Origin of the sequence: Thioclava sp., assembly GCF_048263065.1 — a bacterium.
Taxonomy (GTDB): domain Bacteria; phylum Pseudomonadota; class Alphaproteobacteria; order Rhodobacterales; family Rhodobacteraceae; genus Thioclava.
The window spans coordinates 56,624-112,494 of record NZ_JBLXEM010000002.1 but is presented as its reverse complement, the minus strand read 5'-3'; the positions used below and the strand labels follow the sequence as shown (position 1 = coordinate 112,494).

Below are 55,871 nucleotides of genomic sequence, written 5' to 3'. Positions count from 1 at the left end.
TGGATTTCGCCCGAGAGATAGACTTTCAGCATTGCGCTTCCTTTCGTTATCCTCGGGCAAAGTGGCGTGCGCCTTCGGGCGATGCAAGCCCGCGCCTAGCCAAACACCCGGGTCAGCGCGCCATCCACCGCAGTTGTGATCGCGTCGATATCATCGGGCGTGGCGATCAGCGCGGGGCTAAAGCACAGCGTATTGTTAAAGCCGGGCAGCGAGCGATTGGTCATGCCAATGATCACGCCTTGCGCCATGCAATCTGCAACGACTGCGGCCACGCGTTTTTCCTCGGCGGGCTCTTTGCTGGTGCGATCAGCCACCAGTTCCGCGCCGCAGAATAGCCCCTTGCCGCGCACATCACCGATCACCGCGTGACGCTCCATCAGCGCGTGCAGATTATCCATCATCCGCGCGCCCATCCGGTTGGTGTTCTCCAGCAGGTTCTCGTCTTCGATGATGCGCAGGTTTTCCAGCGCCGCCACCGGCCCCGAGGTACAGCCGCCAAACGTCGAGATATCGCGGAAATAGCCCAGCGGGTCGCTGTCATCCTTGAACATCTCAAACACCGCTTCAGTCGTAACGGTGCACGAAATCGCGGCATAGCCCGAGGCCACGCCCTTGGCCATCGTCACGAAATCGGGCTTCACCCCGTAATGCTGATAGCCAAACCACTCTCCGGTGCGCCCGACGCCGCAGACCACCTCGTCGATATGCAGCATGATATCGTATTTCGCGCAGATCTCTTGCACGCGGGGCCAATAGCCCTCGGGTGGGGTGATGACGCCGCCCCCTGCGGTGACAGGTTCCAGACACAGCAGGCCGATTTCGTCAGGGCCTTCACGCAGGATCACCTCTTCGATGGCATCCGCTGCACGGCGCCCGTAATCCTCCGTCTCCCATTGCGCGCGATATTCCAAGCAGTGCGGCACCTCGATGAAACCGGGGGTGAAAGGGCCATATTGCTGAGCGCGCTGGGGCTGACCGCAGGCGGCAAGGGCGGTGATCGTGGTGCCGTGATAATCGCGCTCGCGATACAGGATCTTGGTCTTGCGCCCGCCATGCAGCTTGTGGCCGATCTGGCGCACCATTTTGAAGACCTTCTCATTGGCCTCCGATCCCGAGTTGGCATAATAGACGCGGCTCATCCCCGGCATCTTTTCGATCAAGCTTTGCGCAAACAGTGCGCCGGGAATCGAGCCCGCCGAGCCTGCGAAATAGTTCAGTTTCACCAGTTGATCGCGCACCGCATTGGCAATGCTTTCGCGCCCGTAGCCGACATTGACGGTCCAGACGCCGCCCGAGACGCCGTCGAGGAATTCTTTGCCGAGCGCATCCCACAGCCTCATGCCCTTACCCTCGACCATCACGCGCGGGTCGATGCTTTCAAAGGGTTTGTGCTGCGTCAGGTGATGCCAGACGCGCGCCTTATCGGCCGCGATCACATGGCTCAGATCGTTCGAGGTCAGGTTCTTGTTCATGCTAATCGCTCCACTAAGGGGGCCGCAGGGCGCGGCGCAACTCGCGCTGATCTTTCCGCGCGGCGGCGAAACTGCGTAGTGCCACTTACACTTGTCCGATAAGTCCAGTTGTGCAAATTGCACAGATGCAGCATTGGCGTCATCGTCAAAGCCGCCCCTTCACACTCCGCTTTGCGGGCGCATATCAGCCGCACTGATGCCTGCCACGGCGACGGGCTTTTTCATCGCGTCGCGGCGGAACGGCTCTCCCAGTTCCTGATTGATCAGCGCCTCGATAAACGTGGTCTGACCCTGCGCCTGCGCTTTGATCGCGCTATCCAGCGCTGCGGTCAGATCCTCCATCGTTTTCACCTGCACGCCCGTCAGGCCGCAGGCGAGCGCGATGGCGGCGTAGCTCACACCCTCGTTCAACTCGGTGCCGACGAAATTGTCGTCAAACCACAGCGTCGTGTTGCGCTTTTCCGCGCCCCATTGGTAATTGCGGAAAATGACCATCGTGATCGCGGGCCATTCCTTGCGCCCGATCGCGGTCATCTCGTTCATCGAAATCCCGAACGCACCATCGCCGGCAAAGCCCACGACTGGCACATCGGGCTGCGCGATTTTGGCGCCCATGATCGCGGGTAGACCATAACCGCACGGCCCGAACAGCCCCGGCGCAAGGTATTTCCGCCCCGCCTCGAAACTGGGGTAAGCGTTGCCGATGGCGCAGTTATTGCCGATGTCGGAACTTATAATCGCCTCTTTGGGCAGCGCAGACTGGATCGCACGCCACGCCATGCGCGGGCTCATCCAGTCGGGCTTGGCGTCGCGTGCGCGGGCGTTCCAAGTGGTGCCCGGATCGTCATCTTCGTGATCCATGCTGGACAGCTGCTGCGCCCAAGCCGATTTGGTTTGCCCGATCAGCGCACGCCGCGCCGCACGGTCGCTATCGCCCGCATCTGCCGCCAGTTCCGCCAAGATCGCGCCTGCCACTTTGCCCGCATCGCCAACAATGCCCACCGCCACCTGTTTGGTCAGCCCGATGCGGTCGGGATTCAGATCGACCTGAATGATCGCAGCGTCTCTGGGCCAGTAATCAATGCCATAACCCGGCAGGGTCGAGAACGGGTTGAGTCGCGTGCCAAGCGCCAGCACGACATCGGCCTTGGAGATGAGTTCCATCGCGGCTTTAGATCCGTTATAGCCCAGCGGCCCGGCAAAGAGCGGGTGCGAGCCGGGAAACGCGTCATTGTGCTGATAGCCGCAGCAGACCGGCGCATCCAGACGCTCGGCCAGCGCCATCGAGGCGGGAATGGCCCCCGCCAGCACCACGCCCGCACCGTTCAGGATCACCGGAAACTTCGCCTTGGACAGCAGCGCTGCCGCCTGCGCGATAGCGTCTTGACCACCCGAGGGCCGCTCCAATTGCACCACTTTTGGCAGATCGATATCAATCACCTTGGTCCAGAAATCGCGCGGGATATTGATTTGCGCCGGGGCCGAGGCGCGCTTGGCCTTAAGGATCACACGGTTGAGCACCTCGGCAATGCGGGTCGGGTCGCGCACCTCTTCCTGATAGGCGACCATATCGGCAAACAGCCGCATCTGCTCGACCTCTTGGAAACCACCCTGCCCGATGGTGGCATTGGCCGCCTGCGGCGTGACCAGCAGCAGCGGCGTGTGGTTCCAATAAGCGGTTTTCACGGGCGTGACGAAATTGGTGATGCCGGGGCCGTTTTGCGCCACCATCATCGACATCTTGCCGCTCGCACGGGTGAACCCATCGGCCATCATCCCCGCGTTGCATTCATGCGCGCAGTCCCAAAACGTGATGCCTGCCGCCGGGAACAGATCGGAAATCGCCATCATGGCCGAGCCGATAATGCCAAAAGCATTTTCAATCCCATGCTGTTGCAGCGTTTTGATAAAAGCCTCTTCGGTTGTCATCTTCATGGCACTGGCTCCTCCCGGGCTTGCTTGCGAGGGTATAAGAAGCCCCCTTTTGCAAGATTTATGCCGTGGTGCTTCCGCGCTGATTAGGGCCAGAGCGGACGACTACTTATGTCCAGTTTTCGCAATTTCCTGGGCGATCAACGCAATGCCTTCGGGGATACGCGCGTTGCGGATTGAGGAATAGGCGAGGCGATAAAACGGGCAATCGCCCTGCGCGTCATCAAAAAACGCAGCCCCCGGTTCAATCAACACACCGCGCGCGGCCAGCCGATCCGCCAGATCGCGGGTATCGATGCCCTCAGGCGCGCGCATCCAGAAACTCGATCCACCAAACGCGCCCTGCCCCGCGACCTGCAAACCCTGCGCGGTGATTGCCTCATCCATCACCATTCGGCGGCGGCGATAGGCCTGATGCAGCCGGTTGACCAACGCATCATAATGCCCCAGCGCCAGAAAATAGGCGGCGGTGCGCTGCACATGGCCGGGCGGGTGGCGCAGCACGGTGGCGCGCAGGGCGCGTGCCTCGGCGATGAAGGGTTCAGAGCCCACCAGAAACCCCAGCCGCAGCCCCGGAAACAGCGATTTGGAGAACGAGCCGACATGAATCACCCGCCCCTCGCGATCCAGCGATTTCAATGAGGGCGAGGCGGCCTTGAGAAAGGACATCTCGAATTCGTAATCATCCTCGACCACGACGAAATCACGCTCAGACGCCAGCGCCAAAAGCCGTTCACGCCGCGCGCGCGGCATCGTCGTATTGGTCGGGCATTGGTGGCTGGCGGTGGTGAAAACGACATCGACTTCATCGGGTAGCGCCTCGGGCGGGAGGCCATCTTGATCGACGTCGATCTGCACGCTGCGACAGCGGGTCTGGGCCAGCACGCTGCGCAGCCCCGGATAGCAGGGATTTTCTAGCGCCGCCGTGCGCCGAGAGTTCAGCAAGACCTGCGCCGATAGCCACAGCGCGTTTTGCGCCCCCAGCGTCAGCAATATCTGGCGCGGATGGGCGGTAATCCCGCGCCGGGGCAGAATGTTGCGCGCAATATATTCGATCAGCATCGGGTCGTCGTGCTCGTAATAATCGCCCGCCATCACGTCAAAGTCGCGCTTACCCAGCGCGCGCAGCGCACAGTGTCGCCAGTTCTGATGATCGAACAACTCGGGGTCGGTCTGGCCATACACGAACGGGTAGTCATAGCTGCGCCAGTTCTGCGCCTTAGGAAAGCTGCGCTGCCCGGTAAAGCGCTGCCCCGTCACGCGCGTCCAATCCACGCTGTCGGTTTGCGCCCCGGATGGGCGGGTGAATTCGGGCTGTCGCGGCGCGGTATCTGACACGAAATAGCCCGAGCGCCCACGCGATGTCAGATAATCATCGGCCACCAGTTCGGTATAGGCGAGCGTCACCGTGATCCGGCTGACACCCAGATGCGCGGCAAGCTTGCGGCTGGAGGGCAGCTTGTCACCGGCGCGAAATCGCCCCTCAAGGATACCCTCGGCCACCATCTGTTGAATACGCTGCTGCAACGTGCCGCTTTGATCGGGCGCAAGGAAAAAGGTCTCGGCGGCGATTGTCATTTCTGGACCTAAATTGCGCGGGAAACTGGACTGAGGCCAATGTGGCGCCATCGCCGTGCCTGCGTCAAGCAAACAACAGGCCGCTATCTGCGATGCGCCAGACGACTGCTAAGCAAATCTCCGGTTTCCGACAAGATCGGCGTGGCAACGGTGGCGAACGAGGTGTTCACCTGCTTGAGCGCGCGCAGCGTTTCCTGATGGATATTGCTGGTCTCGATGCTTTCGCCTGACCCCTCATGCAGGCGCATCAGATGCGCGCGTTGCAGGCGTTGCTCCAGCGCGCGGATGTCGTCTTTTTCCTCGACCAGCTCGCGCGCCTCATCGGGGTTTTGCGTCATCATCACGCTCAGCGCGAGTTGCACATTGGCCAGCACGCGGTCGTGAAAATCGCTGATTTCCTTCCAGCCCTGCTCTGAAAACCGCACGCCCTCATGATCCATGTTGCGCGCCAGAGCGACCATGTTGCGCGAAATCATTTCGGCGGCGGCAGACAGGTTGGCGGCATTGCTCGACAGATCCATCGCGCGCGTGCTGGTCTCATCGCTCAGCACCCCTTGATTCAGCTTGGCAAGATACAGCTTCACCTCCATCAAGGTCTTGTTGGAAAGCTTTTCATCCGCCGCCATACGCGTGGCAAGCACGTCATCCCATTGCACAAACAAGGCCGGCACCGCGCGCAGCATCGCCTCGGCAATCTCGCCCATATGCATCACCTCGCGCGCCGCACAGGTCAGTGCGCGCTCGGGGTTGGCCAAGGCGGCGGGATCCAGCGCACTTGCCGGGCCGATCCCCGCGCTCGGGTCAAGCCGCGGGGGCATCAGCTTGCTCACCAGCCGCGTCACCAGACCCGTCAGCGGCAGCGCCAACAGCGCAAGGCCGATGTTGAACACCAGATGCAAGTTGATAACCTGCTGCGCCGGGGTACTGCCAAGCCAGCTTAGCGTCAGCTCAAGCCGACTTAGCAAGGCCAGCAAGATGATCGCCCCGCCGCCGCGCAGCGCAAAATTCGCAACGATCATGCGGCGCGAATCGATCTCGGCGGTCAAGGTCAGCATAAAGGCAATGAACGTGCCGCCCATATTCGCGCCCAGCACCATCGCCACCGCCGCTTCGGGGGGCAACAGACCTTGCGACACCAGCGTCACGAACAACAACACCGCCGCCACGCTGGAATGCACAACCCACGCAAATACCGCGCCAATCACAAAGGCCGTCACCGTGTCGCGCGCCAGATAGGCCATCACATTGGCCGCGCCCTGACTGTCCACCAGCGGGGTCGTCGCCTCGCGGATCATCGCAAGCGAGGCAAAGATTAGCGCCAGCCCGATCAGGATACGCCCGGTCTGACGGATGCGGCGCTGATGGCCGCGCAGGAACATCACCACGCCAACCAGCAATAGGAGTGGCAGCAAGAAGGTTTGGCGCAACAGCAATAGCTGCGCCACGATCGCCGAGCCAACATCCGCGCCTAGCAAAATCGCTAGCCCCACCGCGACGGTAATCGTGCCACGCGCAACGAAATTAGATACAAGCAGCGCCACCGCCGTCGAGCTTTGCAGCAAGATAGCGGTACTCATCCCCGAGCCTGCCGCCAGAAAGCGGCTGCGCGAGGACCAGCGCAACCAGCGCCGCAACGGCATGGAAAACGCGCGCTCAACCCCGGTGCGCACCAGACGCACCGACCAGATCAGCAGCGCCGCCGCCCCCGCAATATGCAGGAAAAACATCGGGATATTCGCGTTTTCCAAACCTTGTCCTTTCTACTCTATCCCGCCCTTTGGGGCTTATTTTTAGGCACTCACGGACGCGTCCCCTGCGCCAAAATCAGCTGCCCGCCCGCGTCTTCAAACGCCGCACGCGTCTCTTTGGGGGGCGCGGCTTCGGTAACAAGGCGGTTGATATTACTCAGCGGGCACACCGCAAACGAGGCCAACGCAGTAAATTTCGAGCTATCGGCCAGAACCGTCACGCTATTGGATTGCTCGACCATCGCGCGCGCGATCTGCGCCTCTTCGATATTGTAATCCATCGCCCCGCTACGCGCGTCAAGAGCGCCCACCGACAGCACCGCGTGATGGGCGCGAAAGGCGCGGATCTGGGTGATCGCCATCGTGCCAACGCATTGGCTGCTATCAGCGCTGAACTCGCCGCCCAGTAAAAACGCCCGACTGCCGCTATTAGCACCAGCAATCACCCGCGCGATCTCGGTCGAGTTGGTAACAATCGTCAGCCCGGCCACGGCGGCAATCGCCTCGGCAAACATCAGCGTCGTCGAGCCGGTATCAATGAACAGCGTCTCGCCTGGGACAAACAGCCCCGCAGCCGTTTTCGCGATCTCGATCTTGGCATCGACACAATCAGACAGGCGCTGCTTGAACGGCCCCTCGCCCAGCACACGCGGCATCATCGCTCCGCCATGCACCTTCAAGATCTTACCGCTTTGTGCAAGCTGGCTCAGATCGCGCCGGATCGTTTCGCGTGACGCATCAAGCTGGCTCGCCAGCGCCTCGACCGAGACCTTTTCCTGACGTCGAACAATCTCAATCAGCTTGGCCTGGCGTTTTTTAATCTTCACTGCGCATCACCGACACTGCCCGATTTTGTCATTTTGTTTATCAATACAGTCATTGATGTCGGGTTATATGTCACAATTTGCCCGTTTTTCAAGCGATTTTCCACGATTGCGCGGCCACGCAGCTATGGCAAACTACGCTTAAACGCGCCCTTTCGCGGCGGCGAGGGGCTATCGGTTAGCGCGCGTTGGCGATCTGCTCACGGGTGGCGGACAGCACGGATCTCAATCAATCCGCGCCCCGCTCGTGCTATCGAAGAAGTGGAAATGCGCGGGATCGGCGGTGAGATGCATCACCTCGCGCCCGGCCCCGCTGCGATGCACGCCCGGCAAGGCAGCCGTCATCGCCTGACCCGAACCGACAAGCACGCCATGCAGCAGCGTATTGGCACCCAGCGGCTCGGCCAGTTGCACCTCAAGCGCGATGCCGCCTTGCGGGTCGGGGCGCAGATGCTCGGGGCGGATGCCGAAGCTGACGGGGCCATCGGGCAAGGCGCATTGGCCCAGTACTACCTGCCCCAGCTTAATCTGCCCGCCCTCAATCTGCGCGGGCAGGATATTCATCGACGGGCTGCCGATGAACTGCGCGGCAAACACCGTGACGGGGCGCTCATAGACCTCCAAAGGCGTGCCGATCTGCTCGGCCACGCCCGCATTCATCACAATCATTCGGTCTGCCATGGTCATCGCTTCGACCTGATCATGGGTGACGTACAGCGCGGTGATGCCCAGCTTGGCCTGCAATTCGCGGATCTCGACGCGCATCTGCACGCGCAGCTTGGCGTCAAGGTTCGACAGCGGCTCGTCAAACAAAAACACCGCCGGTTCACGCACAATCGCGCGCCCCATCGCGACGCGCTGACGCTGCCCGCCCGACAACTGCTTGGGCTTGCGATCCAGCAGCTCGCCCAGTTGCAGCAGGGCGGCGGCCTGCTCCACCTTGGCGTTGATCTCGGCCTTGGGCAGCCCCGCGATTTTGAGCCCGTACCCCATATTCTGACGCACCGACATGTGCGGATAAAGGGCGTAGTTCTGAAATACCATTGCGATGTCGCGATCCATTGGCTCGACGTCATTCACGCGCTTGCCGCCGATGCGCACCTCGCCCTCGGATACGCTTTCCAGCCCCGCAACCATGCGCAAAAGGGTCGACTTCCCACAGCCCGAGGGGCCGACAATCACGATGAATTCGCCATCCGCGATTTGCGTGCTGACGCCGTGAATCACCTCGGTGGAGCCAAAGCGTTTCTTGACGTTTTCCAGTTCGACCGTTGCCATTGCCTGTCCTATTTCTCGCTATCCACTAGACCGCGGATGAAGAGTTTTTGCATCGAAATTACCACGATCACCGGCGGAACCATCGCCAGAATCGAGGTCGCCATGATCACCGGCCAATCCGCGATATCATCGCCCGAGGGAAACATTTGCTTGATGCCCATAACGACCGTGTTCATTGAGGGATCGGTGGTGATCAGAAGCGGCCAGAGATATTGGTTCCAGCCGTAAATAAAGAGAATGACGAATAACGCCGCGATATTGGTTCGGCTCATCGGCAGTAAGATATCGACGAAAAACCGCATCGGGCGGGCCCCATCGACGCGCGCGGCCTCGGCCAGCTCATCAGGCACCGTCAGGAAGAACTGGCGAAATAAAAACGTCGCCGTGGCCGAAGCGATCAGCGGCAAGATCAGCCCCGAATAGCTATTGAGCATGCCAAAGCCTGCGATCACCTGATAGGTCGGCACGATGCGCACCTCAACCGGCAGCATCAGCGTGATAAAGATCAGCCAGAAAAAGAAATTGCGCCCCGGAAAGCGGAAATAGACAATCGCAAAGGCCGAGAGAATCGAGATCACGATTTTCCCCACGGCGATGCCCAGCGCCATTACCATCGAATTCATCAGCATCGTAAGAACCGGCACGTTCACGCCCGAAAACAGCGCGCGTTTGTAGTTCGTGAGGAACTGATCGCCCGGTAGCAGCGGCATCGGCGGATGGGTGATCGCGGCCTGCGGCACGGTCGAGGCGACAAACGCCAGCCAGATCGGAAAGAAGATCACCAGAACGCCGAGGATCATCAGCACATGCGTGAACCACAGCCCACGCCCGCGCTTTTGCACCATGCCGGCGGGCGGCTCTTTGACGGGATTGGATGCGTGCGCCATCAGTAATGCACCCGTTTCTCGATGAACTTGAATTGCAGCACCGTCAGCAGCCCGACGACCAGCAGCAAGATCACCGATTGCGCCGCGGATGAGCCAAGATCCTGACCGACAAATCCGTCGGCATAGACCTTATAGACAAGGATCGTGGTGGCCTGTTGCGGCCCGCCGCCGGTGATCGTGTGAATGACGCCGAAGGTTTCGAAAAACGCATAGACGATATTGACGACCAGCAGGAAAAACGTGGTCGGCGACAGCAGCGGCAGCACGATGGTAAAGAACCGCCGCCAGAACCGCGCGCCGTCAATCGCCGCCGCCTCGACCACCGATTTCGGCACCGCTTGCAGCGCGGCAAAATAGAACAGGAAATTGTAGCTGATCCGTCCCCAAGACGAAGCCACAACGACCAGCCCCATCGCCTCGTTCTGGTTGAGCACGTAGTTCCAGTCATAGCCCAACAGGCCCAGATACCATGCGACAATGCCGATGCGGGTGTTGAACATGAACAGCCACAAAACACCCGCCACGGCAGGTGCCACGGCATAGGGCCAGATTAGCAGCGTGCGATAGGCCCCCGCACCCTTGACCAAGCGATCCGCCAGAACGGCCAGAAACAGCGCCGGGATCATCGAGACCAGCGTGACCAGCGTGGAAAACACCGCCGTCGTCAGGAAAGACGCGCGATAATAAGGATCGCTGAGCAGATATTCGAAATTGCCAAGCCCGACATATTGCATCGACAGGCCGAACGGGTCGGGAATGAACAGCGATTGCCACACCGCCTCGCCCGCGGGGTAGAAAAAGAACACCCCCGAAATCACAAGCTGCGGAGCAATCAGCAAAAGCGGCAACAGCCAGCCCTTGAAGGTGACGCGTTTTTCCATTCTGGCCTCGGCGATAAAGTATCGCGGGCAGCGCGAAGGCCGCCCGCGATCAGATTGCGCTTAACGGTTAGCTTGCTCAAAGCGGCGCAGCAACTGGTTGCCTCGCGTCACCGCCGTATCAAGCGCGTCTTGCGCCGATTTATCACCCGACCACACCGCTTCGAGTTCTTCGTCGATGATGGTGCGGATCTGGTCGAAATTGCCAAGGCGGATGCCCTTGGAATTCTCGGTCGGCTCTTTTGTGGTCATCTGGATCACGGCCACGTCGGTGCCCGGATTCTCTTTGTAGAACCCTTGCTCACGCGTAAGGTCAGCAGCCGCCTTGGTGATCGGCAGATAGCCGGTATCCTGATGCCATTTCGCCTGCACCTCGGGCGAAGACAGGAAGTTCAGGAATTCAGCTACGCCTTTGTAGTCCTCGGCCGGTTTGCCCTCCATCACCCAAAGCGACGCGCCACCGATAATGGTGTTTTGCGGCGCCCCTTCGACATCGGACCAATAGGGCAGCGGGTGGACCTCAAAGGCGAACGTAGCCTCGGCCTTGATGCCCGCGTAGCCTGCCGAGCTTTCGGTGAACAGCGCACAAGACCCGGAACGGAAATCAGCCCCGCCTTCGTTGCGACGCCCCTTGTAGATGAACTCGCCGTTTTTGGCCCAATCGCCCAGCGTCTGGATGTGTTTGACCTGCAGGGGGCCGTTGAATTCCAGCTCGGTATCAAGCCCGCCAAAGCCGTTCTCTTTGCTCGCGAACGGCACGTTGTGATAGGCGGACAGGTTTTCAAGCTGGATCCAGCTTTGCCATGCGGTGGTCATCGGACAGTCGATGCCCGCGCCCTTGACCTGACCCAGCACCTTGCCGACATCTTCCCAAGTGTTCAGCGGCGCATCTTTGGCCACGCCCGCCTTATCCAGCAGGTCACGGTTAACCCACAGCACCGGCGTTGACGAGTTGAAAGGCAGCGACAGCATCTTGCCATCAGTGGTCGTGTAATAGCCTTTCACCGCGCCGATATAATCGTCGGAATTAAACGGCACACCGGCCTCTTCCATCACCTGATAGACGGGCTTAACCGCCCCCTTGGCTGCCATCATCGTGGCCGTGCCAACCTCGAACACCATTAGGATATCGGGCTGCTCGCCGGCGCGAAATGCCGCGATTCCGGCGTTGAGCGTTTCCGAGTAGTTGCCCTTGTAGTTCGCCACGACCTTGTAGTCGCTTTGGTTGGCGTTGAACTGTTCAACCTGCGCATCCACCAGCTCACCCAGCCGACCCGTGAAGGCGTGCCAAAACTGGATTTCGGTCTGCGCAAAAGCCGCGAAGGGCGACAATAGCGTGGAGGACGCGACAAGCGCGCCCAGTGCAAGATTCTTCATGTTATCCTCCCAGTGGGTAGCGTGATCTGATTGGCAATTCATGCTCTTGCGACCAAGCTGGCCGCGCACACTACGCTCCCTAGTCTGCTCGTGTAACAGTGTGATTACAAGTCTGTTATCGGTGTGAAATCTGGGACAGAAAAGGGGCGCAAGACCTTACGGTTCAAACACGCAGAGGTCTTAACCGCTTAAGCGCTCCGCGCGCACAAGGGTTGAGTTTCCCAGTCACGTTCAACGGCAGCCCAAAGTTCTACCTGCAAGCCTCGACATTGCGACGTGATGCAGGCGCGGCTTAATGGCTGTGGCCGCATTTTCCGTTACCATTGGCCAAGCGCCAAGTGATCATGGATAGCAGGCAGGCTTGGCCGGGATCTTGGGCATTGCGGATTCGGCTCATCATTGTTGCCCAATCTTCCTCAGGTGCGCGATTTGAAAAATCGGCAACCGCCAGCTGCGCATAGGTGGCATGATCCAAGCCTTCGGCCCCGGCAGCCTCCCCTAAAGCTGCCCAAATTTCTGGTTCTGCGGGAGCCAACCAGTCTTCGATACCTCTGCCGGAATTACGCGCGGCTGTCAGCACTTCACCTAACGTCATGACATTATCTCCACCAGATTGGCACCATAGACTGGCTGAACCATGAAGACGTCAACCTGCACTGTCAATTCTTACCGCCAACGTTGGGCTGGCATCCTGGACAGTCGTAAGGCTATTTTTAACTGGCTAAGTTTAAGTCTGCGCCAGCCCTTCGTGGCGTAAAAGAGCGTCTTGTTGCTCAAGACTCATCGAGATAGCTGCTCATATGGCGGCGGCTGATGTCTTGGCTTGTCTCAATCCGAAGGTCGGCTCCGTTTCGTATAGCAAATCATTGCATTTGGAGGTCACCCCCCAAAATGCAAAAGGGCGACCCTAACGGGCCGCCCCTCACATCCATCCACCCTCCGGCGATCAGTCGATCAGCGGGAGCAGCGTATTCAGGCTGTCTTTCGCATCGCCGTAGAACATCCGCGTGTTTTCTTTGTAAAACAGCGGGTTCTCGATGCCGGAATAGCCGGTCCCTTGACCGCGTTTGGACACGAACACCTGTTTCGCCTTCCACACCTCAAGTACCGGCATCCCCGCGATGGGCGAGTTCGGGTCTTCTTGTGCGGCCGGATTCACGATGTCATTCGAGCCAATGACAATCACCACATCGGTATCGGGGAAATCATCGTTGATCTCGTCCATCTCCAGCACGATATCATAGGGCACTTTGGCCTCGGCCAGTAGCACGTTCATATGCCCCGGCAGGCGCCCGGCGACCGGGTGAATGGCGAAACGTACGGTCTTGCCTTGGGCACGCAGCTTGCGGGTCAACTCACTAACCATCTGCTGGGCTTGCGCCACGGCCATGCCGTAACCGGGCACGATGACCACACTATCAGCCTCATTGAGCGCCGCTGCCACACCATCGGCGTCGATTGCGATCTGCTCGCCCTCGACCTCCATCGCGGGGCCGGTGGTATTGCCAAACCCGCCCAAGATCACCGACACGAAGGAGCGGTTCATCGCCTTGCACATGATGTAGCTTAGGATAGCACCAGACGAGCCAACCAGCGCGCCGGTCACGATCAGCAGATCGTTGCCAAGGCTGAAACCAATCGCCGCCGCCGCCCAGCCGGAATAGCTGTTGAGCATCGAAACGACGACCGGCATATCCGCGCCCCCGATCCCCATGATCAGGTGATAGCCGATGAAGAACGCCAGCAGCGTCATTAGCAACAGCGCCCAGACCCCTGCCCCGTTCAGGAACGCGATCAGCAGCAGAACCGAGCCAATCGCGGCTCCTGCATTGAGCATATGCCCGCCCGGCAGTTTATCGGCCTTCGAGCTAAGCTTGCCCGCCAGCTTCCCAAACGCCACGACCGACCCAGTGAAGGTCACAGCACCGATGAACACACCAAGGAATAGCTCAACGCGCAGGATCGACAACTCCACCGGCGTTTTATGCGCCAGAAGGGCTGCAAAGCCGCGCAGGCCGCGTTCATGCAGCGCCGACGCAACGCCCGTTTCCGTCAAAGTGCCCGACAGCGAGGCCTTAATTGCCATCACGTTGGCCATCTCAAGATAGGCGTTATAGCCCACAAACACCGCCGCGAGACCGACGAGCGAGTGCATCGCCGCCACCAGCTGCGGCATTTCCGTCATTTGCACGCGATTGGCCACGAACCAGCCGATGATGCCGCCCGCCGCGATCATGATGACCGAGATCAGCCACAGCCCCGAGCCGGGGCCGATCAGTGTGGCGACAACCGCCAGCGCCATGCCCACGATGCCATACCAAACGGCGCGTTTGGCGCTTTCTTGGCCCGAAAGCCCGCCAAGCGAGAGGATGAAAAGAACTGCCGAAACAACATAGGCAGCGGTCGAGAATCCGGTTTCCATTGTCTCGGCCCCCTTACGATTTCTGGAACATGGCAAGCATGCGCCGCGTGACCATGAAGCCACCGAAAATGTTGATCCCGGCCATAAAGACCGACAGCGCGGCCAGCACGATCACCAGCCAGCTTCCTGATCCGATCTGCAACAGCGCGCCCAAGATGATGATCGAGGAAATTGCGTTGGTGACGGCCATCAGCGGCGTGTGCAGGCTGTGCGCAACGTTCCAGATCACTTGGAAGCCGATGAAACAGCTCAGCACGAAGACGATGAAGTGCTGCATAAAGCTGGCGGGCGCAATTAGCCCCACGCCGAGCAGCAGCACCGCGCCCACGACAAGCAAGGTCACTTGGTTCTTGGTCTGGGCCTTGAACGCAACCACCTCGGCGGCGCGGCGTTCTTCGGGCGTCAGTTCTTTGGGCTTTTCGGTCGGTTTCTTGGCCGCGATCGCCGCAATCTTGGGCGGCGGCGGCGGGAAGGTGATCTCGCCCTGATAAGCCACGGTCGCGCCACGGATCACGTCATCTTCCATGTTATGCACGACAACGCCGTCTTTTTTCGGCGTCAGATCGGTCATCATATGGCGGATATTGGTGGAATAAAGCGACGAGGATTGCGAGGCCATCCGGCTGGGGAAATCGGTGTAACCAACGATGGTCACGCCATTGTCGGTCACGATTTTCTCGTCCGGCTTGGTCAATTCGCAGTTGCCGCCGCGTTCCGCCGCAAGATCGACGATCACCGAGCCGGGCTTCATCGCCTCGACCATATCCTTGGTCCACAGCACCGGAGCATCACGGCCCGGGATCAGCGCGGTGGTGATGACGATGTCCATATCGGGCGCAAGTTCGCGGAACTTCTTGAGCTGTGCCTCGCGGAATTCCGGGCTAGACGGAGCAGCATAGCCCCCCGTCGCAGCACCGTCCTGCACGGCTTCCTTAAAGTCGAGATAGACGAACTCGGCGCCCATGGATTCGATCTGTTCGGCCACTTCGGGGCGCACATCGAACGCGAATGTCATCGCGCCAAGCGAGGTCGACGCGCCAATCGCAGCCAGACCGGCGACGCCAGCCCCCACGACCAGCACCTTTGCGGGCGGAACCTTGCCCGCCGCCGTCACCTGGCCGGTAAAGAAGCGACCGAAATTATTGCCCGCCTCCATCACCGCACGGTAGCCCGCGATATTGGCCATCGAGGACAGCGCGTCCATTTTTTGCGCGCGCGAGATACGGGGCACCATATCCATCGCGATCACATTCGCGCCGGTCTTTTCCGCCGTCTTGAGCAGCTTTTCATTCTGCGCAGGGTAGAAGAAGGAAATCAGCGTCTGGCCGGGCTTGAGGCGTTTCAGCTCTGCATCGGTGGGTGGGCGCACCTTAACGACGAAATCCACCTCTTTGAACAGCGCGGCAGCCGTCTTGATGACGGTGACATTCGCGCCCTCATAGGCGGCATCGGTAAAGCCGGCCTTCAGGCCCGCACCGGTTTCGATGAAGCATTCATGGCCCAGCTTTTGCAGTTGCAATGCCGAGTCTGGCGTCATTGCGACGCGTGCTTCACCTTCGAAAATCTCCTTTGGAGCTCCGACTTTCAATGTAACTCCCCCTTGGATAGCGGCCCGCGTTGCTAGTTAAGTGCAGGCCCGGAATCTGGCGATGTCCTGAATAACACCGCGCAATAATATTTCACAAGCACCGAGTGCCGGTAAAATGTTCTTATTGTGCCGCGCACCTGCGACGACATAAATGTATACAATCGCACACCAATTACGAGTCCGATTTCCAGCGTAGAATCAGAGTTTTAGCTTGGTTCGGCGCCTGTCGGCGCTGCAAAGTAGAGTTTCAACTTTTTGCACACGCAGCAATCGCGCGCGCGCCGCGCTTACAGCCAGCGGCGCACCTGCGCACGGTAATCGCTGAATTTCGCCCCGAAATGCGCGCCGATCATGGCCTCTTCCCCGACAATAAAGCGCACCGTGATCAACCACATGAAGGCAGGCACCAAGGGCAGCGCGAGGGCGGCATTCCACCACAGGCACAGCCCCGTCAGCACCAGCGCATCGCCCAGATAAATCGGATTGCGCGTCAACGCGAACGCCCCCGAGGTCACCAGATCGTTCGGGTCACGGCGCGGAACGAATGTGGTGTGATGCAGCACCATCTGCCCCGCAGCCACTGCCATCAACACCAACCCGAGGCCAATCAGCGCCCCGCCAAACAGCCGACCAAGCGCAAAATCAATCGGCACGGCCTGCCCGATGCTCCACGCCATCGCGGCAAACAGCGCCAGCCATAGCGGCGGGATGTCGACTTCACGCAACATCTTGATCCTTTCCCGCGATTACAGGCGATAAACAGTCAACTCGGGCAGCTCGGTCAGCGGCACGTCCAGCAGGCGCAGCGCGGGCAGCGACACCTCAGACCCCGCCCCCGCCGGTTTGCCCGAGGGAATCAGCGTCACTTTGGCCGATTTCCCGGTTTTCGGGTTCTCGATACGGCCCTTGCTCTCAACGCTTACCAGCCCTGTGCGCATCCAGAACCCCGGATCGGTGGGATCGCCAAGGCTGGCAATGGTCGCGCCCAATTTTGCCTCGCCCGAAGCGGGTTTCTGCGCAGCCTCGGCGCGTTGCGCGGCGGTCGTGGTGTCCAGCGCCGCAGCATTGCGTCCCGCCGGCTTGGGCAGCGGCATCGAGGTTTCAGACGTACCCGATTGCGGCACCGGCGCGGACGCTTTGCGCGAGATCCCGAGCTGAGCACAGCCAGCCACGGCCAAAACCAGTCCCAAACCTATCAACGCACGCATGACATATCTCCTCTAAAACTTGGACTACCCTAACCGATACACGCGCCGGGGAAAATGCCCCTCACCCCCGGTTCAAAGCGCGCAGGAGTTGGCGAAACGCAAGACCACTTAGCAGCGCAAGGATCGGCATGGCGATGGGCTCATAAATCAGCGCGCCAAACGCCTCGCCGGCCAGCCAGCTTCCGCCACTTGGTGCGGGAAATCCCGCGCCAACACGGTCCGCCACCCAATACCAGCCCAGCGCGAACATCAGATAGGCCATTACCTTGAACGGCCATGGCCCCGAAAACGCGGCCAAAACTCCCAGCGGCACGATCAGGATCGCGCTACGGCGCAGGCAGTCGGTGAGAACGGTTAACGGGGCCGGGTTAAGGGCCGCCATGGCCGCGCTCGGCAGCAAAACCACCTGCACCCAAACCGTCGAGGCCACGATCAGCGCGCCAAGAACGCCTGTCAGCCCAGCCCGTAGCGCCCGAGAGCGGCGCGCATTCATCCACCGGTATGGCTCATGTGGCGGGTCATCTGCCCGGCCACGGTCTGGCGCGAATAGTCGAAATCATGGCCCTTGGGTTTGCGCGATATCGCGGCGCGAATGGCCGCGATCAGCGCCGTGTTATCGCCGCTGGCGCGCAACGGCGCACGCAGATCGGCGTTGTCCTCTTGGCCCAGACACATGAACAGCTCTCCGGTGCAGGTCACCCGCACACGGTTGCAATTTTCACAGAAATTATGGGTCAGAGGCGTGATAAAGCCGATTTTTTGTTGAGTTTGTGCAAGTCGCACATAGCGCGCAGGGCCGCCGGTGCTTTCGCTTAGCTCCTCAGGCGTGAAGCGCTCAGCCAGACGCGCGCGCAAATCCGAAAGCGGCCAGTATTGATCAAGGCGCATCTCCTCGCCCATCTCGCCCATCGGCATCACTTCGATAAAGGTCAGATCGAACCCCTCAGCGGCGCACCAATCCACCAGATCGAACAGCTCATCTTCGTTAAAGCCCTTGAGCGCCACGGTGTTGATCTTGACGCGCAAGCCCGCACGCTTGGCCGCCTCCAGACCCGCCTTAACCTGGTCAAGCCGCCCCCAACGGGTAATGGCGGCGAATTTATCCGCGTCCAGCGTATCAAGCGAGACATTGATCCGCTTCACTCCAAGAGCCGCCAGATCATCGGCAAACCGCGCTAATTGCGAGCCATTCGTCGTCAGCGTCAACTCATCCAGCGCGCCAGTTTCCAGATGGCGTGAGATGGTGCGGAAAAACGTCATGATATCGCGGCGCACCAAAGGTTCACCGCCAGTGATGCGCAACTTTTTCACGCCCAGCCCGATGAAAGTCGAACACAGCCGGTCCAGCTCCTCCAGCGTCAGCAGCTCTTTCTTGGGCAGGAATTGCATGTGCTCGGCCATGCAATAGGTGCAGCGAAAATCGCAGCGATCAGTAACCGAGACCCGAAGATAGGAAATCGGGCGGGCGAACGGGTCGATGAGGGGCGCGTGATCCATGGGATGAAACTATGCCTCGGGGCGACGCGCGGCAAGGGGGCGCGTGTGGTTCAAGATGGCGCAGCCAGACGATCCTCGACCATCCCCACCAGCCAGCTTGCGCCATACGGGATCGCCTCGTCGTGGAACTCGTATTGCGCGTGATGCAGCGGCGCACTGTCGCCATTGCCAAGGAAAATATAGGCCCCCGGGCGCGCCTCAAGCATGTAAGAGAAATCCTCGGCCCCCATCATCGGGGGAACATCGCGATCGACATCGGCGCTGATCTTTTCGGCCACCCGCGCGGCATGGTCTGCGCAATCCGCATCGTTCACCGTCACCGGATAGCCGCGCAGATATTCGACCTGCGCCTGCCCGCCAAAGGTTGCGGCAACCCCTTGGCTGATTTCGCTTAACCGCCGTTCCGCCAGATCGCGGGTCTCGGGCGACATCGCGCGCACGGTGCCCCCCAGCATGACCTCATTGCCGATCACGTTATCCGCCTCGCTTTGCGAATTCAGCGTGGTGACCGAGACCACGACGGGATCGAACGGGTCGACCTCTCGGCTGGCGATGGATTGCAGCGCCAATATCAGCTGCGCCGAGATCACCACCGGATCGACCACCTCTTGCGGTTTGGCCGCATGCCCGCCCTTGCCGATCACCCGGATCGTGAAAAAATCAGCCGAGGCCATCATCGCGCCCGGGCGCACCCCCAGATGGCCCGCCTCCATGCCCGGCATGTTGTGCAGCCCGTACACCTCATCAATCGCGAAACGCTCCATCAAGCCGTCTTCGATCATCGCGCGCGCGCCCGCCCCGCCCTCTTCGGCTGGCTGAAAGATCACCACGGCGCGGCCTGCGAAAGCGCGCGTCTCACACAGATATTTCGCAGCGCCCAGCAGCATCGACGTATGCCCGTCATGGCCGCAGGCATGCATCTTGCCCTTGCTCTGCGAGGCATGTTCCAGCCCGGTCTGTTCCACAATCGGCAGCGCATCCATATCAGCGCGCAGGCCAATCACGCGCGGGCCCAGCGCCCCTTGGGTCGCAACCTCTTGCCCTTCGATCACGCCAACCACGCCAGAACGCCCGATCCCTTCGACCACCTCGTCACAACCAAATGCGCGCAGCAATTGCGCCACGCGCGCCGACGTGCGCGGCAGGTCATAACCGAGTTCGGGATGACGATGAAAATCGCGCCGCCAGCCGATGATCTCGGGCAGCAGTTCGGCGAAACGGTTCTTGATGGGCATGGGGTGCGGCTTTGTGTTGGGGCAAATCACACCCACCTTGGCCTGTGCGCGATGCGCGTGCAAGCGCTAGCGAAACGCCATTGGCAGGTCAAACGCATAGCTTTGCGCGCCCAGCCCCTTGGGCGCTGGCGCGAACCTCCCCGCCCGGCGCACAGCCTGCAGGGCCGCACGGTCCAGCGCCGCGCGCCCAGAGCTGCGCGCCAGCGAGACCGACAGCAATTGCCCGCTGCGCGAGACCCGCAACGTGACGACCACGCGCCCCGCTCCTGCCCCTGCGGGCGGGGTTTTGGCGCGCTCAATCCGGGCACGGATCTGGGCACCCCAAGCGGCCATCGCAGCGCGCGTCTGGCCCGAAGACAGCGTCGCCGCCTTCGCCTTGCCCTGCTGCCCCGCCGCCGCGCCCCCGCCTGCGCCTTGGGCCTGCTGTTTGGGTGCGGCTTGCGAGGCGCGCGAGGCTTTAGGCGCGGTTTTCGTGGCTGTTTTCGGCTGCGGTTTAGGTTTGGCTTTCGGCTTGGCGACCGGGCGCGGCATCTCGGGCGGGGGCAGCACCGTTTGCGGCGGCGGCGGGGTCTCACGCGCTTGCGGCGGGGCGGGCGCGGTTGGGGCAGCATTGGCAAGGGAGGGATCGCTTGGCGTGGGGTCGCGCGGCGTCGCCTCATCTAACTGCGGCGCAAGAGGCTTGGGGGCCGTCGCGACTTCGGGCGGGCGCTCCCACTCGGCCACAACCGCAGCCATCGCCTCCGAAGCCGGCGCTATCACCACCAGATCAGCGCCCCGTGCGCCTGCCGACCGCGCGCCCCCCGCAACCGGTGGCTGCCAGAGCGCGAACACCGTCAAATGCAGCACCACAGCCCCGCCGAGCGCGCCGCCAAAGGCCCAGACCCGCGCGCTCATTTCGCGCGTACCACCAGCGAGAGATCGCGAAAGCCAAGCGCGGAAAGCTGGGGCAAAAGTGCCGCCAGCGCCTCGCCCGGCAGATCCGCATCGGCGCGCAATTGCAGGGTATCGGCGCAGTCCCCGCATCGCGCACGCGCAGCCTGTGCCGCCTGCGTCAGTGCCGCCAATGCATCCGCGCCGCGCTCCGTGCCAAAGCCCGCCTCACCTTGCGCATCAAGGTAAAGCGTCAGTGCGCCGGGCTCGGGCGCGCTGTCGCTGCGCGCCTCGGGCGGGGTTACGGCGAAAGGTGCCGGGCGCGTCAGCGTAGCGGCCAGCAGGAAAAACACCAGCAGCAGAAACACGACATTGATCATCGGCAAAAGCGGCTCGCTCAGCGCGCGACGCGGGGGCGGCGCGATCCGCATCAGCGCACCAGCACGAGCTGCGCGATCCCTGCCCCGCGCAGCCGCTCCATCAAACCGATCACGTCTTGCAAACGCCCGCCCTTGGAACGGATGACGACCGGATCTGTGGGCTTGTCCATCAGCGCATTCAAGCGCGCCGCCAGATCATCCGGCGCAATCGCCACGCCGTTCAGCGTCAGCCCCCCATCTATCCCGACATCGACCAGTCGCGGCGGGCCGGACCAGTGCGCAGACGCCCCACCGCCAATCGAGAGATCCAGCGTGCGCTCAACACCAAAGCGCGAGGCCAGCATGAAAAACACCAGTAACAAAAATACGACGTCGATCATCGGCGTCAGGGCCGCGCGGCGACGCGGACGGGGTGTATCGAAAGTGAACATCACTCGGCGGCGGCGCGGTCCGTTGCCGCGCTGGATGGGCCAACATCGCGCGGCGCGCGCAGGAATATCCGCGTCGCGCTGTCTTCAAGATCATGACGCAACCGGTCCACCACCGCATCAAAGCCCGACAGCGCAATCTGCGCCGGGATCGCCACGCCCATGCCCGCCGCCGTTGTCAAGAGCGCCTCCCAAATGCCGCCCGCAAGGGTGGCCGGATCGGCCTGAACGCCGGCCTCTTGCAGCGCACGAAAGGCCGCGATCATTCCCGCAACCGTGCCAAGCAAGCCCAGAAGCGGGCCGATCACCACCGCAAGTTCAAGCCCTCGCAGCCCCGAACGCGCCCGGATCAGCAGCGCCCGCGCAGCGCGGGCGGTTTCGGCCTCGGCCCCCGCGCGATCAAGCGTCGGGTCTTGCAGCGCCGCCATCGCCCGGCGCGCCAGTTGCGCGCGCAACGAGCGCCGCCCCGCCAAAGCAGCCTGCGCGCGCGCGATATCGCCCGCCTCCCAAGCCGCGATTGCCGTGCGGGTATACGCCCCGCCCGACCACGCGCCCGCCAGCGACAAATCCCAGATTTTCCACAAGATCAGCGCCAGTGACAGCACCGAGAGCGCCGCAATCGCCCACATCGCAGGCCCGCCAAGGCTGAGCGCGTCGATCACGCGGCCGGGTATTTGGCTGATATCGACCATTGCCTCTCCCAAGGTTGCGAAGCGTATCGCGCGCTAAACCTAGCGCGCCGCGCCCGTTTCGCTGTCGCACAGTCTGACACGCCTTTCAACTCTGCGCAGGCACATCAGCTGTCGGAAACGTCCGGTTTCCGCTTAAAAACGGGAGAAGAAATGATGCCGCCGCCCGACGCGCCTTCGCAGCTTCCGCAAGGAGTACGATGCGCTGCTCTGATGCGTCACGAAGCTGCGCGGCGCATCCGAATAGGGGGACGACTGCCGTTTTCAACTATTCATGTCGGCCCATCGGAAGGTGCGCATACGCACATAATACACATAAATGTGCCGTTTAATCCGCAAAATAGCACGCCATATGAAGTTGCGAGAGGGGAAGACCCTCGGCCCTAGATTATAGAGTGAGACTATCATGAAACATATCATCGCAACATCCGCCGTTCTCGCGCTCCTCGCAGGCACTGCTTCCGCTGCCAACACTCAAATGCATGAGCGTCATGCCGCTTTCCCTAATGGCGTCACCGCCACGGACACAGCCAAAGTCCAAGCGAGCACAGTTTATTCCAACAAGGAGTTGCAGCAGGCGCACCTGAATCCGACTTCTCTCGTCACAGTGACCGTCATCCCGGCACCCGACCATATCACACCGTCAAAGCACGACAATTGATCTAATTTACCGCGAATGTCAGTGGGCGTCTGCATCATGCAGGCGCCCTACTTTTGGCAATTGCCGCGTGCATCCCATCTGCGCCCCCATTGCGATTGATAGCGATTGACCTTTCAGACCGCGCCCGTCATCGACGCGTTGCCCCACATCGCTCATCGGGAGTTTAGAGGATCAAAAAGACTGATTGTCGAGGTTAGGCGGATTTCTTGTGCCTTGTCATTAGCTTTGCGTCCCTACTGCACACGATGCACCAGATCGAAGCCCCTGCGATCATCGCTGCGCAAAGCGACTATGTCTTGCCGCGCCGGGGCGGGCGCAAGCTTGAGGTTTAGATCGACGGCGCGCGCGACGGAACTCCCGCGCTCAATTTCTTCAGCCTGCTCGGCCCGGGAACGCCCGAGGCGATCACGCTCGAGTTGCGCGCGCGCAATGTCATCCTGATCAGCCCGTGGCGACCGGGGTTTGGCGCAACCTCCCCGCCAAACCGCACGACCTCGCGCAGCACTTGCCTCTCCGAGGACGTCGCCGCTATGTTCGACAGCTTCGGCCTCGCAGAGTTTTTACGACATGGCCATTCATCTACCCGAACGGATCACCCATGGGATCGTGGTCAACGGACCCGTGCCACGTCGCTATATCGCGCAAAATTCCGTTGCCTCGAAATGGACCAATGCGTTGATGAGCGCCTCGTTCGTCTCCTGCGGTGTTACCCGGATGCCCCTGGGTGCGGGCGAGCGTCTCATCCGCAACACCGACACGACCGCCTTTCCGCAGAAAATGTATGGTCATTCGGCCAGAGACCGCGAGGCCCTTGCAGATCACAATGTCGCCGCCTCGATCTTTACAGGGGTTCAGCATGTCATGGCCCCGAGCCTTGAGGCCGGGGCCGGGGCCGAGGATATCGGCTCGGGACTTTCCGCGTGGACAACCCAAGTTGACAGGCTGCGCGCTCCGATCATTTTATATCATGGGCGTGAGGACCCGAATGTGCCTTTTGGCAGCGTGGCCGAATTCGCCCGCGACCATGGCTCTCATCTGACCCTTCTGCCCGAGGATGGGGGCGGACAGTTGTGGTATTCCCATTTCAATCACATTCTGGATCTTGCCGTTGCAAGATGCGAGGCTTTTTCCGCAGGCGACTAAACAGGAAAGACGCCTGTTGCGTTAGCGATCATGGGATCGCAGGCTATCGCAGCCCTCAATGCTGTCTTCGACGCGACCGGAGCAGCGACGCCCCGTTCAGGCTGGCGAAACGTGGAGTGCCCGACTTAAGTGGCCCGCCAACTGGGATAGATTTACCCCGATGTCAGGAAGACCAAAAGATGGCTGGAAAGCGAGACAAACCCGAGTAGAACGTTCTGATGTTGCAGCAGGCTGAAGTGCTACAAGATCAAGCCAGGTCGATCGCGCAAGCTATTCGACAGATCGTCTTGACGCAGTAGACCGGCGTTGCTGTAAAATTCGCCTCAGAAAGGTTTCACCCAAGGGATCCAGTAGGTAAAGAGGTTCGACATAAGCAAGCCCGAACCTGCCCTACACCGCACGACGAACTGGAAAGCCTAGAACGAAACGCTGAGGCGGCGAAGATCACAGCTAATCCGTTGCCCGGCAACACATGCTTGCATGCCCAAAGCCAGCTTCAATTCTGTTGGAACGCGCCTGCGATAGGCGAAAATTCCGTTCGACCGCGTCACCAAAAAATCCATCTGCACCGCAATAATCATGCACGCATCACATCGCACATGTGTAGCATTTGTGCATTGATTTCCCGTCTAGAGTCCTTTCTTCTTGCAAAAACAACAAGAAATGGTGCCGGCGGAGAGACTCGAACTCCCGACCCCCTGATTACAAATCAGACGCTCTACCAACTGAGCTACGCCGGCCTTTGGCCTCGCAATAGCGCGGCGCGCGCGTTCGTGCAAGCGTCAGATCAGGGTCTTTTGCCCAGATTGGCACGCGCCAGCACCAGAACCGCCGCCAAGCCTACCGCTGACACGAGCAACGCTGCGGGTGAGGCCTCGCCGAGCTTTTCAAGGCTGGCTTTTTCCTGCACGCGTGTGGCGAGGGTTTCGTAGTTAAACGGGCGCAGCAGCAAGGTGGCAGGCAGCTCTTTGACGCAATCGACAAAGACCAGCAATAGGGCCGAGCCGATCGAACCGCGCATGAGCGGGATATAAATCTCGCGCAGCACGTTGCCCTTGGCGCGCCCCAGACTGCGCGCAGCCATCGGCAGCGAGGGCGGCACCCGCGCGAATGCCGCATCGACCGCGCCTTGCGCAATCGCGAAAAACCGCACCACATAGGCCAGCACAATCGCCACCGCTGTGCCAGTTAGCAATAGCCCCGGATCGCGGCCCGTCACGGCCAGCACGGCATCGGCCAGAGCATTGTCGAAATAGGCCAACGGAATGAGAACCCCAACGGCCAGAACCGCCCCCGGCGCAGCATAGCCGAGCGTCGTCAAAGGCAGCAATCGGCGCGCCAAACCTGCACCTGTCATGCGCACGCCGTACACCATGAACAGCGCCATCGCGACGGTCAGTAGCGCCGCAGCGCCGCCGGTGCTCAGGGTGTGCCAAAGTGCCGTGCCAAGACCACGCCCGAACCATGTCTCGGGGTTGGCCAGCGCGTGGGCCGCCATTACGCCCACCGGCAGGACAAACCCTAACGCGACGGGCAAAGCGCAGAGTGCTGCCGCCAGCCACCCAGCCCCCCCATTCAGCGCAACCGGCATCACCGGGCGCGAGTGCCGCGCGCTTTGATAATAACGAGCTTTTCGACGCGAGGTTTTCTCCAACGCGAACAGCACGAAGACGATACCAAGGATCAGCAGCGCCAATTGGGCCGCGCCCCCTGCATTGCCCCCCTCAAGCCATGTCGCGAAAATGCCAGTCGTCAAGGTCTGCACGCCGAAATGCGCCACAACGCCGTAATCGGCCACGGTTTCCATCATCGCAATTGCCGCCCCAGCCGCAATCGCAGGGCGTGCAAGCGGCAGGCCGACGCGCCAAAATAGCGCCACCGGCCCCGCCCCCAGCGCGCGCGCCACCTCATAGCTTGCGCCCGATTGTTCGCGCAGCGCGGCGCGCGTGATCAGGTAGGTGTAGGGGTAAAGTGCCGCCGACAGCACCACGACCGCCGCCTCGCGGGAGCGGATTTCAGGAAACCAGTAATCGCGCGCCGAGGCCCAGCCGAACGTGGTGCGCAGCGCAGTCTGCACGGGGCCGGAATAGTCCAGAAAATCACTGAGCGCATAGGCCCCTACATAAGCTGGAATCGCCAAGGGAAACAGCAACAGCCATTCCAGCGCACCTCGTCCGACAAAGCGATACATCACCACCAGCCACGCCGCCCCTGCCCCGATCGCCGCGCTGAAAACGCCCACGCCAAACGCCAGAATCGCGGTGTTGCTGAGGTAGCGCGGCAAGGTCGTGGCCACCAAATGCGGCCAGATGTTTTCACGCGGATCAAAGGCCATCACGACAACCGCCAAAATCGGCGCAAGCACCAGTGCCGCGATCGTCACAGCGCCCGCCGACCACAGCCCGCCTTGCATGCGGGGGCTGGTGCGGCCTGCGCTGGTCCCGGGCGAGCGGGATGGCGCACAAATATCCTGAGTATTTTTGTCAGAGCACATCCGCCCTTCTAGCCTGAAACGCATTTGCCTGTCCAGATTTCAACGGCTAAAGTGCGGCTCAATTACAAGCGCGCCATCAAGGCCGCACAACCGTTGCGAGGTCGAGCAGATGAAAGTCGTTTTCCACTTGGGTGCTCATTCGACCGATGAAGATCAACTCGTACGTGTTTTAGCAAATAATCCCAAGGTGTTGGACGAATATAAAATCTCTGTGCCGCCGCCGCAAAAATATCGCATGGTGCTGCGCGATGCTTTGGTGTCACTACATGGCGAACCCGCGCCGTTGCAGGTGCAAGACGCGATTATTGAGGCGTGCTCGGATCAAACCGATCTGGAACGGCTGATTTTCAGTCACGAGTTTTTCCTGTGTATTCCCGAACGCGTCATTACCGAACACGGCTTTTACACGCGCGCCGCGAGCAAACTTGGACCGCTGGCGAACCTGTTTCCTGACAATGAAACCGAATTTCATATGGCACTGATCAACCCCGCGACGTTGATAGTTCAACTGGCCAAGCGCCTGCCCAAACGCAGCTATGAGCAGTTGATGGCCGGGCTAGATCCGCGGGATTTGCGTTGGGAAACTGTCGTTCGCGATATGCGCGATGCAGCGCAAGGCCGACGTTTCGTGATCTGGTGCAACGAGGATGTGCCCCTGGTTTGGCCCGAAGTGCTGCGCTCTGTCTCGGGCATTCCAGCCGAGCGAGGCCTGAAGGGCGATATGCTTTATCTTGATCAGATCATGCTGCCTGAAGGGCGATCTCGGCTACGGTCTTATCTCCGAAGTCATCCGGTGAAATCGGTGGTGCAACGCAACAAGATCTCTGCCGCGTTCTTGGCCAAATACGCCCAGCGCGAAGAAATCGAGATGGACGCCCCGCTGCCGGGATGGACGGATGAGTTGGTTGCGGAAATCACCGCGCAATACGACGCCGATGTGGCCTCGATCGCGCGGCTACCGGGGGTCGAATTTATCGCCCCCTAGGCTTGGCGGGTCTTACGACATGCCCAGCGCGGATTTGTACAGATCGAGGATCGCCTCTTCCTCGGCCAGATCGTCCTTGTCGCGCTTGCGCATCGCAACGATCTTTTTCAGCACCTTGGTGTCGTAACCGCGCGCTTTGGCCTCGGACATGATATCTTTTTGCTGCTCGGTAATGTCTTTTTTCTCGGCCTCGAGGCTTTCGAATTGTTCGACGAATTGACGCAGCTCGTCGGCGGCAACGTTATAGGCGGCATCGCTGGGCATGGCTCTCTCCTGCTCTGATCGAGGCCCTGACTAGCCCGCCGCGTGCGCCGCATCAAGAGGCACGAGGCGCGTTTTGCTTGCCTCATGCGCGCAGAGCCGCTAGGGCAAGGCGCGCGCCGAGCGCGTTGCGCTGACGGAGGATGGCATGGAATATCTGATCTGGGCAGGAGCTGCGGTTTCGGTCGTGGGGCTCGTGGGCATTTTGTGGTGCATTATTTCGGTCGCCCAAGCCAAACGCGCCGGGCTGGAAGATGCCGCTTTACGCGCGCGTCTGCAGCGCGTTGTCGTGATCAATATGGCCGCCTTGTTCGTGTCGGTGATTGGCCTGATGATGGTCGTTGTCGGGATTTTTCTGGGCTGACCTTTGGTTCAATGCCCGTCGAGATCGGCAAAATGCTTGCCGTTCCGGATCAGCACATCCCACAGCGTAACCGGTGCGCTCGCACCTTCTTCTTGCAATGAACGCAGACGTTTACGGGTCGCAATTAATCCTTCCTGATCTGCCCAGAACATCACCCCACCAAGGTTTTTTGGCAGCCCTAGCGCACAGATCGCGGCCAGATCAATATCGCTTGCGCGATGGGCCTGCGCATGTTGCAGCAACCACGCCCCGCAATTGGCGACCTCCCCCAGAACGCGGGCCAGAATTTCAGCGTCCGAGAGCTTGCGCGTCACCCCTCCGGCCTCGGTGCGCAGCGTGTCCAGCCAATCGGGGGCGGCTCCGTCGCTGGCGTAAAGTTGCAGATCGGCATCCTCCATCGCGACGAGTAGCAGATCAGGCGCAAGCCCCGCCTTGGCACGCCCCGCATTCAGCGTTTTCGCGCCGATCGCATCAATCAGGCGCAGCGGAGAGCGCGCAAACCCTGCCGCCAAAAAACTGCGATCCATCTGATCGCGAGACGCCCCCGCCAGCAGCGCTCGCCCGCATGCCGAGACCAGGCTGAGGCGCAAATGCGCGACAATGCCCGCCGCCCCCGGACCGCCCAAAATCACCTGCGCGCCGCCTTGACGCAGCACCATCGCCAAATCGTCAAGCGTGGCGCGCGCACAGCCCGGCCCCGCGACCAGTTCGACCACACCACCGTCACGCGTCAGCGCGATGCCTGCCTCAGGTGGATCGAGGTGATCGAGGCTTTCAAACACGCAAAGATCTGCCGCCGGCAGGCCCGTCACGCCAGATCGGGCAATCAGCAGCGCGCAATCGCCAAGCCCCGACGGGTCTGTCGCCGCCCCCAGACGTGCCCAATCTGCCTCGCGCTGATCAGGGTCCAGCGTGCCGTTTTGCACCGCGATTTCCTGCGCGCGTGCGATGGTCGAAAACGCCGTCTGGATTTGCTTAGCGTCGCTCGCGCCAACAACCACCTCGTGGCCCGCCGCCAGTAGCGCGCCCGCGAACCCTGCAGGCTGATCCCAAAGCCCGATACGCCGCGTCGACGCTGGCCCCGCATCACTGGGCTGACCGGGCAAACTAAGTGCTTCAATCTCTGCGGCGCGCGTGTGGCGCAGGGCCTTGGCAAGCGGCGTTGCGCTCAGATCGTCATAGGCGACGGCTTCGAAATCAAGCGCCTCTTCCAGCGGAAGCAACACCGCCGCCTCAACCACTTCGCAGGCGCGTTGCCCGACCCCGGCAAGCGGCCCGCGCGTCAGCTCGGATTTTGGCCCGGCAAGGGCTGAAAGATATGTGGCGGGATCTGCCAATGCGCTATCGGGAGTCGCTCCGCCCTCGGCGATCAGCGCGTCCAGCGCGTCGATCACCTGCGCGGGCGCGACATCGGGTAAGACGATATCACACAGCCCCAAAACTAGCGCGCGCTCGGCCTTAATCCGGCCCGGCGGCGCAATCAACTGCAGCGCCGCAGCCCCGCCCGCGCGCCGCGCAAGGCGCACAAAACCGCCCGCTGCGGGCAATGTGCCAAGGCTGAATTCGGGCGCGCCAAAACAAGTATCCTCGGTCGCAATGCGCAAGGACGCAGCCTGTGAGATGGCCAACGCACCGCCCTGAATACGCCCCGACAGCGAAACCAAAACAGGCACTCGCGCGCCCGCCAGCACGCTACACAGCGCCCCCAGATCAGGGGCGCTCGGATCATGGGCGTAATCAGACAGCGGATCGCGCGCGCAGGGCCACCCGACAGTGTCGCCCTTCAGCACAATCGCGCGCACGCCGCGATCATTCAAAGCCAGTTCCAAAGCGTTGTGAAAAGCCACGCGCAAATCTGGCTCAAACCCGGCCACAGCGCCCTGATCATTCAGTGCCGCCAAAGTGATCCAAGCCAGCCCGTCCTGCTGTGCGATCTTCACACGTCTCGCCATCGCATTGCTCGCCCTATAAACCCGCCATCGCGTGTGAGTTTACGGCCAACGCGCTGCAAAACAATGGCAAATTACGCCCTGCGCGGGTTCCAGCTCTGCGCAGGGACGCGCGGAGCGGTCTTAGCGCGCGCCCTTTTTGGCACCCGGCGCGTGCAACCGACAAAATGGCGTCGCGGGCAGCAGGTCCAGACGCGCCTCGTCGATGCGTTCTCCGCAAGTGACGCAAAACCCGTATTCGCCCGCATCAAGGCGCTGCAACGCGGCTTCGATCACGCGCAATTCCTGACGCGCGGCCATGTCCAATTCGTCCAAAACCTCGTCATCTTCCTGCTTGCTAGCTGCATCTTCCCAGTCTTGCTCGACATGGCTGTCCAACTCTGCGTCGATCTCTTCGATCCGCTCAAGCAGATGCGCTTTGCGCGCTTCGATCTCGGTGCGGCGGGTTTTGTCGCTTTTCATGGTTCATCCTCCGTTTTGCCGATTACAGCATTGCGCGGCGCGGCGCTCAATGATGCATATCAACATATCAAAATACTTGCGTATGATCGCACGCACACCCTAACATAGCATGGTCGGCAGGTTTGGGAGAGCCTGCGGGCTTCGAGAGAGCAATGCGTCATTCATTTTTACCTATACGCACGAGGGAGATCTCATGCATCAGGATTGGATTTGGGGGCTCGTCGGCGGTCTGATGATCGGCGCGGCGGCCGGAATATTTCTTTTGATCAACGGTCGCATCATGGGCGCGAGCGGTATCATTGGCGGCCTAGTTGACGGCTCCGGGCGCGATAACTTGTCTGAACGCGTGGCTTTTCTGGGTGGGCTGGTGGCAGTACCGCCGCTTTTGGTGCCCCTTTACAGCAATGTCGACACCCATGTCAGCCAAACCATTTGGGTGCTGATTCTGGCAGGGCTATTGGTGGGCGCTGGCACGCGGATTGCCAATGGCTGCACCTCGGGGCACGGCGTATGCGGGATATCGCGCTTCTCGTTGCGCGGCATTGTCGCGACCGCATTTTACCTGTTGGGCGGCGCGCTGTCGCTGGTCGTATTCCGCCACATTCTGGGAGTGATCTGATGCGCAGCTTTTTCGCATTCCTTTCGGGCGGGCTGTTTGGCGTGGGGCTACTCGTTGCGGGTATGGTCGACACCAAAAAAGTGCAGGGCTGGCTGGATATCTTTGGCACATGGGATCCGACTTTGGCGTTTGTAATGGGCGGAGCCGTTAGCATGATGGCAGTTGTCTGGGTGTTCGCCAGCAAACGCGAAAAGTCGATTCTTGGCTCACCTATGCCGGGACCATTTTCGCAGCTTGTTGATCGCAATCTGGTCTTTGGCTCGTTGCTGTTTGGCGCGGGCTGGGGGCTGGCTGGGTTGTGCCCGGGTCCGGCGATGGCCTCTCTCAGCTTTAATGGCTGGGAAGGCTGGCTGTTTTTGATCGCAATGGGGCTTGGAATGGCGGTGGCACCGCGGCTGAAAATCTGGTTGTCGATCTTTGATCGCTCGACGCTGGAGGCGACGCCAAGCGACACCATCCCTGACGAAGACAGCACCTTGGCCCGCGACACACCCGCGCGCGCGCGCTAAATTTGGCTAAAAACCCGATCCGATTTTGAGCGGCGGCAGATCTTCTGTCGCCGTTTCCGGTTCAGGCAAAGGCGCAAACCCTCCCAGATCGGCCAGCGCGTCAGGCGCGCCACGACTGCCTAAATTTGCCAATCCGCCAAGTTCATCGCTAGGGCCATTATCGGCGGGGGCATGATTCCCCAAATCGGCCCGCGACGTGGCAGGCTGATCAAGCTTTGGGAGTGGGCTTGTGCCAACCGTCGGATCATCCTTGGGCGTCTTGTGATCCAGCGTCACGCTTTCAGGCGAAGTCAAACGCAGCGCGCGGTAGCCTCGGCTTTGCCCCAGCCGTGCATAAGACAATTTGCGCCGTCCCTGCGCCTCAAGCGTGATCTGTTCAAGTGAATCGGCGCGCAGCGGCAGTTCCATCCCCGGTTTGAAATCCAGAACCGCCGACAATGACAACGTCACCCGGTGCAGCACCGCATTCAGCACCGCAGGCGTTCCCATCACGGCGCGTTCGATCTGATCCGCCCACGGGGGCGCAAAGGCGGCGGCCAAATCGGCATGCGTCGCGCCCTCGCCCTCTGTCTGGGTCTCGCTGAGGGCGCGTTTGAGATGCGCGCCGCGCCCCTTTTGCGGCACCGCCCATAACAGCCCGCCCGTGCGTTCGCCCCCCTCGCCCAAGGAAAACTGCATATTCCAGACGCGAAATGTCACGTCTTCAAGCAACAGACCAAGCGGGCGGGGATCATCCAGATGCGAGGTATAGCGGAATCCCCCCGCCCATGAAATCGCGTCATCTTCAATCAACGTGGTCTCAATCGCGCCCAGCAGCGCGTCGATGAAATCGGCCGCCATGGCAGCATCAATGCGCGTCGCTTTGCGCGGGCCGGATGGGATTTTACCAAGCCGCCTCATCGTTTGCATCTCTATCAACGCTTGAAGCGTCGCAGGGGGGATTGCGATCAATCCCAAGGCCTCAGACGGCCCCTCAATCAGCGCCAAAAGTGACAGCGCCTCAAGCGTTTCGGGCAAATCGGCAAGGCTGCGCAGCGTCTCCTCAATCGAGGTGACCTGTAGCGGCAGCTGCAAACTATCCTGCGCCACTTTCGCCAAGCTTGTCGAGATCGCGCGCTCGGGCGACATGGCAACGCCATCCGCGACGGGACGCCCCGCCTCGGCTTTTTTGCGCAGCACGGATCTTCCCTGCTCTGCTGCCATACCCTCGTTCCGTCCAAAATCTGCAAGAACCTTGGACAAAGACTCGCAGATCAAGGTTTACAAATGATTTAGAATTCGGGGCTTAGGTCGGGCTTTTCGTTTGCACCCCTTGGCGACGCAACGGCAGGCTCACGCGGAACCCCGCCCCGCCTTGCCCAGGCAAATAATCAATCGAGCCACCAAGGTTGACCATAATCTCGCGGCAAATCGCAAGACCAAGCCCCGCGCCGCCGGCCCGACTTTGATCTGTAAGACGCGAAAATTTCTCAAAGATCAACTTTTGGGACTCTTTGGGAATCCCTGCGCCATTGTCGATAAAGTCGATCTGCACCCGTTTGCCGCGTTTCTTGACTTCGATACGCAACACCGGGCGCTCGGCCTCGCAATATTTGCGCGCGTTGGAAATAAGGTTGATGAGCACCTGCACCAGCCGGTCAGCATCGGTGAAAATCGGAATATGTTCGGTAGGAAAATCGCGCTCAATGCGAAAGCTGCGCTCGGGGCGCGCCGCCGAGGCTGCCTGCACCGCGCGATTAATTAGATCGTGCAGATTGACCACGGAAATATCCAGCTGCGCGCGGCGGTTTTCCAGCACCGAAAGATCGAGCAGATCATCAAGCAACCGGGTCAAACGACGCGCCTCTTCATGGATGATCTCACTATATTGGGCGCGCATCGCGTCGGGGAGATCTGGCTCCATCAGGATTTCGGAAAACGCCCGGATCGAGGTCATCGGCGTGCGCAATTCATGGCTGATCTGGCTAAGAAACGCATCCTTTTGCACCGACAGATCGCGCAGCTTGTCATTGGCCTCACGCAGCGCACGCGCCACTTTCGCCAGTTCATCGGATTTCGCCTCGAGACGGGCGGAATATTCCTTGGCCTCAGCGGTTTCGCCCGCCACCGCGATCAGATCTTGCATCGACACCGAGCTGCCCCCGGTCAGTTGCGCAATCATCGCATGCGCCGTCGCCGCCCCGACCGAGCCCGCCAATTTGCGCTCAAGACGCGCGGTAAAGGCGGATGTGGTGTCGGGCAGGAACCCCGCCTTGCCTTGGGCTGCGGCCTGCGCCTGAAAGAAATGCTGCGCCTCTTGCGCGCCTAAAATGCGCTGGGACATCGACAACAGGTCTTCGGCCTCTGCCCCGCCCTGCGCCCAAGACCGCGTCGCAGGGCTTTGATCAAAGATATTGACAAAGGCCACCCCCTGCAGCCGCTCCATCGGGCCAGGAAAAGACAGCATTGAAAAAATCAGGAACGCCAAGGCGTTAAACAGCAGCGACCAGAATAGCGCATGCAGGATCGGGTCCAGCCCCTCAATCCCAAACAGCGCATGGGGACGCAGCCAACCAAGGCCGAGCGGCCCGACATCCAGCACCGATTGCGGCAGTAGCCCCGAATTCCCGACCGAGGGGAGAAACAGCGTATACCCCCAAAGCGCAAATCCGATCAGCAACCCTATTGTCGCCCCCAAATGGGTCGCGCCACGCCAAAATATCCCGCCCAGAAGCGCGGGCAGCACCTGCGCGGCCCCGACAAAGGCGATCAAGCCAATCGAGGCTAGCGCCTCGGACCCACCCGAGAGGCGGTAATAAATATAGCCCATGCTGAGAACGGCGATGATCGACAGCCGACGCGAGGCCAGAACCAACCCACGCACATCGCCCGTCTCGCGTGTGCTGGATCGGCGCTGCGCCAGCCACAAGGGCGTTACGATATGGTTGCTCACCATCGTCGACAGCGCAATCGCCGCGACAATCACCATAGAGGTGGCCGAAGAAAATCCACCCAGAAATGCCAGCAGCGCCAGTTTGTCCTGCCCCTGCGACAGCGGCAATGTAAGCACAAACAAATCGGGGTTTGCACCGACTGGCATGCGTTCAAGGCCCATCGCCGCGATCGGCACGACAAACAGGCTCATCAGCATCAGATAGCCCGGAAAGGCCCAGCTAGCGGTGGCCAGATGACGCTCATCGACATTCTCGACAACGAGCACCTGAAACATCCGCGGCAAGGTCAGCACTGCGGCGGCAGAGACAAAGGTCAGCCCGGCAAAGCGCCCCGGCTGCAAGTTCCACTCGGAAATCGTTGAGGCATCAATGCGCGCCAGCATATCCACCACGCCGTCGCCCATGCCCCAAACCACAAAGACCCCCACCGCGATCAACGCAACCAGCTTGACCACTGCCTCCAGTGCGATGGCGGTGACCACGCCGTGATGGCGTTCATTCGCATCCAGATTGCGGGTACCAAATAGGATCGTAAACAGCGCCAGACCGCCTGCGATCCATAGCGCCGTTGCCCCTTGATCTGGCAGCGCCCATCCCTCGGGTGCCTCGGATGCGAAGACTCCGAAACTTAGCGTAACCGATTGTAATTGCAGCGCGATATAGGGCGTTGCGGCGGCGACCGACATCACCGTCACGATTACGCCCAAGGCATTGGATTTGCCATAGCGGCTGGAGATCAGATCCGCGATTGAGGTCACGCGATGCGTGCGCCCGATCCGTACCAGCTTGCGCAGCACCCACCACCAGCCGACGAAAACCAGCGTCGGTCCTAGATAGATCGTAACGAATTCCAGCCCCGAGCGCGCCGCATAGCCGACCGCACCGTAAAACGTCCAGGCCGTGCAATAGATCGAAAGCGAGAGCGTATAGATCCACGGGCTGCGCAAGAACCGCAAGCGATTGCGACCCGCGCGCTGCTCGGCCAGAAACGCGACCCCGAACAGGACGATGACATAGCCCACACAGACCGCGACAAGGCTGTTGAACCCCATCTTATTCTGGCTCCTGCTGCGGGGCGTTACCCTCTTCGGGCAGTTCCTCGGCATCCAGAACAGGGCCAAGACCCCGCGCGATTAGAAAGGCTGCAAAGATCAAGCCAATCCAGACCGCAAACAAATACAGCCCGCCGCGCCCGGTATCAGGTGTTGGCGTTTCGGCGGGATGCCACAGACCGGGCAGCGCGAATAGCACCATGCCCAGCACAGGCAGCAACCGCGCCGCATCCATCAGCCGACGACGCCGATATGAACGGCGCGCCAGAAACAGCGGCTGACCCGATTGCGGCATCAGACGGGCGTCCCTTGCGCACCACCCGTGATTGCCTCAAGCCCAGCAAGCACGTCGGAATTGGCGAAGGGTTTGGCCAGAAATGCGGTCGCACCCGCGCGCTCGGCGGCCTCACGATCCCGGTCTTGGCCACGCGCGCTGAGCATCAAGACCGGCAGCGCGGCAAGTGTCGGATCGGCGCGCATATCGGCCAGAATTTCCAACCCCGAGCGCCCCGGCAACATCAGATCCAAAATCACCGCATCGGGCGCTTGCGCGATAATCTGGCCAAGCGCCTGCGCGCCATCGGCCAGCACCGACACACCCCATCCCGCGCGCGACAGGATAAAGCGGATCGCCTCGGCGATATGGGGTTCATCCTCGATCAACAGAACCTGACGTTGGTGCATTTTCCCTCTCCCGTCTCGACTATCGCGACCCCGCGCGGTGCTGTCAAACACTTGCGCGCGGCGGCGTAGCGTTGTGGGACAGCGGCGCAGGCAGGGTGCCGTGAAAGCGGTCCGCAATTGCCCCGCGCGTGCCATTTTCATGCCCCATTTTGGCGTGAAAACGGCTTCAACGATCTCAACACGGGATCACGGCTTAGCTTGGAGAACACTGCCATGTTCGGATTTGACGCCATCGCCATCGCCATTATCACCGTCGCCTTGCTACGCGAGGCTGTCATGCGTCTCTTCCCGGCTCAAGACGCTCCGGCAGGCAACTAAGCCCCTGCGAATGCAGCGCAAATCAGCCGCGCGCCAACACCGCAAGATCAGCGACATTCGTCCCCGTAGCGCCGGTCAGCAGCAACGCCTGCCCCGCCTTTAGCGCGCGGTAAGAATCGTTATTTGCCAACAGCGCATCTGGGTTTTCGCCAGCCTCGCGAATGGCTTGGCAGGTATTGGGCCCAACCAGCCCCCCTGCCGCATCCGTCGGACCGTCGCGCCCGTCCGTCCCGCCCGACAAAAACCGCCACTTCCCCGACACACCTGCCTGCTCGGCCAGTTGCGCCACACGCAGCGCGAGTTCCTGATTGCGGCCGCCAAGCCCATCGCCGCGCAAGGTCACTGTGGTTTCACCGCCAAACGCCAGCACTTGGCCCGGAGCCAGTTCCGCCAGCAAGGCCACAATCCGCGGAGCCAGATCGGCCACATCGCCGCTCAACTCAAACGGTGCAGCTTGCGCCCCCACGCCCAGCATTGCCGCGACCGAGATCGCGTTGGCCCCAACCAGACGGTTGCGCGCTTGCGGTAAATCGCGTTGCGCATCGGGTTGGGTAAGATGCGCACGCACTGACGCAGGCAATGCGTCAAATATCCCTAGATCGTGGCACAGGTCATGCGCCTGCGCCCGCGTGCCAATCGGTGCAACTGTCGGCCCCGAGGCGATCACCGCCAGATCATCGCCCGGCACATCGGACAAGATCAGCCCCGTCACCGGCGCGGCGCTGGCCGCGAGCCAGCCCCCGCCTTTGATCTGCGAAAGCTGCTGGCGGATCAGATTCATCCGCACAATATCGGCGCCGCAACCCAGAAGGAGGTGACTGACCTCCGCCTTGTTCGACAGGCTCAAGCCCTCACAAGGCGCAACCGCCAAGGCCGAGCCACCGCCCGAAATCAGCGCCAACACACGGTCTTGCGCGCCAACACCAGCCAGCGTCTCAAGGATCGCGCGCCCCGCTGCTGCACTGCCCGCACCCGGCACCGGATGATCGCCCACAATCAGGCACGCGCCTTCGGGCGGGTCTGCGCCTTCAGCGTTCTCGGGGTTGGTTACAATCAAAGCGGCTGTCCCGTCTGGCAAACTGGCCAAAGCCGCGCCCGCCATCGCAAGCGCCGCCTTGCCAAGCGCGATCACCTGCCAACGTCCGCTCGTCCCCGGCGCATCCTCGCGCGCCCAATCCATCGCCTGCGCCACCGCGCGCGCGGGATCGGCCGCAGCAACGCCTGCGTCAAAAATTGCGCGCACCTTTTGGTCGAGATCGGACATGATATTCCCCTTTAGTCTGGCCCCAGTATCCGCGCGAGGCGGCGTTCCGCAAGCCGGTGCTCATGGCTTTCGCGCCGCGCAAAAAGAAACGCCCGCGAAGATCGCGAGCGTTTCGATGACAATTACAGAAATTGCAGTATCCGATTGGTGAGGGCGCGAACGCCCCCACCGGGGAGGAAATCAGCCCCCTTGGCTTTCGATATAGGCCAACACGGCTTTCACATCGTCAGCCTTTTTGAGGCCTACAAAGGACATCTTGTTCTTCGGGATATAACCCTTGGGATCAGCAAGATAGGCCTGCACGGTCTCTTCGTTCCAAACCAGACCATCTTCGCCATGCTTCTGCATCGACTTCGAGTATTTGAAGCCGTCCACAGTGCCCGCCTGACGCCCGATCAACCCGTTAAGAACCGGACCAACCCTGTTTTTGGCTTTCTCTCCGACTTGGTGACAGGCCTTGCACTTTTTGAAGACCTTTTCGCCTGCCGCGACGAGCGCGGGATCGGCATCAAGCGTTTCTTCCGTGGCCGCGGGGGCCGCAGCTGCCTGCTCTTCGGCAGCAGCAGGGGCGTCTTGTGCCATCGCTTCCTCGCTAGCACCTTCGCTTGCAGCCGTGGCCACAACCGTGTCGGCAGGCGCATCCGCCGCCGTATCGGCAGCGGCGGTGTCATCGCCACCCTGATCGGGCGTGACGTTAAGAACGGTCGCCTTCATCGTGATATGCACGTCTTTCTTACAGTCAGACATACACCCCGCTTTAGAGAACAACGGGTATTCCGTCTCAGGGCGATCATCGACGATGAAACCATCCGCATTGGGCATTTTCACATCGAGGAAGTTTTCCTTGCTCAAGACGAAGTCATCATCGACGAGATCGTTGGAGTAAAGAATATAGGCCACGATTGCATAGGTCTCGTCGACCGTGAGCGTTTGCGCATCCCCGAAAGGCATCGAGCGGTGAGCGTAGTCCCACACCGTTGACAGGTAGGGGAAATACGACCCAACCGTCTTGACCGGGTCCTTGCGTGCCAGAGTGTCTGCACCGCCAGCCAGCTTGGGCCAATTGTCTACACCTTCGGCGAAATCACCGTGACAGGCCGCGCATTTATCGGCGAACAGACTGTCGCCGTCAGCGACCGAGCCTGATCCTTCGGGCAGGTTCTTGCCATCAGGGAAGACCTGAACCGTCCAAGCTTTCATTTCGGCGGGCAGTGCGGGACGGCCCAGATTGTAGGTCTCTGCCATCGCTGGCGTGGCCAGTAATGGTGCTGCGAGCAAGGCTACCAGAGTGAGATTACGACGACACTTCGACATTCTCAGACTCCCCGTTTTCTTTGACCCACCAAGTCTGGATCCCGTTATTGTGATAGACCGAGTTCTCACCGCGGATCGCGCGCAGCGCGTCTTTGGTGGGCTGAACGTAGCCCGTGGCATCGGTGGCGCGCGATTGCAGGAACATTTCCGAACCGTCCCAGTCGATGTCGAGATAAAAGCGCGACATTGCCTTATCGACGCCCGGCTCTGCCAGACGCGCCTCTTGCCAGTTTGCGCCACCGTCGATCGACACGTCGACCTTGGTGATAGCGCCCCGACCCGACCATGCCATGCCGGTGATAACCAGCGGGCCTTTGCCGTGCTTGATCGGCATCTGCGGGCTGGGCGAGGTGACCACGGATTTCGCATCCATGACCCACGTCCATTTGCGCGAGATGCCATTGGCCAGCGTGTCGGTGTATTTCGAAGTTTCTTCACGCGCCTGCACAGGCTCGTCGGTCACTTCGATGCGGCGCAGCCACTTCACCCACATGTTGCCTTCCCAACCGGGAACGACCAGGCGCACCGGATAGCCATGCTCTTTGCGCAGGGCTTCGCCATTGGCCTTGATCGCAACAAGGCAGTCGTCCATCGCCTTTTCCAGCGGGATCGAGCGACCGTTCGAGGACGCATCCGCGCCTTCGACATACAGCCACTTGCCTTCGGTCTGAACGCCAGCCTCTTCCAGCAACGTGCGCAGCGGAATGCCCGAATACTGCATGTTATGGATCATGCCTTGGGTGAACTGCGCACCGTTCAGCTGCGCGCCCGCCCATTCCATGCCCGAGTTCGCCGCACATTCGAGGAAGTAGGTGCGGTTTTCGCGCGGGAAACGCTCGAGATCTTCGTAGGTGAAGACCAGCGGCTTATCGACAAGACCGTTGATCATCAGACGGTAGTCTTCTTTCTTCAGCTCAATCGCGCCCGAGTGGTGACGCTCAAACGCGCAACCCGTTGGGGTGATCGTGCCGTCCAGCGCGTGGATTGGCGTAAAGTTGATCGAGCTGATCACATCGGCCGTTAGCCAGCCGACATTGCGCCGGATAACATCGCTTTCGAATTCAATCGGCAGCCCGTAGGGCGTGGCATCGACACCGTCGCCCCAACCCTGAGCCCAGGATTGCACTTCGGTGATCAACGGATCGGGTTGTTGCTCTGCGCGCGCGGCACCTGCCCCCGCAGCCATTGCCCCTGCCGCAGCCCCTGCCCGCAGAAATCCGCGGCGGCTGTAGCCGGTGCCAGTGGCCGGAGTGGCGTGGCGTTCCTTCTCGTCCATGTAGTCTCCTCCAGTCTCTTGCCCCATTCGGGGTTTCGTCATCAGTTGCAGTTCTGTCTTAGACGCCCGTCACCACCACCGAGTCATTGGGTTCCAGATCGACGGTGCCGATCTTGCGGATATGGTCTGCGATCACGTCCCAAATTTGCGGCCCTTCGGTGCCCTCGTTGACCGAGGCCCAGCCCGTCACGACATAGCTGCGCGTCGGGTCAATGCCGGCCCCATCCTTGAGCGAGGTCATGTTCGAAATGCGCTGACCGATCGGCTTGGAGACATCAATGTGATAGCCCATGCCGCCAATGCGCACCATGTCACCGCCCTGCTGGTAATAAGGGTCGGTGTTGAACAGATTGTCGGCCACATCCTCAAGGATCGTCTTGATCGTCTCGCCGGTCATCTCGGTGCGGTAGGTTTCGCCATAGGTCATCGAGGTGACACCAAGGATATCTTCCATCGTGATCTTGTCACCGGGCAGCAAGGACGGCCCCCAGCGCACGCCGGGCGACATCGCGATCTCTGCGTCGCGTTCCGATAGCATCGCCTCGCAGATCAGATCATCCCAGGTGCCGTTAAAGTTGCCCCGGCGATAGAGAAGGCTCGAGGTTTCGCCCACGACTTCCTCGAGTTCCGATTTGAACGGCTCGCGGGTCTTGGTGATCAGCGCGGCCATGTCTTTGTCCGGCTCAATCACATCCGAGAAGATTGGGATCAGCTTGTGACGGAAGCCCATCATCTTGCCATCGCGCACGTCCAGATCAATGCGCGACACGAACTTCCCGTTCGAACCCGAAGCGATCATGATCGTCTCACCGACCAGAACTGGCTCGGGGACGGCGTCATGGGTGTGCCCGGTCAGGATCACGTCGATGCCCTTCACGCGGCCCGCCATTTTGCGGTCCACGTCAAAGCCATTGTGCGACAGACAAACGACCAGATCGACGCCCTTGGCGCGCACCTCATCCACCATCGCCTGCATCCGCTCTTCGCGAATACCGAACGAATAATCGGGGAACATCCATTTCGGGTTTGCGATCGGCAGATAGGGGAACGCCTGCCCGATCACCGCAATCTGGGTGCCGTTGCGCTCAAAGATTTTGTAGGGCTCGTAGGCCGGTTCATCCCATTCCGCGTCAAAGATATTGGCACCGAGGAAGGGGAAGGGCAGCGTGTCAACGATCTCGTTCACGCGGTCTTCGCCGTACGTCCATTCCCAATGCGAGGTCATCGCATCGGTGCCAAGCTGGTTCATGATATCAACCATGTCCTGACCCTTGGTCTTAAGCGCAACCATCGAGCCATGCCAAGTATCGCCGCCATCCAGCACGATCGCCTCGGGGCGCTCGGCGCGGATCGCGTTGACCACGGTCGCCACACGGTCCATGCCACCCATCTTGCCATAGGATTTGGCAAGATCGACATAGTTGTCATAGGTCAGCGCGTAGGCGTCGGGCGTGTCGGGCTTGATATTGAACATATTCAAGAAGTCTTTGCCCGTGACATGGGGCGGCTTGCCGCGCGCATCGCCCACACCAAGGTTGATTTCCGGCTCGCGGAAATAGATCGGCATCGCTTGCGCGTGAATGTCGGTGATGTGGATCAACGTGACGTTGCCCAGCGGTTCGAACTGCAAAAGCTGGTCTTGCGTCATCGTCTGTTGTGCCATCGCGCGTGACCACCGCGAAAGGCCAGATGCACCAAGGATGGTCGAGGCAGCCAAGCTTGCCTGAAGAAATTCCCGCCGGGAAATCATGCTGTGTCTCTCCTTCTTTTCCTCTTTCCGATGGGCGGAAAAAGCACCGTCTCAAACTCTAAATTGACAAACGAATTCAAACAGATAGTAAAAATTGAATATGTCCGAAAGACGCGCGCGGGACAAAGGTTTCCCCTGCCCCGCGCGCAGCATAGTTTACGGACGAACGCCGCCGCCTTCGATCTCAAGCCCCGTGCCGCGCGATGCGACATACAGCTCAAGATTGCGGAACTCTTGCGAACCCGGCTTGAAGGTCTCAGCGCGGGTGTCCCGAATGCAGCCCTTAAAGCGGTTGTGGATCGAAACCACGCCCGCATTCTTCAGACGATAGACCGGGAAACCGGTCAGCTGACCCTGGCTCAGGTGGTCGGCGCGGATGTAATTGCCATAGTTTTCTTCATGGCAAGACGCGCAGGACAGCTCAAGCTGACCATAGCGGGTGTAATACATCTCTTTGCCTTTTTCCCAGAACGGGGCGGCATCGCCGTCGATCTTGACGTTCACAGGCATGCCACGCGACTGAACTGCGATCGCAACCGTCATGTTCTTCATCGGGCCACTATCCCAGCCCCAAGCCTCGGCGCCCATGCGCTCGGTGCGGCAGTCGTTGATGTAGTTTTCCATCGACCACAGCTCGCCCTTGGCGTTGAGATGGGGCATCTTGGCGCGCACGCCTTTCATGCCTTCTTCGATATCGCCATGACAGGAGGCACAGGACTTGCCCTCGGAACCGTCAACGACATTCCAGTTGTCCATGCCTTGTTCACCAAAGACCATGATCGGATTGTCGAAGTCGTCTTGCTCCATCGCCCGCGAGCTGTCGGTGCGGAACAGCCAGCCCGAGTAAACTTCATCAAGGTGACCCTTGAGGAAATCGGCGGCAGGCGCCTTGGTTACGATCGGCGTATCGCCGTTGATGTTAAGTTCGTCATCCGCCATTTCTGCGCGCAAAGGCGCAGTGCACAGCGCCAGAACGGCGGTGGCGGCAAGGATGGTGCGGCTGGTGCGCAGCGTCATATCTCTGGTCCTCCCTGGGTGACCTCTGCGCCCGTCGATCTCCCCATCGGGCGCAGAGTTATCCTTGGTGGGGGCATTCCCTTCGCCCCCGCGGCATTGCCTTATGGCTTAGCCGATCGCGATCGTCTTGCTGTCTTCGTAAATCGACCCGTCATCATCATACCAAGTGAATTTGAACTCACCGGCTTCGGGCACTTTGGCGTCGAATTCGATATAGGGGTTGGTCGAAACAGCCGGGTCGAGCGTGACGTCGATCACGTTCTCACCGTTGAAATCACAGGTAAAACGGTTGATGATTTCCCGCGGGATCACATTGCCGTCTTTGTCTTTGCGCTGACCCGATTCCATCGGATGCGAGATCAGGGTCTTGATGGTGATGACTTCACCGGCGGACGCTGACTTCGGCACTTTCACGCGGGGTTTGACGTTTTTCATATCATGTCTCTCCTGCTATCCGATCAGCCGCCGCAGCCGCCGATGGTGACTTTCACGGTCGATTTCGCTTGCACGAAGCTGCCATCGGCCATCTTTGCAACGGCAACCAGATCCTGCGTTTTCGACAGGCGGATGCGGATCGAGGCGGCTTGCGAACCTGCCAGCGGGCCGAATTTGAACACCGCAACGTCGGGCGTCGGGTTGCCGGGGGCGTAAATCGCGATCTCGGTAGCACCGGGTGCGTCGACCGAAACCGGGACCGTGTTGCCGTTTTCGGCGATCTCGGGAGCGGTCAGCGTCAGGCCACCCTCACCTGCGGCTGCACCGCCGGTGAACTTCGCGATCGCATCGGCCGTAGCATCGGCCAGCGCGGGCAGCGGCAGCACCGAGGCAGCAAAACCACCCATCGCCAGCGCCAGCGCGTCACGTCTGGTCATCGTCATCTTGTCTCTCTCCTCTCGGGTTACTCAGAAAAGGTCACTCTTCCTTAAGCGTCATAAGGAATGCGACCACATCCTCTACTTGTTGACCGTTCAGGATCGGCGGCAGATCGGCAGGCGCAGCCTTGCCGGTATAGCCATCGCCGGGACGAATGAACGGTCCGGTTTTATACATTCCAGGCATCACGGAACCTTCGAACGTGTGCTTGGCGTCAACAACGATACCGCGCAGCTGGGCTTCGCTCCAGCGATCGGCTGCACCGTTCAACTCAGGGCCGATATTGCCCTGAAAGGACGCATCAAGCGCAGACACGACATGGCAGGACACGCAGTTGCCCAGCGATTTGGTCGATGCAACTTCTGCCCCCTTTGTCGGATCGCCCGGTTGGCCAGTCAGTGACTCGGTTACTTCCCCGACATCGGTGAACTTTACATCCATCGGCGCGGTCTCGGCGAACGCGGCGGTAGCGGCGAACGTGGCGGCCACTGCGGCCAACGCAACGTGGCGTTTCATAGAAGTCCTCCCAAATTCTCTCCCTGAGACACATTTAAGCGAGTGCGTTAGCGAGGCGCAACGATAAATTCAAAATTTGGCATATTTTCCGATATGTTTACCCAAACACATCAAAAAAATCGTTTTAAATCAAGATATCTCGCAGGTGCAGAAAGATCCCGCACAGGATTTTCTATGCGGGGTCTTACTGAAAAATAGATCAAATCGACGTGATTACTGCGCCATCTGCTCGGCAACATATTTCTGAAAATTCTGACCGCTCTCGTAGCCGTGATTCTTCACCCAGGTCAAAAGTGCCTTCGTCGTGCCCTTGCCAAAAGCGCCGGGCATCTGCGCCACGGCAGCCTTGTTTGCGGCCACGTCGTCGACCTCTTCGGGGAAGAACATCATCGTGGGCGTGAACATCACCCCCCACTTCATCGCCATGTCCTTTTCGGGCAGCGATTCACCGTCGAAATCGGTGACCTCGACATCGCCAAACAGGTTCATTTGCACGACATAATAATTGTCGGTGATCATTTTCGCGATCTCGGGGTCCGAGAACACCTCTTCATGCATCTTCTTGCAATAGATACAGCCGCGCTGTTCCCAGATCACCAAAAGACGCTTTTTCGCATCATTGGCCGAGGCCAAATCGTCGGACATATCCTTGAAGGTCTCTTGGAACCACGGCTCTTTGTGCAGCCCGTCATCGCCCAGTTCCGCGGCCGCTACCGGCAGCGACAACATCAGGCTCGCGACCAGCGCGGCAAACATGGCAGTCAAAAAACGCATTCTCTCTCTCCCTATTCTTAACCCAAACTTCCGCTGGGCATAACCTCGATCAGGAATTGCCCGATCCAGCGCAGCCCGCCCGTCACGATCAGGAGCGCGAACACGATCAGCATAACTCCCATCGCCTTTTCGACATAGCCCAGCTTGGCACGGTGGCGCGCCATAAAGGCCAGAAACGGCTTGGTGAAAAATGCTGCTATCACAAAGGGGAAGGTCATCCCCACCCCGTAGGCAAACAGCAACAACCCGCCCTGAGTGATATCTCCCATCCCCGAGGCCACCATCAAGATCGCAGCCAGTGCCGGGCCAACGCAGGGCGTCCAGCCAAAGCCAAAAGCCAGCCCCATCACATAGGCCCCGAAAAACGTGGTCGGGTCGGTTTTGGATTCCATGCGCGCCTCACGGTAGAGGAACGGAATGCGGATCACGCCAAGAAAATGCAGCCCGAAGACTAGCAAGATCGCCGCCGCAACATAGGAAAGCGGCCCCATCCATTCGCGAAACGCCGAGCCAAGCGCGGTTGCGCCCATCCCCATCAGCACAAAAATCGTGGTGACACCCAAAGCAAACGCCACCGCCGAAGCGATCATGCGCATCTGCGCACCGCGCGCAATCGCCCCGTCGCTGCGCAGCTCGCTCATCGACAGGCCAGCCATATAAGATAGATAAAACGGAACCATAGGCAAAATGCAGGGCGTCAGGAATGACAATAACCCGGCGAAAAATGCGCCCCCGAAACTTGGATCAATTGGCACGAACACCTCCCTTATTAGCGCCCCGGCCTCCTAACCGTTTCTTGACGCCCCCGTGAAACATATTACGATATTTATATGTAATGGGAGTGCCGTCAATGTTTCGTGAGTCTGCTTGCGCGATTTTTCTCGCTGCCGTGATGGTGGCAGGGCCAACATTCGGGTGGGCCGAGAGCGCCCCAACTCCGGATCCGGTCGCCAATGCGCCCGCGAGCGCATCGACCAAGCCCGCCCCCGCCACACAATCGCGCTTTCGCCTGCTGATGATTGAGCAGGCAGGCTGCGTCTATTGCCGGATGTGGAATCACGATCTTGGTCCGATCTATCCGAAGACCCCCGAGGGCAAAATTGCGCCGCTCGAACGCGCCGATTTACACAAGCCCATGCCCGAGGACGTGACCCTTACGGGGGGCAAGACGATCTATACGCCGACCTTTGTTTTACTCGATAATGGTACTGAAATTGCGCGGATTGAGGGCTATGCGAGCGAAGATTTCTTCTGGGGATTGCTGGGTCAAGCGCTGCAAAGGGCGGGTGCCGATTTGCCGCCACCGGCGCAATAGCCGCTGCGTTTTCGTCGAAATATGAGCGGCGAGGCTTTGTTCCGGCGAATCGCCGTGCTAAAGCCTGTATAGTTTTACCAGTCGGCTGCGCTAATTTATGTGGCCTGCAAGAAGGAAATGGCGGTGCGACAAATGGCACCAGATGGGCGCGATCACGACCTTACCCCTCCCGTTCCCGGTCAGGACGGGAAATGCGCACGTTTGGACGCCGAAGAGCTGCTGTTGCGCGCCCAAGATGCCTCTAACCTGATGAAGGCGCTCGCCCATGAAGGGCGGTTGATGATTCTGTGCCATCTCAGTTCGGGTGAGAAATCGGTGACCGAGTTGGAAAACCTGCTCGAATCGCGTCAGGCTGCGGTCAGCCAACAGCTTGCACGGCTACGCCTTGAGGGGCTTGTCAGTTCACGCCGAGAGGGCAAGGCGATCTATTACACCCTGTCTGATCCGCGCGCGCGGCGGTTGATCGAGGTGGTCTACGAAATGTTTTGCAGCACCGACTAGGCGTAGGTCTTGCAAGGCGTTCAGTTTAGAAGCCGGGCCAGACTTGCCCGGAGGGGAGGCGCGAAATGGAACACCTTCCAATGGGTGTGCTGGCCGCTTTGGTCGGGTTGATCGGCGGCGCGGTGCTGGGATTGGCAGCCCGGTTGGGTGATTTCTGCACGCTGGGCGCGCTGGAAAGCGCCGCTTACGGCGAAGATCAGCGCCGGGTCCGGCTTTGGGGCGTGGTGCTGGCCGTGGCGATCACCGGTTCGTTTCTGGCCGAGGCATTGGGCTGGGCCGATATCACGCACAGCTTCTATCACACGATCCAATGGTCGCCGCTGGCGTCAATCGTCGGCGGGTTGCTGTTTGGCTATGGCATGGCGATGGCGGGCAATTGCGGCTTTGGCGCGCTGGTGCGCTTTGGTGGCGGGGATCTGCGCGCGCTGGTTGTCGTCGTGGTGATGGGCATCTTTGCGTTTGTCACGCTGTCAGGGCCGCTTGCCCATCTACGCCTGCTGATCTTTTCGCAAGACCCGGCAACGTCCCCCCAAGGCATCGCGCATTGGCTCGCCGCGCGCAGCGGTCTGCCGCCCTTGGTCTTTGCGCTCCCGGTGGCGGCGGGCTTTCTTGCGTGGGGGCTGTCTTACAAACCGCTGCGCACGGATACGCGCCGCGTGGCATGGGGCATAGCTGCGGGTCTCGCGGTGGTCTGGTGCTTGATCGGAACCTCGTGGCTGTATGGCGAAAGCATGGGCGCAACCGGGGTCGAGGCCCCCTCCTTTACCGCCCCCTTGGGGCGCACCATCTTGTATTTCATGACCTCCACAGCGGGCGGAATCACCTTTTCCGTCGGGCTGGTCGGGGGCGTGCTTGTGGGTGCTCTCTCCGGCTCGTTGATCCGCGGGTTGTTTCGCTGGGAAGCCTGCGAAGACCCCCGTGAACTGGGCCGCCAAGTCGGCGGCGCGGCCTTGATGGGGATCGGCGGCACAATCGCGCTGGGATGCTCTATCGGGCAAGGCGTGAGCGCAATGTCAGTGCTGGCCTTTTCGGCGCCTGTGACACTCGCTTCAATCATAATCGGCGGGCTGATCGGCCTGCGCCAGTTGATCCACGGCTTCCAACCCGAATAAGCCCCTCATCGCGCAGCGCTGGATTTTTCCGTTGGATGCCTCCGGCGGGAGTATTTCTGGCTAGATGAAATACAAACGCTTTCCCTTTTCATCTGGCTAAAAATACTCCCGCCGGAGGCGCCTGTCCTATCCCCAAACGCGCCGCTGCGTAGGCAGCAAAACCACATAAAAGCGCCCGCGCGAAGGGGTATCCTCGCGCGGGCGTTGGTTTTCAGGAGCAGCCCGATCAGGTCTTGAAGATCCGGTAAATCGCGGGGATCACCAGCACCGTCAACAAGGTCGAGCTTAGCAGACCGAACAGCAGCGAGATCGCCAGACCCTGAAAGATCGGGTCCGCCAAGATTACCACCGCGCCGATCATCGCCGCCACCGCCGTCAACAAGATCGGTTTAAAGCGGATCGCGCCAGCCTCGATCAGGATCTCGGTCTTGGTCTTGTCCGTTTCATCCGCGTGTCGGATGAAATCGACCAGCAGGATCGAGTTGCGCACGATAATCCCCGCCAGCGCGATAAATCCGATCATCGAGGTGGCCGAGAACGGCGCGTGGAAGATCCAGTGGCCCAGCATTATGCCAAGGAAGGTCAGCGGCACCGGCGTCAGGATCACCAGCGGCAGGCGGAAGCTGCCAAATTGTGCCACCACGAGGATATAAATCCCCAGCAGCGCCACGGCAAACGCCGCGCCCATATCGCGGAACGTGACCCACGTCACCTCCCATTCGCCATCCCAAAGCAGCGTGACATGGCTTTCATCCTGAGGCTGACCGTGCAGCGAAATCGTGGGCTTTTCGCCCGGCGCCCATTGCATGTTGTTGATGATATTATCGACGGCCAACATGCCATAGAGCGGTGCCTCGAACTGGCCAGCAAGTTCGGCGGTGACCATCTCGGCCTCGCGCCCGTTATGGCGGAAGATCGGATAGGACGCCTTCTCTTTGGCCACGCTCACGACATCGCCCAGCTCCACCACGCCGCGCGCGCCGGGCAGAACATTGGCCGGGATCGGGGTGGACAGCGTGTTCTCGTTCATCACCTTGTTGGATTTCGAGCGCTCCATCACGATCGGGATTGGCTGGCGTTCCTGGCCGCGATGGGAATAGCCCACCGTGGTCGAGCCGTTCAACATCGCCAGCGTGTCCCAGACATCGCCCTCTTGCACCGAGTAGAATTCCAGATCGTCAGAATTCACCGTCGCGCGCAGCCTATCGGGCTGGATGCCGAACGAATTGTCCACATCCACAATATAAGGCACTTCCTTGAACGCCTTCTCGATTTGACGCGCCGCTGCACGCCGGATTTCCGGGTTGGGGCCGTAGACCTCGGCCAGAAGGGTGGCGATCACCGGTGGGCCGGGGGGTGGTTCGACCGTCTTTAAGCTTGCGCCTTCGGGCAGTTTGATCGCCTTGATCTTGTCGCGGATCTCGATTGCGATTTCATGACTGGAGCGGTTGCGCTCGGCCTTGGGCAACAGCTGAATCTCGACATCGCCCTTGTTGCCCCCTTCGCGCAGGTAGTAATGGCGCACGAGCCCGTTGAAGTTAAAGGGCGCCGCCGTACCTGCATGGGTTTGCGTTGCCAGCACTTCGGGCATTTCCGTCACAATATCAGCGACACGCTGCGCAACATTGTCGGTTTCCTCAACCGAGGTGCCCGCTGGCATGTCGATTACCACCGACAACTCGGACTTGTTGTCGAAAGGCAGTAACTTGACTGTGACATGCTTGGTGTAGATGAGCCCGAGCGAGCCAAAGCTAAGCACCGTCACCACAATCAGGAACAGCCCGGCGCGCCCCTTGGTCTTGAGGATCGGGCGCGCGACTGAGGCATATAGCTTACCAAGCCGCCCGCCTGCCTGATGCCCGCCTTCGCCATCGGCGTGACCATGCAGCTGTGCCTTGCCAGCCACTTTCACCATCAGCCACGGCGTGATGATAACGGCCACGAAGAACGAGAAAATCATCGCCGCCGAGGCCACCGCCGGGATCGGCGACATATACGGCCCCATCATGCCCGACACAAAGAGCATCGGCAAAAGCGCCACCACAACTGTCAGGGTCGCCACGATGGTGGGGTTGCCGACCTCGGCTACCGCCTCAATCGCCTTGGTCACGCGTGACCCCGGCCCCTTCATCGCCCAATGTCGTGCGATGTTTTCAATCACCACGATGGCATCATCGACCAGAATCCCGATCGCGAAAATCAACGCGAATAGCGACACCCGGTTCAGCGTAAAGCCCATCACATAAGCCGCAAACAGCGTCAGCAGAATGGTCACAGGAATGACCACCGCCACCACGATGGATTCACGCCAACCAATCGCCACAAGAACCAAGCCGATAATCGACACTGTCGCCAGTCCAAGGTGGAACAGCAACTCGTTGGCTTTCTCGTTGGCGGTCTCGCCGTAATCGCGGGTGACTTTGACCTCGACATCATCGGGGATCAGCGTGCCGTGCAACTGGTGCATCCGCTCGAGGATCTGTTCCGCGACGACCACCGCGTTCGAGCCTGCGCGCTTGGCAATCGCCAGCGTCACCGCCGGGGTGCGCTCAATCTTGCCGTCCTTATCGCGCTGCACATTCGACACGATCATATCCGCAGCGTCGGGCACATAAGACACCTTGGCCACATCGGCCACATAGACCGGGCGGTTATCGCGCGTGGTCAGCAAAAGCCCTGCGATTTCAGCCGGGGCGACCAGCGTCTTACCGGCAGCCAGCGAGATTTGCTTGCCCTCATTGCGGATCGTGCCGGTGTTGAACGAGCGGTTGGCCTGCGTGACCTTTTGCGAGAGCTGCTGCAAGGTGACGCCATAAAGCGCAAGCTTGTCGGGCTCGGGTTCGATGCGAATCTCGTTGGTCGCCTCGCCCACGATATAGGTCAGACCGACATTGCTGATTTTGGTAACCTCGGTCTGCATCTCGCGCGCGATCCGGGTCAGCTCATCACTGTCGATCTGCGCGCCGTCCTTGCCCGTGAAGGTCAGCGAGACAATCCCCACATCGTCAATCCCGCGCCCCACGATCACCGGATCCGGGATGCCTTTGGGGATGCGATCCATGTTGGCTTGCATCTTTTCATGCACGCGCAAAACGGCGGCATCGGCCGAGGTGCCAACCTTAAAGCGCGCCATCACCAGCGCGTAGTCGTCCTGCGTTTGAGAATAGACGTGCTCGACCTGATTGATGCCCTGCACGATGGTTTCCATCGGCTCGGTCACCAGTTTCATCGCGTCATCGGCCTTTAGCCCCGGCGCCTGAATGTGGATATCAACCATCGGCACCGCGATTTGCGGCTCTTCCTCACGCGGCAGCGAGATCAGCGCCACCATGCCCACCGCAACGGCGGCCAGAACCATCAAAGGCGTCAGCGACGAGCGGATGAACGATTTCGTCAGCGCCCCGGCAATGCCCAGCTTGCCGTGGATTTTTTCGTCTTCGGGCGTCTCGGGCCCGGTTGTCTTCTCACTCATGAGGCACCACCACATCGCCCGGGTTCAACCCGGTGAGAATTTCCAGCATCTCCTGCCCATCAAGATTGGCGCGAACACCCGGCACGACGGTGCGCTCATAGGTGCGATCACCATCCTTCACGCGTATAAAATCCAGCCCCGAGCGGGTCGCGATATAGCTCGCGGGCACCACGATGGTCTGGCGATTGCCCATCGGCAGTTTCACCAACAAACGGGCCGCCACGAAACGCGCGTTCAGATCAGGCACTTCGACATCGGCTTGCACGCGTCCGCCCTCGATTTGCGGGTAGATTTTGGCCAGCTTGCCCTCGATTTCCTTGCCATCGGAATCGGTGATCATGATCGTATCACCCTGCTTAAGCGTATCCGCGTGGCGTTCAGGCACCGACAAACGCAAGAAAAATCCGCCCCCGCCGATTGTCGCAATCGTCTCGCCCGCCATGATCACCGCATCTTTGGTCACGGGAACCGACACCACCTTACCCGCAATCGGGGCCGTGACCGTGCCGTATTTTTCCTGCTGCTGATAGACTTCGCGCTGCGCCTTTTGCGCCGCGATCTGGCCCTCATACACGTTAACCTGCGTCTGCAAGCTATCGACGTTTTGCGAGGTCGACACGCCGCGCGCCATCAGATCCTGACCACGTTTCAATTCTGCTTGGGCATTGCCAAGCTGCGCCTGCAACGCGTTGATCTGCGCATCCACCGCGCCGATCTGATAGACTAGCGTCTGATCGACAATCTTGGCGATGGTTTGCCCGGCGGTCACGTTGTCGCCCTCGGTCACGTCCAACTCGGTGATGGTGCCCGAAAGCTGCGCGCGCGCGGCGATGGTGTTCTTGGCCTCGACCTGACCGTAAACCGATTTCCAATCTGTCACGATCTGGGGCTCGATTGTGATCGGCCCATCGGCGGCGATGACCAATCCCGGCAAGACCATCAGGACAAATGTCAGCGGCAAGACTATCAGTTTCATCTCGATTTCCCTTCCATCCCGGAGGACGCGCGTTTCCCCGGTTATATTCCGGTTCTTGAATGTGACCCCTTACAGCAAAATTCAACCGCCGCGCAAGCCTACTGGGTTGGGCACTGTGTCGCGGCTGCATCGGCCGGGGGCTTTCACGCGCCAGTTTCATGCGCTAAAGCCGTGGGCGCAACAGTCTTGGAGAGATGAGATGCACGATATTCGCGCAATCCGTGAAAACCCCGCTGATTTCGACGCCAAACTTGCGCGCCGGGGGCTCTCGCCGATCTCACCCGAGCTGCTGGCACTGGACGAGGCACGTCGCGCCGCGATTCACGCCGCCGAAACCGCGCAAGCCGCGCAAAACGCCGCCTCCAAACAGGTCGGCGCCGCGAAGGCCAAGGGCGATGACGCCGAGTTCGAACGCCTTCGCGCTTTGGTGGGCGAGAAGAAATCCGAAGTGGCCGCGATGCAGGCCGAGGCCAGCGATCTGGACGCCAAGATGCGGGATCTGCTGCTGACGATCCCGAATCTGCCTCTTGATGAGGTACCAGAAGGCGCGGATGAGGACGAAAACGTCGAGGTCAGCCGCTGGGGCAGCCCGCGCAGCTTTGATTTCGCACCCAAGGAACATTACGAACTGCCCGCCGTCGGCAAAGCGATGGATTTCGAAACAGCCGCCAAACTGTCAGGCGCGCGCTTTGTGGTGCTGAAAGGTGGGGTGGCGCGGGTCCATCGCGCCTTGGCGCAGTTCATGCTCGATCTGCATGTCGATGAGCACGAGCTAAGCGAAAACATCACCCCTGTCCTAGTGCGCGATTCCGCGATGCTGGGTACCGGGCAATTGCCGAAATTCAGCGAAGACAGCTATCAGACCACGAATGGCTGGTGGCTGATTCCTACCGCCGAGGTCACGCTGACCAATTACGCCGCGAATGAAATTTTCGACGCCATTGCCCTGCCCCAACGCATGTGCGCGCATACGAATTGCTTCCGCTCCGAGGCCGGATCGGCGGGCAAGGACACCTCGGGGATGCTGCGTCAGCACCAGTTCGAGAAGGTCGAAATGGTCACGATCTGCCACCCAGACGAGGCATTAGCCGAACACGAGCGCATGACCAAATGCGCCGAGGCCGTGCTAGAGACGCTGGAGCTGCCCTATCGCCGCGTTGTGCTCTGCACGGGCGATATCGGCTTTGGCGCGCAGAAAACCTATGATCTTGAGGTTTGGCTACCCGGTCAAAACACCTATCGCGAGATTTCCTCGATCTCGACCTGCGGTCAATTCCAAGCGCGCCGGATGAATGGCCGTTTCAAGCCCGCCGATGGCGGCAAGCCCGATTTCGTGGCCACGCTGAACGGGTCTGGTCTGGCTGTGGGGCGCTGCCTGATTGCGGTGCTGGAAAACGGTCAGCAAGAGGATGGCTCGGTCACCCTGCCCGCCGCGCTGCACCCCTATCTGGGCGGCAAAACGCGGCTCGTGGATGGCGCGCTGGTCTGATCTTACTGATACCGCATGAAAAAGGGCCCCATCGCGGGGCCCTTTTTTAACTCGAAACGCCGTGTCAGTCGGTCTTTTTGCTCTCACGCCGCTTGCGCGCGGTTTCTTTGTGATCGGCCTTTTTCTTGGCATCAACGTGTTTCTTCAAACGCGACGGGATCGACTTTTTGCGATCCTTGAACGGGTTATCCTGCCCCTGATCGCGCAGATACAGCCGGATTGGCGTGCCGGGCATGTCAAACGCCTCGCGCAGACCGTTGATCAGATAGCGCTCATAGCTCGCAGGGATCTTGTCGGCATAAGTGGTTTTCACCACAAAGCCCGGCGGGCGCGTCTTGGCCTGCGTGATGTAGCGCAGCTTGATGCGGCGTCCCCCCGGAGCGGGCGGCGGATGCGCCTCGACCATCGCGCCGAGCCAGTTGTTCAGCTTGCCCGTGGTGACGCGACGGTTCCAGACCTCATGCGCCTTCAAAATAGCGGCATGCAGCCGGTCGATCCCCTTGCCGGTCTTGGCCGAAACCGTGACCATCGGTGCGCCGCGCAGCTGGGGCAACAAGCGTTCAAACGCCTCGCGCAGCTCTTTCAGCTTTTCGGGTTTGTCTTCTTCGAGATCCCATTTATTGGCGGCAACCACCACTGCGCGCCCCTCGGTCTCGGCAAAATCAGCGATGCGCAAGTCTTGGGTTTCAAAGGGAATATTGACGTCTAACAAGACCACGACGACCTCGGCAAAGCGCACCGCGCGCAAGCCATCCGCCACCGACAGCTTTTCCAGCTTGTCGTTGATTTTGCCGCGTTTGCGCATCCCGGCGGTGTCCCAGATCCGCATCGGCGTGCCCATGAACGTATTGGTCACCGAAATCGCATCCCGCGTGATCCCCGCCTCGGGGCCAGTCAGTAGACGGTCTTCGCGGATGATCTTGTTGATCAGCGTGGATTTGCCCGCATTGGGCCGCCCGATCACCGCCAGTTGCAACGGTTTCGCAGCCGAGGGCGGCTGGTAGGCGGGAATGTCGCCCTCTTCTAGCTCATCATCAAGCACAACATCGGTTTCAGGCGTGTTGGCAGCGTTTTTGGCGGCAAACTCATCGGCCAGCGGCACCAGAGTGGTGTAAAGATCATCAAGACCCTCGCCGTGCTCTGCCGAAATGCGCAAAGGCTCGCCAAGACCCAAAGACCAGGCCTCAAGCGCGCCCGCATCGCCCGCAGCGCCCTCGGCCTTGTTGGCGGCCAAAATGACATGGGCGTTCTTTTTGCGCAGAATGTCGGCGAAAATCTCATCCGCCGGGGTCACGCCAACGCGCGCGTCGATCAGGAACAGGCAGATATCGGCCTCTTCGACCGCGCGCTCGGTCAGGCGACGCATCCGACCTTGCAGGCTGTCATCCTCGGCCAGTTCCAGACCGGCTGAGTCGATGACAATAAAGCGCAGATCGCCCAGCCGCGCATCGCCCTCGCGCAGATCGCGCGTGACGCCGGGCGTGTTGTCGACCAGCG

55 protein-coding genes and 1 tRNA gene (2 of these 56 running past the window's edge) are annotated in these 55,871 nt (G+C 60.5%); 11 read left to right on the top strand and 45 right to left on the bottom strand.

What is annotated here, in order from left to right; genetic code table 11:
• The 22 genes from ACN0SD_RS03670 to ACN0SD_RS03565 form a co-directional block, all read right to left on the bottom strand.
• Nucleotides 1-32, bottom strand: partial view of a YtoQ family protein gene (locus tag ACN0SD_RS03670; RefSeq protein ID WP_417806866.1) — the start only. 409 nt of this gene lie to the left of the window's left edge; only the first 32 of its 441 coding nucleotides appear in the window; it begins with the start codon at nt 30-32; its stop codon lies off the left edge, out of view.
• A gap of 63 nt (nt 33-95) precedes the next feature.
• Nucleotides 96-1,472, bottom strand: a complete 1,377-nt coding sequence (locus ACN0SD_RS03665) for an aspartate aminotransferase family protein (RefSeq protein ID WP_417806865.1) — start codon at nt 1,470-1,472, stop codon at nt 96-98.
• Nucleotides 1,473-1,631: 159 nt separating this feature from the next.
• A complete protein-coding gene (gene xsc, locus ACN0SD_RS03660) occupies nt 1,632-3,407 on the bottom strand; it encodes a sulfoacetaldehyde acetyltransferase (protein WP_417806864.1) in 1,776 nt (591 codons plus the stop codon).
• Between the two features lie 102 nt (nt 3,408-3,509).
• On the bottom strand, nt 3,510-4,982 hold the full coding sequence (locus ACN0SD_RS03655) for a PLP-dependent aminotransferase family protein (protein ID WP_417806863.1): 1,473 nt from the start codon (nt 4,980-4,982) through the stop codon (nt 3,510-3,512).
• A gap of 83 nt (nt 4,983-5,065) precedes the next feature.
• Entirely contained in the window at nt 5,066-6,730 is a 1,665-nt protein-coding gene (locus ACN0SD_RS03650) for a Na/Pi cotransporter family protein (protein WP_417806862.1), read from the bottom strand.
• Between the two features lie 50 nt (nt 6,731-6,780).
• The gene (locus ACN0SD_RS03645; RefSeq protein ID WP_417806861.1) at nt 6,781-7,557 is read right to left on the bottom strand and encodes a DeoR/GlpR family DNA-binding transcription regulator; all 777 of its coding nucleotides are present in this window, start codon (nt 7,555-7,557) and stop codon (nt 6,781-6,783) included.
• Nucleotides 7,558-7,779: 222 nt separating this feature from the next.
• A complete protein-coding gene (locus tag ACN0SD_RS03640; RefSeq protein ID WP_417806860.1) occupies nt 7,780-8,832 on the bottom strand; it encodes an ABC transporter ATP-binding protein in 1,053 nt (350 codons plus the stop codon).
• Between the two features lie 8 nt (nt 8,833-8,840).
• Nucleotides 8,841-9,677, bottom strand: coding sequence for a sn-glycerol-3-phosphate ABC transporter permease UgpE (ugpE, locus tag ACN0SD_RS03635; protein WP_417807187.1), 837 nt, complete (start codon nt 9,675-9,677; stop codon nt 8,841-8,843).
• Between the two features lie 41 nt (nt 9,678-9,718).
• Entirely contained in the window at nt 9,719-10,600 is an 882-nt protein-coding gene (ugpA, locus tag ACN0SD_RS03630) for a sn-glycerol-3-phosphate ABC transporter permease UgpA (protein ID WP_417806859.1), read from the bottom strand.
• A 60-nt stretch (nt 10,601-10,660) separates the two neighbouring features.
• Nucleotides 10,661-11,974 carry a sn-glycerol-3-phosphate ABC transporter substrate-binding protein UgpB gene (gene ugpB, locus ACN0SD_RS03625; RefSeq protein WP_417806858.1) on the bottom strand — a complete coding sequence of 438 codons (1,314 nt, stop codon included), beginning with the start codon at nt 11,972-11,974 and terminating at the stop codon, nt 10,661-10,663.
• Between the two features lie 292 nt (nt 11,975-12,266).
• Nucleotides 12,267-12,569, bottom strand: a complete 303-nt coding sequence (locus tag ACN0SD_RS03620; RefSeq protein WP_417806857.1) for a hypothetical protein — start codon at nt 12,567-12,569, stop codon at nt 12,267-12,269.
• Nucleotides 12,570-12,920: 351 nt separating this feature from the next.
• Entirely contained in the window at nt 12,921-14,396 is a 1,476-nt protein-coding gene (locus ACN0SD_RS03615; protein WP_417806856.1) for an NAD(P)(+) transhydrogenase (Re/Si-specific) subunit beta, read from the bottom strand.
• A gap of 13 nt (nt 14,397-14,409) precedes the next feature.
• Nucleotides 14,410-15,984: a Re/Si-specific NAD(P)(+) transhydrogenase subunit alpha gene (locus tag ACN0SD_RS03610; RefSeq protein ID WP_417806855.1), complete on the bottom strand. Its 1,575-nt coding sequence runs from the start codon at nt 15,982-15,984 to the stop codon at nt 14,410-14,412.
• Between the two features lie 287 nt (nt 15,985-16,271).
• Nucleotides 16,272-16,712: a methyltransferase family protein gene (locus ACN0SD_RS03605; protein ID WP_417806854.1), complete on the bottom strand. Its 441-nt coding sequence runs from the start codon at nt 16,710-16,712 to the stop codon at nt 16,272-16,274.
• 18 nt (nt 16,713-16,730) lie between these two features.
• Nucleotides 16,731-17,192: a D-galactarate dehydratase gene (locus ACN0SD_RS03600; protein ID WP_417806853.1), complete on the bottom strand. Its 462-nt coding sequence runs from the start codon at nt 17,190-17,192 to the stop codon at nt 16,731-16,733.
• Between the two features lie 61 nt (nt 17,193-17,253).
• Nucleotides 17,254-17,685 (bottom strand): hypothetical protein, encoded by a 432-nt coding sequence (locus tag ACN0SD_RS03595; protein ID WP_417806852.1) that lies wholly within the window; start codon nt 17,683-17,685, stop codon nt 17,254-17,256.
• Entirely contained in the window at nt 17,682-18,689 is a 1,008-nt protein-coding gene (moaA, locus tag ACN0SD_RS03590) for a GTP 3',8-cyclase MoaA (protein ID WP_417806851.1), read from the bottom strand. Before moaA ends, ACN0SD_RS03595 begins: the two co-directional genes overlap by 4 nt.
• Before the next feature lie 50 nt (nt 18,690-18,739).
• Nucleotides 18,740-19,924 (bottom strand): M20 aminoacylase family protein, encoded by a 1,185-nt coding sequence (locus ACN0SD_RS03585; RefSeq protein WP_417806850.1) that lies wholly within the window; start codon nt 19,922-19,924, stop codon nt 18,740-18,742.
• A 66-nt stretch (nt 19,925-19,990) separates the two neighbouring features.
• On the bottom strand, nt 19,991-20,818 hold the full coding sequence (locus tag ACN0SD_RS03580) for an energy transducer TonB (protein ID WP_417806849.1): 828 nt from the start codon (nt 20,816-20,818) through the stop codon (nt 19,991-19,993).
• Nucleotides 20,815-21,225, bottom strand: a complete 411-nt coding sequence (locus ACN0SD_RS03575; protein ID WP_417806848.1) for a biopolymer transporter ExbD — start codon at nt 21,223-21,225, stop codon at nt 20,815-20,817. Before ACN0SD_RS03575 ends, ACN0SD_RS03580 begins: the two co-directional genes overlap by 4 nt.
• Nucleotides 21,225-21,605, bottom strand: coding sequence for an ExbD/TolR family protein (locus tag ACN0SD_RS03570; RefSeq protein ID WP_417806847.1), 381 nt, complete (start codon nt 21,603-21,605; stop codon nt 21,225-21,227). The genes ACN0SD_RS03575 and ACN0SD_RS03570 overlap by 1 nt, the downstream gene beginning before the upstream one ends.
• Complete coding sequence (locus ACN0SD_RS03565; RefSeq protein ID WP_417806846.1) at nt 21,605-22,294, bottom strand: MotA/TolQ/ExbB proton channel family protein; 690 nt, start codon at nt 22,292-22,294, stop codon at nt 21,605-21,607. The genes ACN0SD_RS03570 and ACN0SD_RS03565 overlap by 1 nt, the downstream gene beginning before the upstream one ends.
• 403 nt (nt 22,295-22,697) lie before the next feature.
• Here ACN0SD_RS03565 and ACN0SD_RS03560 point away from each other — a divergent pair, with 403 nt between their 5' ends.
• Together ACN0SD_RS03560 and ACN0SD_RS03555 are read left to right on the top strand one after the other, a co-directional pair.
• Nucleotides 22,698-22,952 (top strand): hypothetical protein, encoded by a 255-nt coding sequence (locus tag ACN0SD_RS03560; RefSeq protein ID WP_417806845.1) that lies wholly within the window; start codon nt 22,698-22,700, stop codon nt 22,950-22,952.
• Nucleotides 22,953-23,158: 206 nt separating this feature from the next.
• Nucleotides 23,159-23,284: a hypothetical protein gene (locus ACN0SD_RS03555; RefSeq protein WP_417806844.1), complete on the top strand. Its 126-nt coding sequence runs from the start codon at nt 23,159-23,161 to the stop codon at nt 23,282-23,284.
• Here ACN0SD_RS03555 and ACN0SD_RS03550 read toward each other — a convergent pair.
• Complete coding sequence (locus ACN0SD_RS03550) at nt 23,281-23,457, bottom strand: hypothetical protein (RefSeq protein WP_417806843.1); 177 nt, start codon at nt 23,455-23,457, stop codon at nt 23,281-23,283. The genes ACN0SD_RS03555 and ACN0SD_RS03550 overlap by 4 nt on opposite strands.
• Before the next feature lie 62 nt (nt 23,458-23,519).
• Between ACN0SD_RS03550 and ACN0SD_RS03545 the strand changes: the two genes are divergently transcribed.
• Complete coding sequence (locus ACN0SD_RS03545) at nt 23,520-24,095, top strand: hypothetical protein (protein WP_417806842.1); 576 nt, start codon at nt 23,520-23,522, stop codon at nt 24,093-24,095.
• A 664-nt stretch (nt 24,096-24,759) separates the two neighbouring features.
• Here ACN0SD_RS03545 and ACN0SD_RS03540 read toward each other — a convergent pair.
• Together ACN0SD_RS03540 and ACN0SD_RS03535 are read right to left on the bottom strand one after the other, a co-directional pair.
• A tRNA-Thr gene (locus ACN0SD_RS03540) sits at nt 24,760-24,835 on the bottom strand.
• A 47-nt stretch (nt 24,836-24,882) separates the two neighbouring features.
• Nucleotides 24,883-26,508 (bottom strand): ABC transporter permease, encoded by a 1,626-nt coding sequence (locus tag ACN0SD_RS03535; protein WP_417807186.1) that lies wholly within the window; start codon nt 26,506-26,508, stop codon nt 24,883-24,885.
• A gap of 190 nt (nt 26,509-26,698) precedes the next feature.
• On the opposite strand from ACN0SD_RS03535, the gene ACN0SD_RS03530 reads away from it, so the two are divergent.
• Nucleotides 26,699-27,574: a hypothetical protein gene (locus ACN0SD_RS03530; RefSeq protein WP_417806841.1), complete on the top strand. Its 876-nt coding sequence runs from the start codon at nt 26,699-26,701 to the stop codon at nt 27,572-27,574.
• Between the two features lie 12 nt (nt 27,575-27,586).
• Here the strand turns inward: ACN0SD_RS03530 and ACN0SD_RS03525 are convergent, their stop codons facing one another.
• Nucleotides 27,587-27,838: a DUF2312 domain-containing protein gene (locus tag ACN0SD_RS03525; RefSeq protein WP_038127302.1), complete on the bottom strand. Its 252-nt coding sequence runs from the start codon at nt 27,836-27,838 to the stop codon at nt 27,587-27,589.
• A gap of 145 nt (nt 27,839-27,983) precedes the next feature.
• On the opposite strand from ACN0SD_RS03525, the gene ACN0SD_RS03520 reads away from it, so the two are divergent.
• Nucleotides 27,984-28,199: a hypothetical protein gene (locus ACN0SD_RS03520; protein WP_417806840.1), complete on the top strand. Its 216-nt coding sequence runs from the start codon at nt 27,984-27,986 to the stop codon at nt 28,197-28,199.
• An 8-nt stretch (nt 28,200-28,207) separates the two neighbouring features.
• Here ACN0SD_RS03520 and ACN0SD_RS03515 read toward each other — a convergent pair whose 3' ends face one another.
• Together ACN0SD_RS03515 and ACN0SD_RS03510 are read right to left on the bottom strand one after the other, a co-directional pair.
• A complete protein-coding gene (locus tag ACN0SD_RS03515) occupies nt 28,208-30,151 on the bottom strand; it encodes an enoyl-CoA hydratase-related protein (protein ID WP_417806839.1) in 1,944 nt (647 codons plus the stop codon).
• 120 nt (nt 30,152-30,271) lie between these two features.
• Nucleotides 30,272-30,610, bottom strand: coding sequence for a TraR/DksA family transcriptional regulator (locus ACN0SD_RS03510; protein WP_417806838.1), 339 nt, complete (start codon nt 30,608-30,610; stop codon nt 30,272-30,274).
• A gap of 193 nt (nt 30,611-30,803) precedes the next feature.
• On the opposite strand from ACN0SD_RS03510, the gene ACN0SD_RS03505 reads away from it, so the two are divergent.
• Both ACN0SD_RS03505 and ACN0SD_RS03500 read left to right on the top strand, forming a co-directional pair.
• On the top strand, nt 30,804-31,229 hold the full coding sequence (locus ACN0SD_RS03505; protein ID WP_417806837.1) for a YeeE/YedE family protein: 426 nt from the start codon (nt 30,804-30,806) through the stop codon (nt 31,227-31,229).
• Nucleotides 31,229-31,738: a DUF6691 family protein gene (locus ACN0SD_RS03500; RefSeq protein WP_417806836.1), complete on the top strand. Its 510-nt coding sequence runs from the start codon at nt 31,229-31,231 to the stop codon at nt 31,736-31,738. Before ACN0SD_RS03505 ends, ACN0SD_RS03500 begins: the two co-directional genes overlap by 1 nt.
• A 6-nt stretch (nt 31,739-31,744) precedes the next feature.
• On the opposite strand, the gene ACN0SD_RS03495 is transcribed toward ACN0SD_RS03500, so the two are convergent.
• The 14 genes from ACN0SD_RS03495 to ACN0SD_RS03430 form a co-directional block, all read right to left on the bottom strand.
• A complete protein-coding gene (locus ACN0SD_RS03495) occupies nt 31,745-32,917 on the bottom strand; it encodes a FliM/FliN family flagellar motor switch protein (RefSeq protein WP_417806835.1) in 1,173 nt (390 codons plus the stop codon).
• Nucleotides 32,918-33,023: 106 nt separating this feature from the next.
• The gene (locus tag ACN0SD_RS03490; protein WP_417806834.1) at nt 33,024-35,723 is read right to left on the bottom strand and encodes an ATP-binding protein; all 2,700 of its coding nucleotides are present in this window, start codon (nt 35,721-35,723) and stop codon (nt 33,024-33,026) included.
• A 1-nt stretch (nt 35,724) separates the two neighbouring features.
• Complete coding sequence (locus tag ACN0SD_RS03485; RefSeq protein ID WP_417806833.1) at nt 35,725-36,018, bottom strand: hypothetical protein; 294 nt, start codon at nt 36,016-36,018, stop codon at nt 35,725-35,727.
• Nucleotides 36,018-36,407 carry a response regulator transcription factor gene (locus ACN0SD_RS03480; protein WP_417806832.1) on the bottom strand — a complete coding sequence of 130 codons (390 nt, stop codon included), beginning with the start codon at nt 36,405-36,407 and terminating at the stop codon, nt 36,018-36,020. The genes ACN0SD_RS03485 and ACN0SD_RS03480 overlap by 1 nt, the downstream gene beginning before the upstream one ends.
• Before the next feature lie 340 nt (nt 36,408-36,747).
• Nucleotides 36,748-37,989: a glycerate kinase type-2 family protein gene (locus tag ACN0SD_RS03475; protein ID WP_417806831.1), complete on the bottom strand. Its 1,242-nt coding sequence runs from the start codon at nt 37,987-37,989 to the stop codon at nt 36,748-36,750.
• A gap of 180 nt (nt 37,990-38,169) precedes the next feature.
• Complete coding sequence (locus ACN0SD_RS03470; RefSeq protein WP_417806830.1) at nt 38,170-39,303, bottom strand: c-type cytochrome; 1,134 nt, start codon at nt 39,301-39,303, stop codon at nt 38,170-38,172.
• Nucleotides 39,284-40,579: a sulfite dehydrogenase gene (soxC, locus tag ACN0SD_RS03465; RefSeq protein ID WP_417806829.1), complete on the bottom strand. Its 1,296-nt coding sequence runs from the start codon at nt 40,577-40,579 to the stop codon at nt 39,284-39,286. The genes ACN0SD_RS03470 and soxC overlap by 20 nt, the downstream gene beginning before the upstream one ends.
• A 58-nt stretch (nt 40,580-40,637) precedes the next feature.
• Nucleotides 40,638-42,329: a thiosulfohydrolase SoxB gene (gene soxB / locus ACN0SD_RS03460; RefSeq protein ID WP_417806828.1), complete on the bottom strand. Its 1,692-nt coding sequence runs from the start codon at nt 42,327-42,329 to the stop codon at nt 40,638-40,640.
• 156 nt (nt 42,330-42,485) lie between these two features.
• The gene (gene soxA, locus ACN0SD_RS03455; protein ID WP_417806827.1) at nt 42,486-43,346 is read right to left on the bottom strand and encodes a sulfur oxidation c-type cytochrome SoxA; all 861 of its coding nucleotides are present in this window, start codon (nt 43,344-43,346) and stop codon (nt 42,486-42,488) included.
• Nucleotides 43,347-43,454: 108 nt separating this feature from the next.
• A complete protein-coding gene (soxZ, locus tag ACN0SD_RS03450; RefSeq protein WP_417806826.1) occupies nt 43,455-43,781 on the bottom strand; it encodes a thiosulfate oxidation carrier complex protein SoxZ in 327 nt (108 codons plus the stop codon).
• Between the two features lie 23 nt (nt 43,782-43,804).
• Entirely contained in the window at nt 43,805-44,224 is a 420-nt protein-coding gene (soxY, locus tag ACN0SD_RS03445) for a thiosulfate oxidation carrier protein SoxY (RefSeq protein ID WP_417806825.1), read from the bottom strand.
• A 34-nt stretch (nt 44,225-44,258) separates the two neighbouring features.
• Nucleotides 44,259-44,735: a sulfur oxidation c-type cytochrome SoxX gene (soxX, locus tag ACN0SD_RS03440; protein WP_417806824.1), complete on the bottom strand. Its 477-nt coding sequence runs from the start codon at nt 44,733-44,735 to the stop codon at nt 44,259-44,261.
• Nucleotides 44,736-44,948: 213 nt separating this feature from the next.
• Nucleotides 44,949-45,509 (bottom strand): thioredoxin family protein, encoded by a 561-nt coding sequence (locus ACN0SD_RS03435; protein ID WP_417806823.1) that lies wholly within the window; start codon nt 45,507-45,509, stop codon nt 44,949-44,951.
• A 17-nt stretch (nt 45,510-45,526) separates the two neighbouring features.
• Nucleotides 45,527-46,264, bottom strand: coding sequence for a cytochrome c biogenesis CcdA family protein (locus tag ACN0SD_RS03430; protein WP_417806822.1), 738 nt, complete (start codon nt 46,262-46,264; stop codon nt 45,527-45,529).
• Nucleotides 46,265-46,359: 95 nt separating this feature from the next.
• On the opposite strand from ACN0SD_RS03430, the gene ACN0SD_RS03425 reads away from it, so the two are divergent.
• The 3 genes from ACN0SD_RS03425 to ACN0SD_RS03415 all read left to right on the top strand — a co-directional run bounded on the left by ACN0SD_RS03425 (nt 46,360) and on the right by ACN0SD_RS03415 (nt 48,437).
• Nucleotides 46,360-46,824: a hypothetical protein gene (locus ACN0SD_RS03425; protein ID WP_417806821.1), complete on the top strand. Its 465-nt coding sequence runs from the start codon at nt 46,360-46,362 to the stop codon at nt 46,822-46,824.
• A 249-nt stretch (nt 46,825-47,073) separates the two neighbouring features.
• Nucleotides 47,074-47,325, top strand: a complete 252-nt coding sequence (locus ACN0SD_RS03420) for an ArsR/SmtB family transcription factor (RefSeq protein ID WP_417807185.1) — start codon at nt 47,074-47,076, stop codon at nt 47,323-47,325.
• Nucleotides 47,326-47,390: 65 nt separating this feature from the next.
• Nucleotides 47,391-48,437 (top strand): YeeE/YedE family protein, encoded by a 1,047-nt coding sequence (locus ACN0SD_RS03415; protein ID WP_417806820.1) that lies wholly within the window; start codon nt 47,391-47,393, stop codon nt 48,435-48,437.
• A 226-nt stretch (nt 48,438-48,663) separates the two neighbouring features.
• On the opposite strand, the gene ACN0SD_RS03410 is transcribed toward ACN0SD_RS03415, so the two are convergent.
• Both ACN0SD_RS03410 and ACN0SD_RS03405 read right to left on the bottom strand, forming a co-directional pair.
• Nucleotides 48,664-51,909 (bottom strand): efflux RND transporter permease subunit, encoded by a 3,246-nt coding sequence (locus ACN0SD_RS03410; RefSeq protein WP_417806819.1) that lies wholly within the window; start codon nt 51,907-51,909, stop codon nt 48,664-48,666.
• Nucleotides 51,902-52,885 (bottom strand): efflux RND transporter periplasmic adaptor subunit, encoded by a 984-nt coding sequence (locus tag ACN0SD_RS03405; protein ID WP_417806818.1) that lies wholly within the window; start codon nt 52,883-52,885, stop codon nt 51,902-51,904. Before ACN0SD_RS03405 ends, ACN0SD_RS03410 begins: the two co-directional genes overlap by 8 nt.
• A 199-nt stretch (nt 52,886-53,084) precedes the next feature.
• Between ACN0SD_RS03405 and serS the strand changes: the two genes are divergently transcribed.
• Nucleotides 53,085-54,374 carry a serine--tRNA ligase gene (serS, locus tag ACN0SD_RS03400; protein ID WP_417806817.1) on the top strand — a complete coding sequence of 430 codons (1,290 nt, stop codon included), beginning with the start codon at nt 53,085-53,087 and terminating at the stop codon, nt 54,372-54,374.
• 64 nt (nt 54,375-54,438) lie between these two features.
• Here serS and der read toward each other — a convergent pair whose 3' ends face one another.
• A protein-coding gene (gene der, locus ACN0SD_RS03395; protein ID WP_417806816.1) for a ribosome biogenesis GTPase Der crosses the window boundary here: on the bottom strand, nt 54,439-55,871 show its 3' portion. The gene runs 82 nt beyond the window's last position; only the last 1,433 of its 1,515 coding nucleotides appear in the window; the start codon falls outside the window, past its right edge; it ends in the stop codon at nt 54,439-54,441.

What these genes read in the sequence shown, in the direction of transcription:
- ACN0SD_RS03545 (WP_417806842.1), top strand. Translation starts at nt 23,520, where the DNA reads ATGGCCATTCATCTACCCGAACGGATCACCCATGGGATCGTGGTCAAC.
- ACN0SD_RS03615 (WP_417806856.1), bottom strand. Translation starts at nt 14,396, where the DNA reads ATGGAAACCGGATTCTCGACCGCTGCCTATGTTGTTTCGGCAGTTCTT.
- ACN0SD_RS03665 (WP_417806865.1), bottom strand. Translation starts at nt 1,472, where the DNA reads ATGAACAAGAACCTGACCTCGAACGATCTGAGCCATGTGATCGCGGCC.
- ACN0SD_RS03505 (WP_417806837.1), top strand. Translation starts at nt 30,804, where the DNA reads ATGCATCAGGATTGGATTTGGGGGCTCGTCGGCGGTCTGATGATCGGC.
- ACN0SD_RS03575 (WP_417806848.1), bottom strand. Translation starts at nt 21,225, where the DNA reads ATGCGGATCGCGCCGCCCCCGCGTCGCGCGCTGAGCGAGCCGCTTTTG.
- ACN0SD_RS03560 (WP_417806845.1), top strand. Translation starts at nt 22,698, where the DNA reads ATGAAACATATCATCGCAACATCCGCCGTTCTCGCGCTCCTCGCAGGC.
- ugpB (WP_417806858.1), bottom strand. Translation starts at nt 11,974, where the DNA reads ATGAAGAATCTTGCACTGGGCGCGCTTGTCGCGTCCTCCACGCTATTG.
- ACN0SD_RS03420 (WP_417807185.1), top strand. Translation starts at nt 47,074, where the DNA reads ATGAAGGCGCTCGCCCATGAAGGGCGGTTGATGATTCTGTGCCATCTC.
- ACN0SD_RS03470 (WP_417806830.1), bottom strand. Translation starts at nt 39,303, where the DNA reads ATGTCGAAGTGTCGTCGTAATCTCACTCTGGTAGCCTTGCTCGCAGCA.
- ACN0SD_RS03525 (WP_038127302.1), bottom strand. Translation starts at nt 27,838, where the DNA reads ATGCCCAGCGATGCCGCCTATAACGTTGCCGCCGACGAGCTGCGTCAA.
- soxC (WP_417806829.1), bottom strand. Translation starts at nt 40,579, where the DNA reads ATGGACGAGAAGGAACGCCACGCCACTCCGGCCACTGGCACCGGCTAC.
- ACN0SD_RS03585 (WP_417806850.1), bottom strand. Translation starts at nt 19,924, where the DNA reads ATGCCCATCAAGAACCGTTTCGCCGAACTGCTGCCCGAGATCATCGGC.
- soxA (WP_417806827.1), bottom strand. Translation starts at nt 43,346, where the DNA reads ATGACGCTGCGCACCAGCCGCACCATCCTTGCCGCCACCGCCGTTCTG.
- ACN0SD_RS03490 (WP_417806834.1), bottom strand. Translation starts at nt 35,723, where the DNA reads ATGGGGTTCAACAGCCTTGTCGCGGTCTGTGTGGGCTATGTCATCGTC.
- soxX (WP_417806824.1), bottom strand. Translation starts at nt 44,735, where the DNA reads ATGAAACGCCACGTTGCGTTGGCCGCAGTGGCCGCCACGTTCGCCGCT.
- ACN0SD_RS03405 (WP_417806818.1), bottom strand. Translation starts at nt 52,885, where the DNA reads ATGAAACTGATAGTCTTGCCGCTGACATTTGTCCTGATGGTCTTGCCG.
- ACN0SD_RS03475 (WP_417806831.1), bottom strand. Translation starts at nt 37,989, where the DNA reads ATGTCCGATCTCGACCAAAAGGTGCGCGCAATTTTTGACGCAGGCGTT.
- ACN0SD_RS03655 (WP_417806863.1), bottom strand. Translation starts at nt 4,982, where the DNA reads ATGACAATCGCCGCCGAGACCTTTTTCCTTGCGCCCGATCAAAGCGGC.
- ACN0SD_RS03530 (WP_417806841.1), top strand. Translation starts at nt 26,699, where the DNA reads ATGAAAGTCGTTTTCCACTTGGGTGCTCATTCGACCGATGAAGATCAA.
- ACN0SD_RS03520 (WP_417806840.1), top strand. Translation starts at nt 27,984, where the DNA reads ATGGAATATCTGATCTGGGCAGGAGCTGCGGTTTCGGTCGTGGGGCTC.
- xsc (WP_417806864.1), bottom strand. Translation starts at nt 3,407, where the DNA reads ATGAAGATGACAACCGAAGAGGCTTTTATCAAAACGCTGCAACAGCAT.
- ACN0SD_RS03600 (WP_417806853.1), bottom strand. Translation starts at nt 17,192, where the DNA reads ATGCGTGCGTTGATAGGTTTGGGACTGGTTTTGGCCGTGGCTGGCTGT.
- ACN0SD_RS03580 (WP_417806849.1), bottom strand. Translation starts at nt 20,818, where the DNA reads ATGAGCGCGCGGGTCTGGGCCTTTGGCGGCGCGCTCGGCGGGGCTGTG.
- ACN0SD_RS03435 (WP_417806823.1), bottom strand. Translation starts at nt 45,509, where the DNA reads ATGCGTTTTTTGACTGCCATGTTTGCCGCGCTGGTCGCGAGCCTGATG.
- soxZ (WP_417806826.1), bottom strand. Translation starts at nt 43,781, where the DNA reads ATGAAAAACGTCAAACCCCGCGTGAAAGTGCCGAAGTCAGCGTCCGCC.
- ACN0SD_RS03535 (WP_417807186.1), bottom strand. Translation starts at nt 26,508, where the DNA reads ATGCAAGGCGGGCTGTGGTCGGCGGGCGCTGTGACGATCGCGGCACTG.
- ACN0SD_RS03515 (WP_417806839.1), bottom strand. Translation starts at nt 30,151, where the DNA reads ATGGCGAGACGTGTGAAGATCGCACAGCAGGACGGGCTGGCTTGGATC.
- ACN0SD_RS03415 (WP_417806820.1), top strand. Translation starts at nt 47,391, where the DNA reads ATGGAACACCTTCCAATGGGTGTGCTGGCCGCTTTGGTCGGGTTGATC.
- ACN0SD_RS03425 (WP_417806821.1), top strand. Translation starts at nt 46,360, where the DNA reads ATGTTTCGTGAGTCTGCTTGCGCGATTTTTCTCGCTGCCGTGATGGTG.
- ACN0SD_RS03410 (WP_417806819.1), bottom strand. Translation starts at nt 51,909, where the DNA reads ATGAGTGAGAAGACAACCGGGCCCGAGACGCCCGAAGACGAAAAAATC.
- ugpA (WP_417806859.1), bottom strand. Translation starts at nt 10,600, where the DNA reads ATGGAAAAACGCGTCACCTTCAAGGGCTGGCTGTTGCCGCTTTTGCTG.
- ACN0SD_RS03640 (WP_417806860.1), bottom strand. Translation starts at nt 8,832, where the DNA reads ATGGCAACGGTCGAACTGGAAAACGTCAAGAAACGCTTTGGCTCCACC.
- ACN0SD_RS03500 (WP_417806836.1), top strand. Translation starts at nt 31,229, where the DNA reads ATGCGCAGCTTTTTCGCATTCCTTTCGGGCGGGCTGTTTGGCGTGGGG.
- ACN0SD_RS03480 (WP_417806832.1), bottom strand. Translation starts at nt 36,407, where the DNA reads ATGCACCAACGTCAGGTTCTGTTGATCGAGGATGAACCCCATATCGCC.
- ACN0SD_RS03620 (WP_417806857.1), bottom strand. Translation starts at nt 12,569, where the DNA reads ATGACGTTAGGTGAAGTGCTGACAGCCGCGCGTAATTCCGGCAGAGGT.
- serS (WP_417806817.1), top strand. Translation starts at nt 53,085, where the DNA reads ATGCACGATATTCGCGCAATCCGTGAAAACCCCGCTGATTTCGACGCC.
- ACN0SD_RS03485 (WP_417806833.1), bottom strand. Translation starts at nt 36,018, where the DNA reads ATGCCGCAATCGGGTCAGCCGCTGTTTCTGGCGCGCCGTTCATATCGG.
- soxY (WP_417806825.1), bottom strand. Translation starts at nt 44,224, where the DNA reads ATGACGATGACCAGACGTGACGCGCTGGCGCTGGCGATGGGTGGTTTT.
- ugpE (WP_417807187.1), bottom strand. Translation starts at nt 9,677, where the DNA reads ATGGTGCAAAAGCGCGGGCGTGGGCTGTGGTTCACGCATGTGCTGATG.
- moaA (WP_417806851.1), bottom strand. Translation starts at nt 18,689, where the DNA reads ATGGATCACGCGCCCCTCATCGACCCGTTCGCCCGCCCGATTTCCTAT.
- ACN0SD_RS03605 (WP_417806854.1), bottom strand. Translation starts at nt 16,712, where the DNA reads ATGTTGCGTGAAGTCGACATCCCGCCGCTATGGCTGGCGCTGTTTGCC.
- ACN0SD_RS03565 (WP_417806846.1), bottom strand. Translation starts at nt 22,294, where the DNA reads ATGGTCGATATCAGCCAAATACCCGGCCGCGTGATCGACGCGCTCAGC.
- soxB (WP_417806828.1), bottom strand. Translation starts at nt 42,329, where the DNA reads ATGATTTCCCGGCGGGAATTTCTTCAGGCAAGCTTGGCTGCCTCGACC.
- ACN0SD_RS03570 (WP_417806847.1), bottom strand. Translation starts at nt 21,605, where the DNA reads ATGTTCACTTTCGATACACCCCGTCCGCGTCGCCGCGCGGCCCTGACG.
- ACN0SD_RS03510 (WP_417806838.1), bottom strand. Translation starts at nt 30,610, where the DNA reads ATGAAAAGCGACAAAACCCGCCGCACCGAGATCGAAGCGCGCAAAGCG.
- ACN0SD_RS03595 (WP_417806852.1), bottom strand. Translation starts at nt 17,685, where the DNA reads ATGAATGCGCGCCGCTCTCGGGCGCTACGGGCTGGGCTGACAGGCGTT.